Source organism: Janthinobacterium sp. BJB426 (genome assembly GCF_002735705.1).
In the GTDB taxonomy this organism is placed as follows: domain Bacteria; phylum Pseudomonadota; class Gammaproteobacteria; order Burkholderiales; family Burkholderiaceae_D; genus Janthinobacterium.
Genome location: NZ_PDZL01000007.1, coordinates 225,304 through 281,808, shown reverse-complemented (window position 1 = coordinate 281,808; position 56,505 = coordinate 225,304). Strand labels below are relative to the sequence as shown.

50 protein-coding genes and 2 tRNA genes (2 of these 52 cut by a window edge) are annotated in these 56,505 nt (G+C 63.4%); 26 read left to right on the top strand and 26 right to left on the bottom strand.

Annotated elements, in window-relative coordinates:
- On the bottom strand, window positions 1-61 hold the start of the coding sequence (apaG, locus tag CSQ93_RS14445) for a Co2+/Mg2+ efflux protein ApaG (RefSeq protein ID WP_035828598.1). It extends 314 nt beyond the left edge of the window; only the first 61 of its 375 coding nucleotides appear in the window; it begins with the start codon at window positions 59-61; its stop codon lies off the left edge, out of view.
- A 165-nt stretch (window positions 62-226) separates the two neighbouring features.
- On the opposite strand from apaG, the gene rpe reads away from it, so the two are divergent.
- From rpe to CSQ93_RS14410, 7 genes are all read left to right on the top strand, one after another.
- The gene (rpe, locus tag CSQ93_RS14440; RefSeq protein WP_034753544.1) at window positions 227-901 is read left to right on the top strand and encodes a ribulose-phosphate 3-epimerase; all 675 of its coding nucleotides are present in this window, start codon (window positions 227-229) and stop codon (window positions 899-901) included.
- Entirely contained in the window at window positions 901-1,605 is a 705-nt protein-coding gene (locus CSQ93_RS14435) for a phosphoglycolate phosphatase (RefSeq protein WP_099378623.1), read from the top strand. The genes rpe and CSQ93_RS14435 overlap by 1 nt, the downstream gene beginning before the upstream one ends.
- A 269-nt stretch (window positions 1,606-1,874) precedes the next feature.
- Window positions 1,875-3,371 carry an anthranilate synthase component I gene (gene trpE / locus CSQ93_RS14430; protein ID WP_099378622.1) on the top strand — a complete coding sequence of 499 codons (1,497 nt, stop codon included), beginning with the start codon at window positions 1,875-1,877 and terminating at the stop codon, window positions 3,369-3,371.
- A gap of 1 nt (window position 3,372) precedes the next feature.
- Window positions 3,373-3,936 (top strand): aminodeoxychorismate/anthranilate synthase component II, encoded by a 564-nt coding sequence (locus tag CSQ93_RS14425; protein ID WP_099378621.1) that lies wholly within the window; start codon window positions 3,373-3,375, stop codon window positions 3,934-3,936.
- A gap of 65 nt (window positions 3,937-4,001) precedes the next feature.
- The gene (gene trpD, locus CSQ93_RS14420) at window positions 4,002-5,045 is read left to right on the top strand and encodes an anthranilate phosphoribosyltransferase (RefSeq protein ID WP_099378620.1); all 1,044 of its coding nucleotides are present in this window, start codon (window positions 4,002-4,004) and stop codon (window positions 5,043-5,045) included.
- A gap of 34 nt (window positions 5,046-5,079) precedes the next feature.
- Window positions 5,080-5,880, top strand: a complete 801-nt coding sequence (trpC, locus tag CSQ93_RS14415; RefSeq protein ID WP_099378619.1) for an indole-3-glycerol phosphate synthase TrpC — start codon at window positions 5,080-5,082, stop codon at window positions 5,878-5,880.
- Between the two features lie 20 nt (window positions 5,881-5,900).
- Window positions 5,901-6,374, top strand: a complete 474-nt coding sequence (locus tag CSQ93_RS14410) for a hypothetical protein (RefSeq protein ID WP_099378618.1) — start codon at window positions 5,901-5,903, stop codon at window positions 6,372-6,374.
- Here CSQ93_RS14410 and CSQ93_RS14405 read toward each other — a convergent pair.
- The 9 genes from CSQ93_RS14405 to dkgB form a co-directional block, all read right to left on the bottom strand.
- Window positions 6,325-7,500, bottom strand: a complete 1,176-nt coding sequence (locus CSQ93_RS14405; protein WP_099378617.1) for a GGDEF domain-containing protein — start codon at window positions 7,498-7,500, stop codon at window positions 6,325-6,327. The two genes, CSQ93_RS14410 and CSQ93_RS14405, sit on opposite strands and share 50 nt — an antisense overlap.
- A gap of 214 nt (window positions 7,501-7,714) precedes the next feature.
- A complete protein-coding gene (locus CSQ93_RS14400) occupies window positions 7,715-9,607 on the bottom strand; it encodes a M61 family metallopeptidase (protein WP_267891653.1) in 1,893 nt (630 codons plus the stop codon).
- Between the two features lie 27 nt (window positions 9,608-9,634).
- Window positions 9,635-10,243, bottom strand: coding sequence for a nucleotidyltransferase family protein (locus tag CSQ93_RS14395; protein WP_099378616.1), 609 nt, complete (start codon window positions 10,241-10,243; stop codon window positions 9,635-9,637).
- A gap of 13 nt (window positions 10,244-10,256) precedes the next feature.
- Window positions 10,257-12,530, bottom strand: a complete 2,274-nt coding sequence (locus tag CSQ93_RS14390; protein ID WP_099378615.1) for a xanthine dehydrogenase family protein molybdopterin-binding subunit — start codon at window positions 12,528-12,530, stop codon at window positions 10,257-10,259.
- 10 nt (window positions 12,531-12,540) lie between these two features.
- Window positions 12,541-12,999: a (2Fe-2S)-binding protein gene (locus tag CSQ93_RS14385; protein WP_099378614.1), complete on the bottom strand. Its 459-nt coding sequence runs from the start codon at window positions 12,997-12,999 to the stop codon at window positions 12,541-12,543.
- Window positions 13,000-13,131: 132 nt separating this feature from the next.
- Entirely contained in the window at window positions 13,132-13,848 is a 717-nt protein-coding gene (locus CSQ93_RS14380; protein WP_199534415.1) for a DsbC family protein, read from the bottom strand.
- A gap of 159 nt (window positions 13,849-14,007) precedes the next feature.
- Entirely contained in the window at window positions 14,008-15,240 is a 1,233-nt protein-coding gene (locus CSQ93_RS14375; protein ID WP_233516178.1) for an FAD-dependent monooxygenase, read from the bottom strand.
- A 66-nt stretch (window positions 15,241-15,306) separates the two neighbouring features.
- Entirely contained in the window at window positions 15,307-16,236 is a 930-nt protein-coding gene (locus CSQ93_RS14370; RefSeq protein ID WP_099378611.1) for a TIGR03571 family LLM class oxidoreductase, read from the bottom strand.
- A 10-nt stretch (window positions 16,237-16,246) separates the two neighbouring features.
- A complete protein-coding gene (gene dkgB, locus CSQ93_RS14365; protein WP_099378610.1) occupies window positions 16,247-17,071 on the bottom strand; it encodes a 2,5-didehydrogluconate reductase DkgB in 825 nt (274 codons plus the stop codon).
- 186 nt (window positions 17,072-17,257) lie between these two features.
- Here dkgB and CSQ93_RS14360 point away from each other — a divergent pair.
- Window positions 17,258-17,333 (top strand) — tRNA-Phe (locus CSQ93_RS14360).
- 135 nt (window positions 17,334-17,468) lie between these two features.
- On the opposite strand, the gene CSQ93_RS14355 is transcribed toward CSQ93_RS14360, so the two are convergent.
- A complete protein-coding gene (locus tag CSQ93_RS14355) occupies window positions 17,469-18,008 on the bottom strand; it encodes a DUF2058 domain-containing protein (RefSeq protein WP_099378609.1) in 540 nt (179 codons plus the stop codon).
- Between the two features lie 266 nt (window positions 18,009-18,274).
- Here CSQ93_RS14355 and CSQ93_RS14350 point away from each other — a divergent pair, with 266 nt between their 5' ends.
- Complete coding sequence (locus CSQ93_RS14350) at window positions 18,275-18,580, top strand: PsiF family protein (RefSeq protein WP_099378608.1); 306 nt, start codon at window positions 18,275-18,277, stop codon at window positions 18,578-18,580.
- Between the two features lie 53 nt (window positions 18,581-18,633).
- Here CSQ93_RS14350 and CSQ93_RS14345 read toward each other — a convergent pair whose 3' ends face one another.
- From CSQ93_RS14345 to ptsJ, 3 genes are all read right to left on the bottom strand, one after another.
- On the bottom strand, window positions 18,634-19,602 hold the full coding sequence (locus CSQ93_RS14345) for an IS1595 family transposase (protein ID WP_099378607.1): 969 nt from the start codon (window positions 19,600-19,602) through the stop codon (window positions 18,634-18,636).
- A 96-nt stretch (window positions 19,603-19,698) separates the two neighbouring features.
- On the bottom strand, window positions 19,699-20,418 hold the full coding sequence (locus CSQ93_RS14340; protein WP_099378606.1) for a glutamine amidotransferase-related protein: 720 nt from the start codon (window positions 20,416-20,418) through the stop codon (window positions 19,699-19,701).
- 33 nt (window positions 20,419-20,451) lie between these two features.
- A complete protein-coding gene (gene ptsJ / locus CSQ93_RS14335; protein ID WP_099378642.1) occupies window positions 20,452-21,753 on the bottom strand; it encodes a MocR-like B6 salvage transcription factor PtsJ in 1,302 nt (433 codons plus the stop codon).
- Between the two features lie 94 nt (window positions 21,754-21,847).
- Here ptsJ and CSQ93_RS14330 point away from each other — a divergent pair, with 94 nt between their 5' ends.
- The 3 genes from CSQ93_RS14330 to CSQ93_RS14320 all read left to right on the top strand — a co-directional run bounded on the left by CSQ93_RS14330 (window position 21,848) and on the right by CSQ93_RS14320 (window position 27,496).
- Window positions 21,848-22,675 (top strand): YggS family pyridoxal phosphate-dependent enzyme, encoded by an 828-nt coding sequence (locus CSQ93_RS14330; RefSeq protein ID WP_099378605.1) that lies wholly within the window; start codon window positions 21,848-21,850, stop codon window positions 22,673-22,675.
- 94 nt (window positions 22,676-22,769) lie between these two features.
- A complete protein-coding gene (locus tag CSQ93_RS29755) occupies window positions 22,770-25,019 on the top strand; it encodes a putative bifunctional diguanylate cyclase/phosphodiesterase (protein WP_324847122.1) in 2,250 nt (749 codons plus the stop codon).
- Window positions 25,020-25,111: 92 nt separating this feature from the next.
- The gene (locus tag CSQ93_RS14320) at window positions 25,112-27,496 is read left to right on the top strand and encodes a S9 family peptidase (protein ID WP_099378603.1); all 2,385 of its coding nucleotides are present in this window, start codon (window positions 25,112-25,114) and stop codon (window positions 27,494-27,496) included.
- 56 nt (window positions 27,497-27,552) lie between these two features.
- Here the strand turns inward: CSQ93_RS14320 and CSQ93_RS14315 are convergent, their stop codons facing one another.
- Window positions 27,553-28,548, bottom strand: a complete 996-nt coding sequence (locus CSQ93_RS14315; RefSeq protein WP_099378602.1) for a cytochrome-c peroxidase — start codon at window positions 28,546-28,548, stop codon at window positions 27,553-27,555.
- Between the two features lie 208 nt (window positions 28,549-28,756).
- Here CSQ93_RS14315 and CSQ93_RS14310 point away from each other — a divergent pair, with 208 nt between their 5' ends.
- A complete protein-coding gene (locus tag CSQ93_RS14310; protein ID WP_099378601.1) occupies window positions 28,757-29,197 on the top strand; it encodes a hypothetical protein in 441 nt (146 codons plus the stop codon).
- A gap of 20 nt (window positions 29,198-29,217) precedes the next feature.
- On the opposite strand, the gene CSQ93_RS14305 is transcribed toward CSQ93_RS14310, so the two are convergent.
- On the bottom strand, window positions 29,218-29,988 hold the full coding sequence (locus CSQ93_RS14305) for a hypothetical protein (RefSeq protein WP_233516177.1): 771 nt from the start codon (window positions 29,986-29,988) through the stop codon (window positions 29,218-29,220).
- A 119-nt stretch (window positions 29,989-30,107) separates the two neighbouring features.
- Here CSQ93_RS14305 and CSQ93_RS14300 point away from each other — a divergent pair.
- The 4 genes from CSQ93_RS14300 (at window position 30,108) to CSQ93_RS14280 (ending at window position 34,314) form a co-directional block, all read left to right on the top strand.
- Window positions 30,108-30,183 (top strand) — tRNA-Phe (locus CSQ93_RS14300).
- 328 nt (window positions 30,184-30,511) lie between these two features.
- Window positions 30,512-31,345 (top strand): hypothetical protein, encoded by an 834-nt coding sequence (locus tag CSQ93_RS28855; protein WP_158301231.1) that lies wholly within the window; start codon window positions 30,512-30,514, stop codon window positions 31,343-31,345.
- 302 nt (window positions 31,346-31,647) lie between these two features.
- Window positions 31,648-34,002 carry an acyl-CoA dehydrogenase gene (locus CSQ93_RS14285; RefSeq protein ID WP_099378597.1) on the top strand — a complete coding sequence of 785 codons (2,355 nt, stop codon included), beginning with the start codon at window positions 31,648-31,650 and terminating at the stop codon, window positions 34,000-34,002.
- Window positions 34,003-34,068: 66 nt separating this feature from the next.
- Window positions 34,069-34,314, top strand: coding sequence for a DUF1059 domain-containing protein (locus tag CSQ93_RS14280; protein WP_099378596.1), 246 nt, complete (start codon window positions 34,069-34,071; stop codon window positions 34,312-34,314).
- On the opposite strand, the gene CSQ93_RS14275 is transcribed toward CSQ93_RS14280, so the two are convergent.
- The gene (locus tag CSQ93_RS14275) at window positions 34,311-35,519 is read right to left on the bottom strand and encodes a TCR/Tet family MFS transporter (RefSeq protein WP_099378595.1); all 1,209 of its coding nucleotides are present in this window, start codon (window positions 35,517-35,519) and stop codon (window positions 34,311-34,313) included. The genes CSQ93_RS14280 and CSQ93_RS14275 overlap by 4 nt on opposite strands.
- 105 nt (window positions 35,520-35,624) lie before the next feature.
- Here CSQ93_RS14275 and CSQ93_RS14270 point away from each other — a divergent pair, with 105 nt between their 5' ends.
- The 4 genes from CSQ93_RS14270 to gdhA all read left to right on the top strand — a co-directional run bounded on the left by CSQ93_RS14270 (window position 35,625) and on the right by gdhA (window position 40,695).
- On the top strand, window positions 35,625-36,263 hold the full coding sequence (locus CSQ93_RS14270) for a TetR/AcrR family transcriptional regulator (protein WP_099378594.1): 639 nt from the start codon (window positions 35,625-35,627) through the stop codon (window positions 36,261-36,263).
- A gap of 89 nt (window positions 36,264-36,352) precedes the next feature.
- Window positions 36,353-37,714 (top strand): prephenate-dependent tRNA uridine(34) hydroxylase TrhP, encoded by a 1,362-nt coding sequence (trhP, locus tag CSQ93_RS14265; protein WP_099378593.1) that lies wholly within the window; start codon window positions 36,353-36,355, stop codon window positions 37,712-37,714.
- A 183-nt stretch (window positions 37,715-37,897) separates the two neighbouring features.
- Window positions 37,898-39,145: a DUF819 family protein gene (locus CSQ93_RS14260; RefSeq protein WP_099378592.1), complete on the top strand. Its 1,248-nt coding sequence runs from the start codon at window positions 37,898-37,900 to the stop codon at window positions 39,143-39,145.
- 206 nt (window positions 39,146-39,351) lie between these two features.
- Window positions 39,352-40,695 (top strand): NADP-specific glutamate dehydrogenase, encoded by a 1,344-nt coding sequence (gene gdhA, locus CSQ93_RS14255; RefSeq protein ID WP_099378591.1) that lies wholly within the window; start codon window positions 39,352-39,354, stop codon window positions 40,693-40,695.
- 51 nt (window positions 40,696-40,746) lie between these two features.
- Here the strand turns inward: gdhA and CSQ93_RS14250 are convergent, their stop codons facing one another.
- Entirely contained in the window at window positions 40,747-41,304 is a 558-nt protein-coding gene (locus CSQ93_RS14250; protein ID WP_099378590.1) for a flavin reductase family protein, read from the bottom strand.
- A gap of 175 nt (window positions 41,305-41,479) precedes the next feature.
- Here CSQ93_RS14250 and CSQ93_RS14245 point away from each other — a divergent pair, with 175 nt between their 5' ends.
- Both CSQ93_RS14245 and CSQ93_RS14240 read left to right on the top strand, forming a co-directional pair.
- Window positions 41,480-42,109 carry a head GIN domain-containing protein gene (locus CSQ93_RS14245; RefSeq protein ID WP_099378589.1) on the top strand — a complete coding sequence of 210 codons (630 nt, stop codon included), beginning with the start codon at window positions 41,480-41,482 and terminating at the stop codon, window positions 42,107-42,109.
- Window positions 42,110-42,151: 42 nt separating this feature from the next.
- A complete protein-coding gene (locus CSQ93_RS14240; RefSeq protein ID WP_099378588.1) occupies window positions 42,152-42,952 on the top strand; it encodes an enoyl-CoA hydratase in 801 nt (266 codons plus the stop codon).
- 1 nt (window position 42,953) lies between these two features.
- On the opposite strand, the gene CSQ93_RS14235 is transcribed toward CSQ93_RS14240, so the two are convergent.
- The 5 genes from CSQ93_RS14235 to CSQ93_RS14215 form a co-directional block, all read right to left on the bottom strand.
- Entirely contained in the window at window positions 42,954-43,691 is a 738-nt protein-coding gene (locus CSQ93_RS14235) for an AIM24 family protein (RefSeq protein ID WP_099378587.1), read from the bottom strand.
- Between the two features lie 3 nt (window positions 43,692-43,694).
- Window positions 43,695-44,336, bottom strand: coding sequence for an AIM24 family protein (locus tag CSQ93_RS14230; RefSeq protein ID WP_099378586.1), 642 nt, complete (start codon window positions 44,334-44,336; stop codon window positions 43,695-43,697).
- Window positions 44,337-44,353: 17 nt separating this feature from the next.
- Complete coding sequence (locus CSQ93_RS14225; protein WP_070217680.1) at window positions 44,354-44,971, bottom strand: AIM24 family protein; 618 nt, start codon at window positions 44,969-44,971, stop codon at window positions 44,354-44,356.
- Window positions 44,972-45,130: 159 nt separating this feature from the next.
- Window positions 45,131-48,295, bottom strand: a complete 3,165-nt coding sequence (locus tag CSQ93_RS29750; RefSeq protein WP_099378585.1) for a S8 family serine peptidase — start codon at window positions 48,293-48,295, stop codon at window positions 45,131-45,133.
- Between the two features lies 1 nt (window position 48,296).
- A complete protein-coding gene (locus CSQ93_RS14215; RefSeq protein WP_199534414.1) occupies window positions 48,297-49,112 on the bottom strand; it encodes an NF038120 family PEP-CTERM protein in 816 nt (271 codons plus the stop codon).
- A 437-nt stretch (window positions 49,113-49,549) separates the two neighbouring features.
- Here CSQ93_RS14215 and CSQ93_RS14210 point away from each other — a divergent pair, with 437 nt between their 5' ends.
- Both CSQ93_RS14210 and CSQ93_RS14205 read left to right on the top strand, forming a co-directional pair.
- A complete protein-coding gene (locus tag CSQ93_RS14210; RefSeq protein WP_158301230.1) occupies window positions 49,550-50,458 on the top strand; it encodes a histidine kinase in 909 nt (302 codons plus the stop codon).
- A 5-nt stretch (window positions 50,459-50,463) separates the two neighbouring features.
- A complete protein-coding gene (locus CSQ93_RS14205; RefSeq protein WP_233516176.1) occupies window positions 50,464-51,132 on the top strand; it encodes a response regulator in 669 nt (222 codons plus the stop codon).
- Here CSQ93_RS14205 and CSQ93_RS14200 read toward each other — a convergent pair.
- Together CSQ93_RS14200 and CSQ93_RS14195 are read right to left on the bottom strand one after the other, a co-directional pair.
- The gene (locus CSQ93_RS14200; protein ID WP_099378583.1) at window positions 51,129-53,606 is read right to left on the bottom strand and encodes a TonB-dependent receptor; all 2,478 of its coding nucleotides are present in this window, start codon (window positions 53,604-53,606) and stop codon (window positions 51,129-51,131) included. The genes CSQ93_RS14205 and CSQ93_RS14200 overlap by 4 nt on opposite strands.
- 92 nt (window positions 53,607-53,698) lie before the next feature.
- A complete protein-coding gene (locus CSQ93_RS14195; protein WP_034784295.1) occupies window positions 53,699-54,160 on the bottom strand; it encodes an Lrp/AsnC family transcriptional regulator in 462 nt (153 codons plus the stop codon).
- Between the two features lie 99 nt (window positions 54,161-54,259).
- On the opposite strand from CSQ93_RS14195, the gene ilvB reads away from it, so the two are divergent.
- Window positions 54,260-56,008, top strand: coding sequence for a biosynthetic-type acetolactate synthase large subunit (gene ilvB, locus CSQ93_RS14190; RefSeq protein WP_099378582.1), 1,749 nt, complete (start codon window positions 54,260-54,262; stop codon window positions 56,006-56,008).
- A 9-nt stretch (window positions 56,009-56,017) separates the two neighbouring features.
- On the opposite strand, the gene CSQ93_RS14185 is transcribed toward ilvB, so the two are convergent.
- Window positions 56,018-56,505 carry the 3' portion of a helix-turn-helix domain-containing protein gene (locus CSQ93_RS14185; RefSeq protein WP_233516175.1) on the bottom strand. The gene runs 370 nt beyond the window's last position, so only the last 488 of its 858 coding nucleotides appear in the window; the start codon falls outside the window, past its right edge; its stop codon occupies window positions 56,018-56,020.

The following is a 56,505-nucleotide window of genomic DNA, read 5'->3' as shown; positions in this document are numbered from 1 at the left end:
GTGCCGATTGCTCGGGCAGGTATTGCGTCTTGACCGTTACCGTAAATTCATAAGTCGCCATCGTCATTCCTATTCAGACATTGCCAGTCATATTGTGTATCGCGCGCGACGCATAGGCCATCGCGCGATGCGTATTCTGTGTTTCACCGTACTTCAATGAGGCATGGTAACGGCGTCAGGCGTAAAATAGCGCAAATCGCATTTTCTATCCTTTGGCTACTTCACCATGACAACATTCCGTATCGCTCCCAGCATCCTGTCCGCCGACTTTGCCCGCCTGGGCGAGGAAGTGCGCAACGTCGTTACCGCCGGCGCCGACATCATCCACTTCGACGTGATGGATAACCATTACGTGCCGAACCTGACCATCGGCCCGCTGGTGTGCGAAGCGATCCGCCCGCACGTGCAAGTCCCCATCGATGTGCACCTGATGGTCAAGCCTGTCGATCGCATTATCCCGGATTTCGCCAAGGCTGGCGCGAACATCATCACCTTTCACCCGGAAGCGTCGGATCACGTCGACCGTTCCTTGCAGCTGATCCGCGACAATGGCTGCAAATCGGGCCTGGTATTCAACCCCGGCACGCCGCTGCATTACCTGGAACACGTGATGGACAAGATCGACATCATCCTGATCATGTCCGTCAATCCGGGCTTCGGCGGCCAGTCCTTCATTCCGCAAGCGCTGAAGAAAATTGCCGAAGCGCGCCGCATGATCGACGAATCGGGCCGTGACATCATGCTCGAAGTCGATGGCGGCATCAAGATCGACAACATCGCCGCCGCCGCTGCCGCTGGCGCCGATACCTTTGTCGCCGGCTCCGCCATCTTCGGCAAGCCCGACTACAAGGCCGTCATCGACGCCATGCGCGCCGAACTGGCCGCCGTCAAGGGCGCCTGATGCAAGCGGGCACGGTGAAAGACCACGTACTGGCCGGCGTACGCGCCGCCATCATCGACCTCGATGGCACGATGCTCGACACCGTGCCCGATTTCCATGTCGCCATCAATGGCATGCGCGCCGAACTGGACCTGGCGCCCATCAGCGCCGACGCCATCAAGCTGATGGTCGGCAAAGGCTCGGAAAACCTGATCCGCACCGTGCTGGCGCTCGACTTCGACGCGGCCGGCGTGGAACAGCATTTCGAGCAGGCGATGGACGGCTACCAGCGCCACTACCTGGCCATCAACGGCCAGTTCAGCACCCTGTACCCGGACGTGGAAGCGGGACTGGCGGCGATGAAGGCGGCAGGCTTGCGCCTGGCCTGCGTCACCAACAAGCCGATCGCCTTCGCCCTGCCCCTGCTGAAACTGAAAAACCTGGACCAGTATTTCGAGATCGTCTACGGCGGCGATTCGCTGCCGCAGAAAAAACCGCACCCCATGCCGCTGCTGCAAGTGTGTGCGGACTTCGACCTGGCGCCATCCAAAGTGGTGGCCATCGGCGACTCCTCGAATGACGCGCAAGCGGCCAGGGCTGCGGCTTGTCCCGTACTGACGGTACCGTATGGATACAATCACGGACACTCTATACACGATACCGATTCCGATGGTATAGTAAAGACACTGCTCGAAGCAGCCCGTTTTATTGGCATGCAAAACTAACCGGCATACTGACCAAACCCAACACCATATCGTGAACACGTTTCTCATCAAAAAACACAATGTCACCCAAACCGGCTCGATTGAGGCCTGGCTTTGGCGACGCTGGCAATCCTGGCAGGCCTAAGGGCCGAGCCGTTACGATTGCTGCCGGCTGCACACGCGTCCTTTGCGCATTTTGCGCATGTTGCATGTACCGGCAAGTTTTTTGATAACCCACCGCAGGGTTTGTGCACTATGCACACTCATACCCTGACGGCATGGAGAGAAACATGACCGAACTCGAATTCAAATCGCTGGCCCAGCAAGGCTACAACCGCATCCCCCTGATCGCGGAAGCGTTCGCCGACCTGGAAACGCCGCTCACCCTGTACCTGAAACTGGCACAGGCCCAACAAGGTGGCAAGAACACCTTCCTGCTCGAATCCGTCGTCGGCGGCGAACGCTTCGGCCGATATTCCTTCATCGGCTTGCCCGCCACGACCGTGTTGCGCAGCTATGGCAAGCGCACCGAAATCGTCAAGAACGGCGTCGTGATCGAAGAGCACGAAGGCAATCCGCTCGACTTCATCGAACAGTTCCAGTCGCGCTTCAAAGTGGCCCTGCGCCCCGGCATGCCGCGCTTCTGCGGCGGCCTGGCCGGCTACTTCGGCTACGACACCGTGCGCCACATCGAGAAAAAACTGGCCGGCGGCGCGCCGAAAGATGACTTGAAGCTGCCCGACATCCAGCTGATGGTGACGGAAGAACTGGCCGTCATCGACAACCTGTCCGGCAAACTGTATTTGATCGTTTACGCCGACACCACGCAGCCCGAATCGTTTTCGAAAGCACAGCAGCGCCTGAAGGACTTGCGCATGATGCTGCGCCGCGGTGTCGATGCGCCCGTCACCAGCGCTTCCGTGCGCACGGAAACCATCCGCGATTTTTCCAAGGAAGACTACCTGAAGGCCGTCGCCAAGGCGCATGAATACGTGATGGCGGGCGACCTGATGCAAGTGCAGATCGGCCAGCGCATCCGCAAACCGTATGTCGATTCGCCGCTGACCCTGTACCGCGCCTTGCGTTCGCTCAACCCGTCGCCGTATATGTACTTCTATAATTTCGGTGACATGCAGATCATCGGCGCCTCGCCGGAAATCCTGGTGCGCAACGAGAAGACGGCGGACGGCGGCAAGAAAGTCACCCTGCGCCCCATCGCCGGCACCCGTCCGCGCGGCGCCACGCCAGAGCGCGACGCCGAACTGTCGGCCGAGCTGCTGGCCGACCCGAAAGAGATCGCCGAGCACGTGATGCTGATCGACCTGGCGCGCAACGACATCGGCCGCATCGCCGAAACGGGCAGCGTACAAGTCACCGACCGCATGGTCATCGAAAAATACTCGCATGTGCAGCACATCGTCTCGAACGTGGAAGGCACCCTGAAGGAGGGCCTGTCGAACCTGGACGTGCTGCGCGCCACCTTCCCCGCCGGCACCCTGACGGGCGCGCCGAAAGTGCGCGCCATGGAAGTGATCGACGAGCTGGAAATCACCAAGCGCGGCATCTACGGCGGCGCCTGCGGCTACCTGTCGTTTGGCGGCGAAATGGATGTGGCCATCGCCATCCGCACGGGCGTGGTCAAGGACGGCATGCTGTACGTACAGGCCGCGGCCGGCATCGTGGCCGACTCCATCCCCGAAATGGAATGGCAGGAAACTGAAAACAAGGCGCGCGCCGTGCTGCGCGCCGCCGAACAAGTGCAAGATGGCCTGGATGGAGGGTTTTAAGATGCTGCTCATGATCGACAACTACGACTCCTTCACCTACAACATCGTGCAGTATTTCGGCGAATTGGGCGAAGACGTGCGGGTCTACCGCAACGATGAAATCACGATCGCACAGATCGAGGCGCTGAACCCGGACCGCATCTGCATCTCGCCCGGCCCGAAAGCACCGGCACAGGCGGGTATTTCGGTGGAAGTGCTCAAGCACTTCGCCGGCAAGAAGCCGATACTGGGCGTGTGCCTGGGCCACCAGGCCATCGGCGAAGCGTTTGGCGGCAAGGTCATCCGCGCCAAGCAAGTCATGCATGGCAAGACTTCCCTCATCGCGCATACGGGCGTGGGTGTCTTCAAGGACATCCCCAGCCCCTTCACAGTGATCCGCTACCACTCTTTGGCGATTGAACGCGCCTCGCTGCCTTCCTGCCTGGAAGTAACAGCGTGGACGGACGACGGCGAAATCATGGGCGTGCGCCACAGGGAATACGATATCGAGGGCGTGCAGTTCCACCCCGAATCGATCCTCTCGGAGCACGGCCACGCCCTGCTGAAGAATTTTCTCGAGCGCTGATTTTCCGCGCACGCCGCGGCGTGCCATCAGTGTCCTCCTGCGCCATCATTGAAGAAGGAAGCATCATGCCGATCACACCACAAGAAGCCCTGCTGCGCTGCATCGAACACCGCGAAATCTTTCACGACGAAATGCTGTACCTGTTCCGCCAGATCATGTCCGGCGAAATGTCGCCCACCATGATCGCCGCGCTCACCATGGGCTTGCGCGTGAAAAAGGAAACCATCGGCGAAATCGCCGCCGCCGCGCAAGTGATGCGCGAGTTTTCCACCAAGGTGCCCATGGCCGACACCACCAATCTGCTCGACATCGTCGGCACGGGCGGCGACGGCGCGCACACTTTCAATATTTCCACCGCCTCGATGTTCGTGGCGGCGGCCGCCGGCGCGCGCGTGGCCAAGCATGGCGGGCGCAGCGTCTCTTCCTCGTCCGGCAGCGCCGACGTGCTGGACTCCCTGGGCGTCAACATCAACCTGCAGCCCGAGCAGATCGCCCAGTCGATCGCACAAACGGGCATCGGCTTCATGTACGCGCCCAACCACCATGCGGCCATGAAGCATGCGGCGCCCGTGCGCAAGGAACTGGGCGTGCGCACGATCTTCAACATCCTCGGCCCGCTGACGAATCCGGCCGGTGCGCCGAACATTTTGATGGGCGTGTTCCACGCCGACCTGGTCGGCATCCAGGTGCGCGTGCTGCAGCGCCTGGGCGCGCAGCATGCCATCGTCGTATATGGCCGCGACAATATGGATGAAGTGTCGCTCGGTGCGGCCACCATGGTGGGTGAACTGGTCAACGGCGAAATCCGCGAATATGAAATCCATCCCGAAGACTTCGGCATGTCGATGATCGCCAGCCGCAACCTGAAGGTAGCCGATGCCGTCGAATCGAAAGCGAAGATGATGGAAGCGCTGCGCGGCGAACCCGGCGCGGCCGCCGACATCGTCGCCCTGAATGCTGGCACGGCGCTGTACGCGGCCGGCGTGGCCAGTTCGATCGAAGACGGCCTGGCGCGCGCGCGCACCGCCGTCAGCTCGGGCGCGGCGCTGGCGAAACTCGCTCAATTCGTGCAGGTCACGCAGCAACTGGGCACCCCGGCGCAAGCGTAAGCGCCCTGCCCTCCTTTATAGAATAGCGATCATCATGTCCGACATACTCGATAAAATCCTGGCCGTGAAAGCCGATGAAGTGGCCAAGGCCAAGGCCCACCGCAGCCTGGCCAGCCTGCGCAGCGACGTGGAAAGCGACAGCGCCCTGCGCGCCGGCCTGCGCGGCTTTGAAGCAAGCCTGCGCCAGCACATCGCCGACGGCAAGCCCGGTATCATCGCCGAAATCAAAAAAGCCTCGCCATCGAAAGGCGTCATTCGCGCCGACTTCCGCCCGTTTGATATCGCCGCCAGCTATGCGGCGCATGGCGCGGCTTGCCTGTCCGTGCTGACGGACGAACAGTTCTTCCAGGGATCCGTGGCATATCTGCAGCAGGCGCGCGCCGCCTGCGCCATTCCCGTGCTGCGCAAGGACTTCATGGTCGACATGTACCAGATCTATGAAGCGCGCGCCATGGGTGCCGACTGCATCCTCCTGATCGTCGCGGCGCTCGACCACGGCCTGATGGCGGAAATGGAAGCGTGCGCCCACGAACTTGGCATGGGCGTGCTGATCGAAAGCCACGATGGCGACGAGCTGACGGCGGCCCTGAAACTCAAGAGCCCGCTGATCGGCATCAACAACCGCAACCTGCGCACCTTCGAAACCTCGCTCGACACGACCATCAAGCTGTTACCGCGCATCCCGCAGGACAAATTGATCATCACGGAATCGGGCATCCACAGCACGGCCGACGTGCAACGCATGCGCGAGGCGCACATCCACAGCTTCCTCGTGGGCGAAGCGTTCATGCGCGCGCCAGACCCCGGCGTGGAGCTGGAACGCCTGTTCAGTTAAAGCATGGTAGTCTGGCAGACATGAGACACGCGATCATCGTCCTTGCCACTGCTGCCCTGCTGTCGGCTTGCCAGACTGCGCCCCCGCCCTTGGGCCGCACACCCTCGCCAGTGGAGCGCACGCCCCCTGGCACGCCGGCCGCGATACAGCTCGCCGCCAGCATCGACGCCTACAAGGCGCTGGTGGCGCAGCAGATCATGTCCGCCAACTCAGAATACACGTTCAGCGGGCGCCTGCCGCCCATGCTGCCGGCCATCGTCGTGCTCGACCTGAGCGTGGGCCCCGACGGCGAACTGAAAAGCGTGCACGTCCACCGCTCGCGCGACAGCGAAGCATCGGCCGCGGCGCTGGCCGCCGTGCGGCGCGTGCCAACCCTCTTTCCGCCAGCGGTACACCTGATGCGCCGCCACGCCCGGACCTTCGATTTCTCCGAAACCTTCCTCTTCAACGACCAGTACCGGTTCCAACTGCGGACCTTGTCCGGTCCACAGTAAACGCGGCGGTATCGAGTTCGATGCGGTCGCGTCCCCGTTCCTTGGCCAGGTACAGGGCCGCATCCGCGCGCGACAACAGCTGTTCCAGCCCTTCCACCACCGATGCCTGGCAAGCGATGCCGATGCTGACCGTACACGATGGCAGCCCCGCATGACTGGGCTCGCGCAGCAAGGCGCGGATGCGTTCGGCCACGCCCAGCGCATTATGCGCCGGCATGTCCGGCATCAGCACGACGAACTCCTCGCCGCCGAAACGCGCCACGCAATCCGATTCGCGCAAGGCGCCTTTGATAACGGCGGCCACATGCGCCAGCACCTGGTCACCCACCGCGTGACCGTAGCGATCATTGATCAATTTGAAGTAATCGAGGTCGATGCTGAGCAATGTCAGCGGCAAACGGTGGCGGCGAAGATTGCCTATCTCGCGCGCATAGGCGTCGCCAAAGCCGCGCCGGTTCAGCACCTGCGTCAGCGGATCGTGGGTCGAGCGGCGCTCCAGTATCTGCTGCAGGCGGCGCGTCGCCACCGTCATGAAGCCCACCGTCAGCAGCAGCGCCATGAAATTGGCCACCGCCAGATAGATGCCGGCCGGCGTGCCGGCCACCGTCAGGTTCACGCTGGCGCCGCCATGCAGCAAGGCTGACACGCCGCGCGCCAGCACCACGACGGCTTGCATCAGCATCAGCGCGCCAAAGAAAAAACTGGAGAAATGACGTTCGCCATGGCGCCACACCAGTTGCACCTGGCGCGCATAAAACAGGAAGACCAGCAGGGAAAAGACCGCCACGCGCGCCGAGAAATCGGGGTGCACCAGCAGCCACCAGCTGTTGCCGGCGATGGCCAGGGCAAGTATCAGCAGATAGGCGCGGCGGCTGGGCGCCAGGCCAAAGAATTTCTCCGTGCCCAGCATCGACAGGCCGATGCCGGCCACCAGCGCCGCATTGGCCGCGATCATGGACAACGCCGGCGGCAGCACCTCGCGGGTGCCGAACAGCAGGGACGCACACACCAGCAACAGCAAGCCGGCCGCCCAATGCCCCAGGCCATGCACCTCGCGCCGGAAACTGCGATACACCGAGAACATGACGATGCTCATCGCCCCGCACATCAGGGTCGTCATCAGCATGATCGTTCGAGGATCGAGGGTTTGCACGTTGGGCGCGATCTAAAAGAAGCAGTTCGGCAATTTTAGTTTAGTTAAAGAAAAATTAGTTCATTTGCAGTAAATATGCTGGCTGTCCGCGGCTGCCGGCGGATAAGTTGCATTTGAGAAATTGCTGCCTGAAATAGAAAACCGGCCAGTGACGGCCGGTTTTCTGTCTTACCGCGTGACGAACAGCTTATACAGCGCTAGGACGCTTCGGTCCCGTGGCCTTCTTTGGCGCCGGCAGCAGGGTCAGGCTGACACCGGGCACGCGGTCGCCCTGCAGCACGGCCGCAAACGTCATCAGCTCGTCGCGGCGGAAGGCGTGGATGGCTACCTTGGCGCCGACGGCGTAACGGCCCAGCAAGGTGTCCAGGTTGGTGCCCGTCACGCGCAAGCCATCGACGGCCACCAGCACATCGCCCGCCGACAGGCCAGCTACGTGAGCAGCGCCGCCCTGGTGTACCTGCGCCAATTTGGCGTCGTTGCCGTCGCGGGCCAGGTTGACGTCCAGGCTGGCTTTCTCGGCCTTGCGCGCATCGCTGTATTTCACGCCGAACGGCGCCAGCAGGCGCGCCAGCGGCACGTCGTCCGTGCCGCGGATGTAGCGCTCGAAGAACGGCTTCATGCGCGTGCCGGCAATCTCATCGAACAGGGCTTCGACTTCGGCCGGCGTCACGCCGCGCGCTTTACCCTTGTAGAAATCGCGGCCATAGCGCTGCCACAGCGCCTGCATCACGTCGTCCAGCGATTTCTCTCCATTCGTCTTGCTGCGGATCGTCAGGTCGAAGGCCAGCGCGATCAGCGAACCCTTGGTGTAGTAGCTGACGATGGCGTTCGGCGCGTTTTCATCCTGGCGGTAGTACTTGCCCCAGGCGTCGAAGCTGGAATCGGCCACGCTTTGCTTGCTGCGGCCGCTGCCGCGCAAGACGCTGTTGACAGTTTTTCCGAGCAATTTGAAATAGGCCGCTTCATCGATCAGGCCAGCGCGCACCAGCATCAGGTCATCGTAATAGCTGGTGAAGCCTTCGAAGAGCCACAGCAGCGGCGAATAGCTTTCCGCCTGCAGGTTGTACGGCGCGAAGGCGGCTGGCTTGATGCGCTTGACGTTCCAGGTGTGGAAGTACTCGTGGCTGCACAGGCCGAGAAATTTCAGGTAGCCGTCGCCGATCTCGGTGCTGGTCGAAGCCGTCGTCGGCAAGTCGGCGCGGGCGCAGATCAGCGCCGTCGAGGCGCGGTGTTCCAGGCCGCCATAACCATCGCCGACGGCCATGGTCATGAACACGTAGCGCTCCATCGGCGCTTTCTTTGTCTTCGGCTCGAAGAAGGCGATCTGCGTTTCGCAGATGGCTTTCAGGTCGCGGCACAAGCGGTCCAGGTCCAGGTTCGGCACCTTGCCCGTGACGACGATATCGTGCGGCACGCCATGCGCGGTGAAGGTGGCCAGCGCGAAGTCGCCCATCTCCACCGGGTGGTCGATCAGCTCATCGTAGTTGGCCGCCTGGTAGCTGCCGAAGCCATAGCGCTTCGCTTTCAGTTCCGGCAGAGTGGTGGCCACTCGCCAGGTCTTGCAGGCCGCATCCTTCGGCTGCACGATGTGCACTTCATGGGCGTCGGATTCCTGGCCCAGCACGCGCAGGAACACGCTGGTGCCGTTGAAGAAGCCGTGGTTCTGGTCCAGGTGGGCGGCGCGCACGGACAGGTCCCAGGCATACACGTCGTATTCGACCGTCAACGGGCCCTGGCACGGGGCGGCTTGCCACGAGTGCTTGTCCAACTTGATCAGCGCCACGGCCTTGCCTTCGGACTCGGCACGGATGCTGACGATGTTGCGCGAAAATTCACGGATCATGTAGCTGCCCGGAATCCAGGCCGGCAAGGAGAGAATCTGGCCGATGGCGGCCGGCGACTTGACCGTCAACGTCACCTTGAACATATGGCCGGCCAGATCCAGCGCCGCGATGCTGTAGATGATGCCGGCCGCCGGTGCGGCTTTTGCCCTGGTTTTCGCAACGGCTTTGCTTGTGGCTTTGCCGCTTGCCTTGGCTTCCGCCTTGGCGGTGATTTTTTGAATCGGTGCTTTCTTCATGTTTTCCTCGTGTCTGGCATGGATGTTCTACAATCGACCGGGCGCGCCAGGCACCGGCGACAAATCGTCAGGTGTATCAATATCGCGCAAGATGCCGCTGTCGTCCACTGTCACTTCGCACACGGCATGGCTGCGCACAATGCTGCGCGCGCCCTGATCGCCATCGAGCGCCAGCAGCAGCGGCAAGTGAAAGGCGCTGAACGCGACAGGATTGCCGCGCCGTCCCTGGAACACGGGCACGGCGATGTGCGCGCCATCGTCGATGGCGTGCGACAAGGCGGCGATTGTAGCCGCTTCCACGTAAGGCATGTCGCCCAGGGCGATCAGCCAGCCCGGCGCGCCGCGCACGTAATCGATGGCGCAGGTGAGCGAGGCGGCCATGCCCGTGTCGGCGTCATGGCAGACGCGCACCTCGCAGCCCAGCGCACCGAGTGCGTGCGCCACCTGCGTATCGTCGGCACGCACCACGGCCAGCACGCGCGGCAAGGCCGCCAGCATGGCTTTTGCGGCCGCCACCACGACCGGCAAGCCCGCATGCGGGCCTTCCGTCAACGGCTGCAATAATTTGTTCTGCACGCCGGAAGGGTCGAACCTGCGTCCCCTTCCGGCTGCCAGCAAGATGCCGACCGTACTCAAAAAACCGCTACCGTCATGCGGCCGCCAGGTCGAACGGCAGCTTGCGCAGGCGCTTGCCCGTCAAGGCGAACAGCGCATTGGCGAATGCGGGCGCCAGCGGCGGCACGCCCGGCTCGCCCATGCCGGTTGGCGCGTCGCCCGATGGCACCAGGTGCACCTCGATCACCGGCATGTCGGGCATGCGCGGCACCGGATAGTCGCCGAAGTTCTGCTGCTGCACCACGCCATCCTTGAGCGTGATGGCCGCGCCGGGGATGGTCATGCCCAGCGCCATCAGCGCGGCGCCCTGCACTTGCGCCTCGATCGTCAGGGGATTGACGGCCAGGTTGCAATGCACGCCCGCCCAAACCTGATGCAGCTTGGGCGCGCCTTCCACCACGGAAGCCGTCACCACGTAGGCGACGACGGAATTGAACGACTCGTGCATGGCCACGCCCCAGGCCTGCCCTTTCGGCAGCTTCTTCTTGCCATAACCGGACTTGGCCACGGCCAGGTCCAGCGCGGCGATGTGGCGCGTGTGCTTCGCGTCGATCAGCTGCTTGCGGTAGGCGACGGGGTCCATCTTCGCCACGTGCGCCGCCTCGTCGATCAGGGTTTCCATGACAAAGGCCGTATGCGTCGAGCCGACGGAGCGCCACCACAGCACGGGCACGTTCGCCTTGGCCGTATGCACGGACAATTTCATCGGCAAGGTGTACGGCTCGCCCATGCCTTCGACCATGGTGCCGTCGACGCCATTTTTCACCATGAAGGCTTCGAACGGCGTGCCGGCCATGATGGACTGGCCCACGATGGTGTGGTCCCAGGCGAGGATCTTGCCCTTGGCGTCGAGGCCGATCTGCGCGCGGTGCACGTGCGACGGCCGGTAGTAGCCGCCCTTGATGTCGTCCTCGCGGCTCCACATCAGCTTTAACGGACCGCTCTTGCCCGCCGCCCGGTATGCCTTGGCGACGTTGACGGCTTCGACCACGTAGTCGGAACTAGGCACGGCGCGCCGGCCGAAGCCGCCGCCGGCCATCATCGTGTGCAGGGTTACTTGTTCCGGTTTCAGGCCGGAAGTGGCCGCGATGGCCGCCTGGTCGCCCGTCTGGAATTGCGAACCCACCCACATCGTGCATTTGTCAGCCTGCAGGTCGACCACGCAATTGAGCGGCTCCATCGGCGCGTGTGCCAGGTAGGGAAATTCATAGACAGCTTCGATTTTCTTCGGCGCCTTGGCCAACTTGCCCACGTCGGCAGGCCTGGCGATGGTGCCCGGCGTTTTCGCCAACGCCTTGAAAGCGGCCAGCTGCTTGTCGCTGCTGACCTTTTCCACGGCGCTCGTATCCCACTCGATCGCCAGCGCGTCGCGCCCCTGCTTGGCGGGCCAGTAGCCGTCGGCGATGACGGCCACGCCGCTGCCGCCACGGTCGGTCTTCACTTCCAGCACCTCGAGCACGCCCTTGATGGCCTTGGCCTTGCTGGCGTCGAATTTCGCCACTTTCGCGCCAAACACGGGCGGGCGCGCCACCATGGCCACTTTCGCGCCAGGCGGCTTGAAGTCGATGCCGAACTGCTGCTTGCCCGTCGATTTGGCGGCCGCGTCCAGGCGTTTCACGGGTTTGCCGATGATAGCAAAGTCGCGCGGCTCTTTCAGCTTGACGGTGGCGGGCACGGGCTGGCGCATGGCCGCGTCGGCAAGTTCGCCATACGTCGCTTTTTGTCCGCCGGGGCCATACAGCACGCCCTTGGCGGCGCGCACCTGATCGGGACTGACTTTCCACTGCGCGGCGGCGGCGCCCACCAGCATGGCGCGCGCCTTCGCGCCGATTTCGCGGTACTGTGTAAACGAGTGGGCGATGCTGCCCGAGCCGCCCGTCATCTGCATGCCGTAGGCGGCATCCTTGTATTGTTCTCCGGCGGGCGCCAGGGCGCCGTGCACCAGGCTCCAGTCGGCGTCGAGTTCCTCGGCGATCAGCATGGGCAAGCTCGTTTGCACGCCCTGGCCGAATTCCAGCCGGTTCACCTGTACCGTCACCGTGTTATCGGGAGCGATGTGCAAGAAGGCGTTCGGTGCATACACGGGCTTGGCGGGTGCGGCATCGGCCGCCTGCGCCAGCTTGCCTGCGCCGGGCAGGAAAAAGCCCAGCATCAAGCCGCCGCCGGCCACCGCGCCAGCCTTCATGAAACCGCGCCGCGACACGCCATCGGCCGCGCCAGCGACAGCCACCGGCGCCGATGCCAGCGCCGCGCCCAGGGTCACGCCGCCATGCTGCAATGCTTCCTGATTCAACCATTCGATACGCATGTCGTTCTCCTCAGGCCAGGGTCTTGGCCGCGTCCTTGATGGCTGCGCGGATCCGTTGATAGGTGCCGCAGCGGCAGATATTGCCGCTCATGGCACCGTCGATGTCTGCATCGCTGGGCGCCTTGTTGGTGCGCAGCAGCGCCGTGGCGCTCATCACCTGGCCGCTTTGACAGTAGCCGCATTGCGGCACGTCGTGGCGCACCCACGCCGCCTGCACGGCCTTGCCCACCTGGTCGTTTTCCATCGCTTCGATGGTGGTGATCTTTTGCGCGCCCACCGAGGAAATCGGCGTGATGCACGAGCGAATGGGTTGGCCGTCGAGGTGCACCGTGCAGGCGCCGCACAGGGCCGCGCCGCAACCGAACTTGGTGCCCGTCATGTTCAGGTTATCGCGCAGCGCCCACAGGATGGGCGTGGATGGATCGGCGTCGACCTGCGTGTCGCTTCCGTTGATATTCAAGGTAATCATCTGCTGCTTCCCCTTTTTTGGATTGTTATGGCGTCTACGAACAACACTTGATGATACGACAGCGGAAAAAAGTGCAAAAAAAAGCGCGCCTTGCGAGGGCGCGCCGTCCAGCCTTCCTGGCGACAGCCCGGATTACTTAATGGTCGAGAATTTCTGTTCCAGCGTTTTCGCATCGACCGCGCCCGGAATGCGGCTGCCGTCGGCAAAGAAGATGGCTGGCGTGCCCGAGACACGCAATTGCTGGCCCAGTGCCAGGATTTTTTCATGCGGGTTGGCGCACGTGGCGGCCACCGTTGCCGGCGCCTTGCCGTTCAACATCCAGTCATCCCAGGCCTTGTTGCGGTCCGGTGCGCACCACACATTGCGCGACTTGACGATGGAATCGGGGGACAGGATGTTGTACATGAAGGTGTAGACGGTGACGTTGTCGATTTCCTTCAACGCATTCTGGCGGAAGCGCTTGCAATAGCCGCAGTTCGGATCTTCGAATACGGCGATCACGCGCTTGCCATTGCCCTTGACAGTCTTCATGGCGGAATCGAGCGGCAGGTCGGAGAACTTGATGCGGTTGACTTCATCCAGGCGCACCTTGGTCAGGTCTTGCGACGTCTTGGCGTCAAAGACGTGGCCGACGAACAGGTATTGCGCAGCTTTGTCCGTGTACAGGATGTCGCCACCCGTGCGCACTTCGTACAGGCCGCCGTATGGCGTTTCCTTGACCGAATCGACCTTGGCGCCTTCGCCCAGGCGCGGCTCGATCAGCTTTTTGATGTTTGCTTCCGTCGGCGTTTCCGCGCCGGCGCACGACATCATCAGGCCCGAGGCCATTACCAATGCGATTCTGCTCATTTTGATCACTATCACTTCTCCACTTGAAACGCCTGGCGGGACTGGCCTCTGGCCCGGCATCATTATCTCTTTGACAAAACGATCGCCGCAGACGAGCTGCGGCGACCTTGAATTTTCACATCTGCCATTATCCGGCGATATCTTAAGATTCGCTGATATTTACTGATGTCCCAATGCGTGCGCAATCATTTTCCGCTTCAGGGCCGGCAATTTATCCAGCAAGTTTAATCCCAAATTGCGAACCACGCGCAACGGTTCCAGATCGGCGCCAAATAATCGCGCCAGGCCGTCGGTGGCCAACTGCATCAGCAGCACGTCTTCCTTGCGCGCGCGCGCATAGCGGGCCAGCACGCGCTCGTCGCCGATGCCGCGGTGCGCTTCGCGTTCGCTGATCGTCTTGACCAGCTGCGCCACGTCGGCAAAGCCCAGGTTCATGCCATGCCCGGCCATCGGATGGACCACGTGGGCGGCGTCGCCGACCAAAGCCACGCGCGGCGCCACCATGGCGTGCGGACGCATCAGGGTCAATGGAAAGGCGCGCACCAGCTCCGGCTGCAACGGCGTGAGCTTGCCCAACTTGTCGTTGCAGTATGCGGCCAGGCGCGCGGCCAGGGCATCGGCCGATTCAGCCATCAAGGTATCGGCCAGCGCATCGGGCGCCGACCAGACGAGCGAGACGCGGTCACCCGGCAGCGGCAGCAGCGCGACGATGCCTTCGCTGCCCGTGAACCACTGGTGGGCCGCGCCATGGTGCGGCTTTTCGCAGGCGAAGTTGCTGACCACGCCGCGCTGGCCGTAAGAGCGGTAATCGAGGCCGATGTCGCACTGGCCCCGCACCCACGACTGGGCACCATCCGCGCCCACCACCAGCGCGCAGGTGATGGTGTCGCCGCCATCGAGGTGCACGATGGCCGAATCGTTCGTCCATTCCAGGCGGCTGGCGCGGCCCTGCAGCACGCTGACGTTCGGCGCGAATTTGAGGGCGGCGTCCAGCGCCTGGCCCAGGTTGCGGTCTTCGATGATCCACGCCAGAGTGCCCACATGGGCGCCGTAGGCGTCGAAACCGAGTCCGCCCGCCTGCGCGCCGTCGCCGTTGACCAGCATGGCGTCGACGGGCGCCACCCTGTCGGGCGCCAAAGCACCCCACACCTTCAGCGACGACAGCAGCTGGTGCGCCGTATTATTGAGCGCATACACGCGCATATCCCAGCTGGCTTCGACCGGCTTGACGGCCGACACGGGCGGGCTCACAGGGGATAACAGGGTGACGCTTTGTCCTGCCTGGGCAAACGCCAGCGCCGTGGTTTTCGCGATGGCGCCATTGCCGACGATGCAAACGTCGCTGTGGCTATGCATGAAGCGCCGCATGGTAGGGGGAGTGGGACTGTTCATGCGGCCATTATAGCGTTTGCCCCACCCTTTTCAGCTAGTCCCGAAGTACGGGACGCGTGCCCCAGATCAAGCGGCGCCATGAAAGACGGGCAGCACGTGGTCCGCGATCTCCTGCATCGTCTCGGCCAGCGGGCGGCGGTTCTGCCGCAGCTGCAAGCCGATATGCCGCACGCCGGCCGCGCGCATGGCGTGCAGCTCCGCGATCAAGCCATCGCGCCCCGTACGGCCGCCGAAGCGGAAGCGCTGCAGCGGCAGGTTCCGATCCTCATCCAGGTCCAGGTGGATGAAGCTGACATACGGCTTGTCCTCTCCGGCCACGGCGCGCCATTGCGCCGAGCGCCGCGCATGGTCTTCCGGCGTGCCCGGATAGGCGAGCCAGCCATCCATCTGCGCGCCGATCCACGCGGGCGACTGCTGCGCCAGCCCCGCCACCAGCAGCGGCAAGGGCGCGGCGGGTTTGGGCAGCAGACGGATGCCGGGCGGCAGGCGCCTCTCGCCCCAGTCGCGCAGCATGGCCACCTGCTCGCGGAAGGCTGCGCCGCGCTGGTCGAAATCGCGGCCAAACACGGGATATTCGACGGGCCGGTCGCCGCTGGCCACGCCCAGCAGCAAACGCCCGCCGCTCAACTGATCCACGCTGGCCGCCGCTTTTAACGTCAGCACCGGCTCGCGCAGCGGCAGCACCACGGCGGCCGTGCCCAGCAAGATGTTGTCCGTGATACCGGCCAGGTAGCCGAGGTAAGTAAACACCTCGAAGACCTGCGCCGCGTCGCCGAACGACGGGTCGTATAGGGGCACGTCGCGCAGCCACAGGGCCCGAAAATCCAGGCGGTCGGCCAGCTTCGCCAGCGCCGCATGCTGTTTCAGGTCAGGTTCGCCCGGCACCCGGCCGGACGCCGCATTCGCCTGGCGCCCCGCGAACGACCAGTCATTATCGAGCGGCAGTTCCAGTCCGATACTGAAACCGCCCTGCCCCAGCTTTTGCATCGCAGTCATGGGCTTCACCTCAATCCCACTGCGGCGCCAGCCCGTCCGGGTTGGCCAGGCGCTCGCCACGCTCCAGCGTCGCCATCTGCGCCATCTCGTCCGGCGACAGGGTGATGCGCTGGAAATGCAGGTTCGCTTCCAGGTTGGCGCGCCGGGTCGACGACGGGATCACGGCAAAGCCCTGCTGCAGCGACCAGCTCAGGGCCACTTGCGCCGGCGTCACGCCGTGCCTGGCGGCGATGGCCGCGATCACGGGATCCGCCATCACCTTGCCATACGCGAGCGGCATGTAGGCCGTGATGTGGATGCCTTGGCTGCGCGCGAAGTCGATGACCTTGCGGTTTTGCAGGAACGGGTGGATCTCGATCTGCTGCGTGGCGATTTCTGCCGCGCCCACCGTATCGATGGCTTGCCGCAGCTGCGCGTTGGTGAAGTTCGATACGCCGATGGCCCTGGTCAGCCCCTGCGCCTTGGCATCCGCCAGCGCCGCCATGTATTCGGCCACGGGAATCGCGTCTTGCGGCGACGGCCAGTGGATCAGGGTCAGGTCCAGCTGTTCCAGCCGCAGCTTGTGCAGGCTGTCTTTCAAACTTGGAATCAGCTTGTCGCGCTGCAGGCTCTCGATCCATATCTTGGTGGTGACGAACAACTCGTCGCGCGGGACGGCGCTGGCGGCGATCGCCTGCCCCACTTCGGCTTCATTGCCATAGATTTGCGCCGTATCGATATGGCGGTAGCCGACGTCCAGGCCCGTGGTGACGGAATCGATGACGACCTGACCCTGCAGGCGGAAAGTGCCCAGGCCGATTTCAGGGATGGCGGTGTGTTGGGTGCTGGTGTTCATGCGGTAGTCCTCTCAAATAGATTTCGATGACCACACTATGCGCCCATCTTTTGTTGAGAAAAATACCGTTTATATCAAATCATATTTGACCCACAGGCAAGTAATGTGATGGCCATGCAGGAAATCGGGGAAAAGTCGCAGCCGGCTCTTGCATTCCCGTTTTGGTCTGCTATAATTCGCCACCTTGGCCTGGTAGCTCAGTCGGTAGAGCAGAGGATTGAAAATCCTTGTGTCGGTGGTTCGATTCCGCCCCGGGCCACCAAGAATTCGTTATACGTTCAAAAACGCCACCTTCGGGTGGCGTTTTTGTTTCTGCAGCATTTGTATTCCACGCAGGCCGTTTCCGGCCCGCGCGCTGCCATCATCCCGCACATTGCGGTGCCGGACGATTCCCCTCTTACCACATCAAATCATCCGGAATCTGGAACGCCGCATACGGATCGTCCTCATCCACTTCCGTGCTGGCCTGTTTCACGCGCACGACGATGGCGGGGTCGCGTTCGGCGATCTTGTCGGCGATGATGCGCGGCACCAGTTCCACGGCGCCGCCCAGGCAGATGATGACCAGGCGGCCCGCCACCAGGTGGGCTTGCACGGCGGCCGTCACGTAGATGCGCTCGATCTTGTTGTTGAACGTAAAGTTATACGGCACGTCGCCGTTGCTGCCCTTGCTCTGGCGGTTTTTTAGCACCATTTGCGCGATCTGCGCCACGATGGCCTTCTGGTTGGCGGCCGCGTCGCGCTGGGCGTTCAGTTCGCGCGCCCGTTCCGCGTTCTTGCGCTGCGTCTCGAGCGCGGCCAGGCGCACTTCGTCAACGCTTTGCGTGCCGCTCTTGCGCTCGTCCTTTTTTTGCTTGCTCTTGTCCTGGTTGGCCAGCTTGACCTTCTTCTTGTCGACCAGGCCGGCCTTTAAAAACTGCTCTTGCAACGAGACCATAACTACTCCGTATTGAGGGTGCGCCGGCCAAGGCAGCGGCATCGGCCGGGGGAAAGACGCTAGCATAACAAAAAACAGGAGCGCTGCCGCCGCAACATGGCTGCACGGACCAGCCGGGCAGCGCCTTCTGTCTGCCAGTAACAAAAAGACACACTCGAGTGGAAATTTTGTTGATAAATGTCATATAGTTAGTTACGTTTTGCATATCGGCATTCTCTGCCGGTTGCATCGCCCCCTTCCACTGACTGCGTCTACAAGGATTTGCCATGAAACAATTAATCGCCCTCTGCATCGCCGCCGCGTTTGCCAGCACCGCCTTTGCCGCCGCGCCGGAAGCGGCGCCTGTCGCCAAGACGGCCCAACAGTCAAAAATGACGACCTGCAATGCGGACGCCGCCGGCAAGAAAGGCGATGAGCGCAAGGCCTTCATGAAGGAATGCCTGAGCGCCAAACCGGCGCCGGCCATGACGCAGCAAAACAAGATGAAAGCGTGCAATGTCGACGCCAAGGACATGAAGGGCGATGCCCGCAAGGCTTTCATGAAGGAATGCCTGAGCGCGCCGAAGAAATAAGCGCCTCGCCGCTTGCCTCACAACGCCAGCATCATGCTGGCGTTTTTTTATGGCTATGTCACCGTCAAATGTGGGAATGCGCCCAGCGTTGCTTTCAATAACGTTTCCGGTGAGCGGATACGCCTGGCGTCGAGTATCCAGCGCCATCCCAGGTAGTTCGGCAGGTAGCGCGTCGCCACGCCATGAAACGGACCCAGCCATTGCCGCAAACGGCTGTGATAGGCATTGACGTTCTGCACATGGGCGGCGCCCTGCACGCGGATGCCGGCGCGCAAGTTGACGGCCTGGTGGCTGATGCCCGCTTCCCTCGCAAAGGCCCGGTAGGCGGCATGGCCATCGGTCACCAGCAGCACGTCCTTGTCGATAACGGGTAACAAGCAATGATGCAGCTGCGCTTTCGTCAACGCCCCTTTTCCCGTGACAAAATCGAGCGTCTGCCCCGTGCGGTCGCGTGCCACCAGGATGCAGACCTGTTCATTGGAAATGCCGCGCTTGCGGGCATGGCCGCCCCGGCGGCGCGCCGGACGCGTCATGTTTCTGGATCCCTTTTCCGATTCCAGCAGATATAACTCGTCGGCTTCGGCAATGCCGTGCAGACCATGCGGTCTGTCCGTCTTTGCCAACGACAAAAACCGGTGGCGCCAGCGGAACGTAGTGTTACGGTGTACGCCCAGCTGTAACGCCGCCTTGCGCACGGAATCCGATGCCAGAAGGCAATCGGCGTAGTCGAGCCACAGCGCCTTGTGGCGCAAGCGGGCCAGCGGCGTGCCAGTCAAGGCATTGAAGGTGCGGCCGCAGGACATGCAGCGGTAGCGCTGCAAACTGTGCGCATGGCCATGCCGGTGCAATTGGTCTGAATGGCAAGCGGGACAGGCCAATCGCTGTTGGGCCACACTTTCTAGCAGCGCGACGGTCGCGTCTTGTGGAGAGTTTCCACGCAACAGGGCAATGCCTGCCTGCCGCTGGCGTTGGCTCAGCTGAGCAAACTGCGCAATCAAGGTGATCCATTCGGCTGGCCGCATGATCTGCTCCTGCAGGGTGGGTATGCAGAGTCAGACAGCACGGTCACAGGAAGATTCCGGCATTTCCCCTACTTGCCGATGACAGAGCCTTTTTTTTCACGGCGATGCGTAGTCCTGCATGAGCCGGTCAAGGAAACCGAACAGCTTGCCATTCATGGCCTGCCAGTCGTGGGCGCGCAGGGTGGCTGGCTGCTGCACGAAGCGGTGGGACGCGAGCGTGGGCAGTTCCGTTTCTGCCGCGGCGATCAGCAGCTCGACCACCTCCGGCGTGAACTCCATATGGCACTGGAAGCCGTACACCAGATTGCCGTATTCGATGATCTGGCGGGGGCAGCCCTGGCTATAGGCGATGACCTTCGCGCTGTCGGTCAGCCCCGGCATGTCGCTGTGCCAATGCCCGCTTTCCAGGACATCGCCGACATGCTTGAACTTGTCGTTCGCCTTTCCGTCTGCCGTCAGCACGATGGGGAACTTGCCGATCTCCTTTTCTGGGCTGTGCGCATGGCGCGCTCCCAGGGCTGCGCCGATCAGCTGCGCGCCCAGGCAAACGCCGACGACGGCCTTGCCTGCGGCGGCACAGGCGGCTATCAGGGCCTGTTCGGCTGCGGCGTCGAAATGCGGGCATTCCTCGCGCGTCGTCGACGGCGACTGCGGCCCGCCCATGACGACCAGCAGGTCGATGTCCGCGATGGAGCCGGGCAGCGGTTCATGGGCATGGACGCGGGAATACGTGGCCTGGTGGCCGCGCTCGCGCACCCATGTCTCATAGGCGCCCGGCGCCTCGAACGCTTCATGCACGATGAAATGGACTTTCATGATGTTCCCTTTCTGTGGCGAGGAATTAAAAAACTATGGCTGGCCCAGCACCTGGGCCAGCACCGCGGCGAACGCCTGCGCGCCAGCTTCATCGATGGTCGACACGGTGATCCGCAATCCCTGCGTCAACACCTGCACGCCGAAGGCTTCGCCGCCGCGCACCAGCCAGCCATGCCGGGCCAGCGCCAGCACGGCCGCCTGGCCGCTATCCGGCAGTGGCAGCCACAGGTTCAGGCCATCGGCGGGACTGGCGCAGACCAGGCCGTGCGCCGCCAGCGCCGCCGCCATCATGTCGCGGCGGCGCGCATAGTCGGCGCGGGCCAGGACCACTTGCGCGGACACGTCGGGCGACGACAGGCAGGCGCTCACGGCATCCTGCAAGAGATGGCTGACCCAGTTCGTGCCGGGCGCCAGGCGCAGACGCAGGCGCTGGGCCGTCGGCCCGTCGCTGGCGACAACGGCCAGGCGCAGGTCGGGGCCGAAGATCTTCGACACTGAACGGATCAGCGCCCAGCGCCGGGCCGCAGGCGGGATCACATCCTGGTAGCCGGCGACGGACAGCAGCGAGAAATGGTCGTCGACGATCACCAGCACGTGCGGGTGATCGGCCAGCACGGCGCGCAGCTGGGCCGCGCGCGCCGCGCTCAGGCTGCAGCCGGTCGGATTGTGCGCGCGCGGCGTCACGATGACGGCTTGCGCGCCTTGCGCCAGCGCCCGTTCCAGCGCCCCGGCCTGCATGCCTTCGGCATCGACCGCCACGCCAACAGCGTGCAGCCCGGCGCTGCGCAAGGTGTTGATGCTGCTGATGAAACATGGGTCTTCCACGGCCACCTTGTCGCCCGCGACCAGATACGCCCCCAAGAGGCGCTCGACCGCGTCCACCGCCCCATTCGTCAGGGTGATGTCGTGGCCCTCGGGGCAATCGCCGGCCATCCAGCGCCGCGCCAGCACTTCCAGCTGCGGATCCACGGTAGCTTCGCCATACAGGCGCGGGCGGTAGGGCTTGCGCGCCAGGGCCGCGCCGACATCGGGCAGCCAGGCAAGGTTCGGGTTGCCGCCACCCAAGTCGGCCAACGGCGAGCCGGGCAGCAAGCCTTCCTGCTCGCCCGGATCGCGCTGCGCGCGGATGGCCGTGCCCAGGCGCCCTTGCGTGACCGCGAGCCCGGCCGTCACCAGGCGCTGGTACCCCAGCGACACGGTATTGCGGTTGACGCCCAAGGCGGCGGCCAGCTCGCGCACGGTGGGCAGCTCCTGGCCCGGCGCCAATTCTCCCGCCTGCGTCAGCGCGCGGATGCTGTCGAACAGTTCCGCCGCGGTTTTCCCTGTGATTTTCACGATAGTCTCAGACATGATATATTTTGGCATAGGACAATAATATATCACTGCGGCGACTCCTGCCGCTAATAAAAGGCGAATACAAGGCTGACACATGCACAACGACACTCCCCTGCTCACACCCACCATGCATGAGCGGCATGGGCGTTGGCCGCAAGCCGTGTCGGTGGACGACTTCCGCCGTAATCTGGCGGCAGTGCATGCGCGCATGGCGGCCGCATGCGAGCGGGTCGGGCGCGATCCGGCCCGCGTGCGCCTGCTGCCCGTCAGCAAGACCAAGCCCGAGGCGAGCCTGCGCCTGGCCTATGCCGCCGGTTGCCGCCTGCTGGGAGAAAACAAGCCGCAGGAAGCGGGCCACAAATGGGAAGCGATGGCGGACCTGGCCGACCTGCAATGGTCGGTGATCGGCCATTTGCAGACCAACAAGGTCAAGCTGGTGGCGCGCTTTGCCAGCGAATTCCAGGCGCTCGACAGCCTGCGCGTGGCCGAGGCGCTGGAACGGCGCCTGCAAGCGAAAGGGCGCGGGCTCGATGTGTTCGTGCAAGTGAACACTTCGGGAGAAGCGAGAAAATACGGTTTGCCACCGGACGAGGTGGCCGCTTTCCTGCGCCAGCTGCCCGCCTTCCCGGCGCTGCGGGTGCGCGGACTCATGACCCTGGCCCTGTTGTCGGCGGAAGCCGTGCGCGTGCGCCGCTGCTTCGTGCTGCTGCGCGAATTGCGCGACCGGCTGCGCCAGGAGATCCCCGATGGCGTCAGGCTCGACGAACTGTCGATGGGCATGTCCGGCGATTATGAAATCGCCATCGAGGAAGGCGCCACCGTCGTGCGGGTCGGCCAGGCCATCTTCGGCGCGCGGGACACGCCGGATAGCCACTACTGGCCGGCAGCGGAAGGTGGTCGCGCAGTCAATCATGCCGAATGATCAAGATGACATGCAGAAAGATACCGCGTAATATTTTTACCATACTGCTCAGCTCGGCAGCACAGCTCCCTGGGGAAAGGACGGCAGCGTGGCCGTGTCAAACGATCTCGCGCACTGGCGCGGACAGATTTTTGCGCGCCTGTTGCAGGTGGTGCTGCTGCTGGGCATCGTCACTGCCATCCCCAGCGCCCTGCTGGCCGCGCGCGAAGCTATCTGGTCCATAGTCATCCTCGACGTGCTGGCCATCGGCTGGATCGGCGTCATCTGGCATTGGCGCGCCATGCCCTACCGCTGGCGCGTGTGGCAATTCCTCATCGTCGCCTACCTGGTGGGCGTGGGCCTGCTGCTGAAAATCGGCCCCGTCAGCCAGATCTACATGATGCTCATGCCCGTGCTGGCGGCCCTGCTGCTGGGGATGCGGCCCGCCTTGTCGACCCTGGCCCTGACTTCGCTGACCATCTTTGTCCTCGGCCTGCATCCCGACGTCGCGCTGCACGTGCAGGGCGTGCCCGACTCCCCGGTGCTGCGGGCGCTGATCGTGGCCATGAACTTCCTGTTCATCGCCGCCGTGCTGACCCTGTCCTGCGCCTTCCTGCTGCGCCACCTGGAACACAGCAGCCAGGCCCTGTCGCAGCTGAACGCCGACCTGCGCTTGACGGCCACGGCGCTGGCCCGCCTGAACGACATGGTGATGATCGCCGAAGTGGCCGATGCCCCCACCGGCGCGGCACCGGCCACGCGCATCATCTTCGTCAACGACGCCTTCGAGCGCAGCAGCGGCTATGCGCGCGCCGAGGTGCTGGGCCGCAGCCTGCTGTTCCAGCAAGGCCCCGCCACCGATACGGACGAACTGGCGCGCATCGCCGCCGCCATGGCCCAGGCCCAGCCGGCCAGGGCGGAATTGCTGAACTACAACAAGGCCGGCAAGGCCTACTGGGTGGAAGCGGAGCTGGTGCCGTTCACGGATGCGGACGGCAAGCAGACGCACTGGGTGGCCGTCGAGCGCGAAATCGACGAGCGCAAGAAATCGGAAGCGGACATCCACCGCCTGGCCTTCTACGACGTGCTGACGGGCCTGCCCAACCGGCGCCTGCTGATGGACCGCATCGCTCACCTGCTGGCCGCCGCGCCGCGCGACCATACGATCAGCGCGCTGATGTTCATCGACCTCGACCATTTCAAGCACATCAACGACGCGCGCGGCCACGCCACCGGCGACGCGCTGCTGCGCCTGGCGGGCGAACGGCTGGCGCAGCTGATGCGCAAGGCCGACACGGTGGCGCGCATCGGCGGCGACGAATTCGTCGTGCTGCTGGCCCACCTGGCCGATGACCTGGACAGCGCCGCCCGCGCGGCCGCCCAGGTGGCCGAGAAAATCCGCGCCGCCATCGCGCGCGACTTCGATATCGAGGGGCAGTCCTATCATTGCAGCGCCAGCATCGGCGTGACCTTGCTGCCGAAAGCGGGCCAGCAGGCGCACGACCTGCTGCGCGAAGCGGACATCGCCATGTACCGCGCCAAGGCGGAAGGACGCAACGGCATCGCCTTCTTTGAAGCGGCCATGCAGGCGGGCGTGGAGCGCCGCCTGACCCTGGAACGGACACTGGCGCGCGCCCTCGCTGCCAATGAATTATGCATGCACGTGCAGCCGCAGGTCGACCGCCACGGCCGGGTGACGGGCGCCGAATTGCTGATGCGCTGGCCGCAGGCGGACGGCACGTACATCGCGCCCGGCATCTTCATTCCCATCGCCGAGGAATCGGGACTGATCGTCAGGCTCGGGCACTGGGCCCTGCGCGAAGCATGCCGCGCGGCGACCATGCTGGCGCAGGCCGGGCAGCCCGTCGCCCTGTCGGTAAATGTGAGTCCGGCCCAGTTTCGCCAGCCCGATTTCGCCGCCCGCGTGCAGGCGGCGCTGGCCGAACACGGCACGCCGGCCGGCGCCCTGATCCTGGAACTGACGGAAGGCTTGCTGATCGACCAGCGCGACGCCTCGCTGGCGCGCATGCGCGAACTGGCGGGCCTGGGCATCCGCTTTTCCATCGACGATTTCGGCACCGGCTATTCCAGCCTCGCCTACCTGACCTCGATGCCGCTGTACGAACTCAAAATCGACAAGCGCTTCATCGACGACACGCCGCGCGATGCGCGCGACACGGCCATCGTGCAAGCGATCCTGGCCATGGCGCGCCACCTGGGCTTGCGCGTCGTGGCCGAAGGCGTGGAAACGCAGGAGCAGGCCGATTTCCTGCTCGCCCACGATTGCGACGGCTTGCAGGGCTACCTGTATGCGCGGCCCATGCCCTTGCCCGACTTCATGACGTGGCTGGCCGAACGGCGTTAGCTTTACGGCATTTCCTGCACGCAACTCCTCCGCTAGAATACCGGCCTCTTAGCCTGTACCTTCACCATCCCCTTTGATTAAAGTGATCCCCGATGCGTCTGGTTCTTCCCCTGCTGCCGCTGCTGCTCTCTCTGCTGCCCGCCGCCCATGCGGCCCCCACCACCACCGCCCCCACGCCGATCACGCTGGACCAGGCCATGGCCGATCCCGACTGGATCGGCACACCCGTCGAAGCGGCATGGTGGGGCTGGAATGGCCAGCTCTACTACAAGCAAAAACGCCTCGGCTCGCCCCTGCGCGACACGTATCAATTGCCAGGCGCGAACGCCAAACTCAATAGCGGCAAGAAGGTCGACGATGCGCAGCTGGCCAACCTCGATGGCCAGCAAATGGTCGTCAACCGGGCCGGCACGCGTGCCATCCTGCTGCGCAACGGCGACTTGTTCGAGCGCGACCTGAAAAACGGCACCTTGACGCAAATCACGCGCGGCGTCTCCGCCATCAGCGACCCGCAATATTCCGCCGACGGAGGCGCCGTGCAATACCGCAGCGGCAGCGACTGGTTCAGCTGGAGCCGCGCGGAGCGCCTGAGTGCTCCCGTCGCCCTGCTGCGCGCGGCCAAGGACCCGGACGCCAAGCCGGAAGCGGACGCCCTGCGCGAACTGCAGCTGCGCCTGATCGTCAACCTGGCGCGCCAGAAAGAAGACCGCGACGCCAGCCGCGAACGCCGCCATGAAGAGCGCCGCCTGGATGCCACGCGCGCGCCGGAACCGATCTACCTGGGCGATAAAGTGACGATTTCCGGCAGCGCCCTGTCGCCGGACGGCCGCTGGCTGCTGTTCGTCACGCAAGACAAGGCCGCCGAAAAGGGCAAGCTGGGCAAGCTTGCCCGCTATGTCACGGAAACGGGCTACCCTGACGTGGACGACGAGCGCACGCGCGTGGGCCGCAACATGCCGATTGCGCAAAATCTGAAACTGGCCGACCTGCGCACGGGCCAGGTGCGCGACATCGCTTTTGACAGCCTGCCCGGCATCGCCACCGACCCGCTCGCCGTCCTGCGCGCCGAACAGAAGCTGCCGCTGCTGAAAGGCAACCGTGCCGTGCGCATCGACGCCCAGCGCGACGGCATCGCCTGGACCGATGACGGTTCGCGCGTAGCCGTGCGCATCCGCGCCATCGACAACAAGGACGGCTGGCTCGCCAACGTCGACCTGGCCAACGGCGCCCTGCTGCCCGTGCACCGCATCAGCGATACGGCCTGGGTCAACCGCCGCGCCGACGAATTCGGCTGGCTGCCCGACAACGCCACCTTGTGGTATCTGTCCGAGGAAAGCGGCTACGCCCACCTGTACACGAAAACGGGTGCGGCCCCGGCGCGCGCCTTGACCAGCGGCCAGTGGGAAGTGAGCGCCGTCGAATGGAGCCGCGACGGCAAGCATGCCTATTTCATGTGCAACCGGCAGGCGCCCGGCACGTATGAAGTGTGCGCCAGTACGGCCAAAGAGGGCGGCGCGCGCGAAGTCAGCAGTTTGAAAGGCGTGGAAAACTTCGGCCTGTCGCCCGATAACGGCAAACTGCTGCTGCGCTATTCGACCAGCTATATGCCGGCCCAGCTGGCGACCGTTTCCGTTACGGGCGGCAAGGCGACTGTCCTGACGGATACGCGCAGCGACGCCTTCAAGGCACGCAACTGGGTCATGCCGGAACTGGTGCAAGTGCCGTCCACGCATGGTGCGGCGCCCATCTGGGCCAAGTTGTACCGGCCGGCACAGCTGGAAGCGGGCAAGCGCTATCCGATCGTCATGTTCGCGCACGGCGCCGGCTACCTGCAGAATGTCACCGAGCGCTATCCCGTGTATTTCCGCGAACAGATGTTCCACAACCTGCTGGTGGAGCAGGGTTACATCGTGCTCGACGTCGACTACCGCGCCTCGCTCGGCTACGGCAGCGCCTGGCGCACGGCCATTTACCGCCAGATGGGCCACCCGGAACTGGAAGATTTCATCGACGGCGCCAACTGGCTGGCGCAGCAGCACCAGGGCGACATCCGGAACGTGGGCATCTATGGCGGCAGCTATGGCGGCTTCATGAGCCTGATGGCCCTGATGCGTGCACCGGACATCTTCAAATCGGGCGCCGCGCTGCGTCCCGTGACGGACTGGACCACCTACAACCACGAATACACGGCAAATATCCTGAACACGCCGGACGTCGACCCGCAAGCGTATAAGATTTCGTCACCGATCGAATACGCGGACAAACTGACGGGCAACCTCCTGATCGCCCATGGCATGATCGACGACAACGTGTTTTACCAGGATTCCGTGCGCCTATCCCAGCGCTTGATCGAACTGAAAAAGGATAACTGGGAAATGGCCAGCTACCCGATGGAGCGCCACGGCTTCGTGCAGCCGGAAGCGTGGTATGACGAGTACCGCAGGATTTACCAATTATTCCAGCGCACGCTGAAATAAGCCGGGATGCCCGCTGTTATGCGGGCATTTTTTATGCCCGGCTGCTTACCTTGACGTCAGTCAAACGGTACCGGCCGCGGCGTCGTGTCGCTCGATGGCGGCAAGATCGGCAGCACGAGGTGCGGCTGCTTGCCCGTCAGGGTTTTCAGGAAGGCCACCAGTTTCGCGTTTTCATCGGGCGTAAAGGTGCGGCCCAGCTGCAAGCGCCCCATCACGTCGACGGCTTGCGTCAGGGTTGCCGCTTCGCCATCGTGGAAATAAGGATACGTCAGCTCGACGTTGCGCAGGGTCGGCACCTTGAAATTGAAACGGTCCGCATCCTTGCCCGTCACGGCCGAGCGTCCCTGCGCCGTCATCGCCGTCTTGTACGGCTCGACGACACCCATCTTCTGGAAGGTGTTGCCGCCCACGGCGGGGCCGTTATGACAGGCGATGCAGCCGCTCGATTTGAACAGCTGATAGCCGGCCAGCTCGTCTTTCGTCAACGCGCTTTTCTTGCCCGACAGCCATTGATCGAAGCGGGAACCGGGCGTCACCAGCACTTCTTCAAAAGCAGCGATGGCGCGCGTGACTTGCTCGATGGTCAATTTATCCTGGCCAAACACTTGCCGGAACCCCGCGCGGTAGGCGGGAATCGAGGCCAGCACGTCGATGGCCAACTCGTGCGTAAAAGCCATCTCGCCGGGATTGGCGATGGGGCCGCCCGCCTGCTCCTGCAAATCCTTGGCGCGGCCATCCCAGAATTGCGCCACGTTCATGCTGGAATTGAGCACCGTGGGGGAATTGATGGGCCCCCGCTGCCAGTTGTGCCCGATCGAGGTCTTGATATTGTCCGTCCCGCCCATGCTCAGGTTGTGACAGCTGTTGCAGGAAATAAAGCCCGAGCGCGACAGGCGCGGATCGAAAAACAGCTTCTTGCCCAGCTCGACCATGGCCGGATTGGCCACCTTGGCGGCAGTAATGGGCTGGATCGGCTCCTTTTCCGCGGCATGCAGGACGCCGCCAAAAGCCAGGCTGGTGATGAAGAGGAAGGGTGAGAGGGTGCGGCGCATAGTCTAACTCCTGGAAACATTCCCGAATCGGCGGCGCGCGCCGGCGCGGGAATGCAGCGCACCGGCCCGGTTGCCACCCGTACATCGCTGGTTGGATGTTGATTTATATTAACTTTGACGGGTTGACAATGGAAATGACCGGGATCAAGGTTCTGGCCAAGTGCGAATCGCGCTTGCCATTTACGCAAGCCTGGAACATGATAAAGGCATGCACACACCTACCTACTCCACCCTGTTGCCACTGCTGCGCGCCGCGTGCGCCAGCTTCCTGCTGCTGGCCGCCAGCGCCTGCGGCAGCGCCCCCACGCAAGATGATGCGCCGCCCGCCCCCGGCAATGCCGGCTTGCTGGCGCAAATCCAGGCGGAAGTGGGCGCCGCCGCCTGCGATTCCACCCAGCAATGCCAAACCATCGCCATCGGCGCCAAGGCTTGCGGCGGCCCCGAGCGCTACCTGGCCTGGTCCAGCAAGGGCAATGACGGGAAGAAACTCAAGGCACTGGCCCAGGCGCAAGCCGAGGCCAGCCGCAAGCAGCAGCAGGCGGACGGCATGATGTCGACCTGCTCCATCGTCACGGACCCGGGCGCCACCTGCGAAGCAGGGCGCTGCGTGCTGCAAAAGGGCGGCCTGGGCGGCAGCGCCGCCATGTAATCGAGTGCTACTGCAACACGTCAGGGCTGCAGCTGCAAGGTCTTGACGATCTTGCTTTCCACTTTCTCGCCCGCGCCCGACATGGCATTCTTGCTCTCCTTGCGCAGCAACAATAAATGGTCGCCGCTGACGCCATACTGGCGCGTCTCGTCCGTCTTTTGCGTAAAGCTGATGACGACAAAGGCGCGCCCGCTCACATCCACATGGAAATGGCTGGCCAGCGGCGTGCCGTCCGCGGCGATCCACACCTCGAGGCCGCCTTCGAACTTCTTCACATACTTGCGGTCTTTCTCAGGCACTTTATCGAGCGACAAGGTAAAGCTGAGCAGCCGCGCCGGCTTGCCCTTGTAACTATCCATTTTTTCGCCGCTGAACACGGCTTCCTCGATCTCGCGCGACAAGGAGTCCGCCGCCGACACCATGGAACGCAGCTCCGTCGCCTTCATTTCCCCCAGCGCAAAGCCGATCGGCGTCTTGACCTTCGGATCCTTCACCCTGGCGCGCTGCTCGGCCTCCACTTTCGCCAGCAAGTCCTTGCCGTAAAGCACCTGCAAGCCCGCCGACCCGCCCTCGACCGCCACCGTGGCCTGGCCGCTATCCTCTTCCGCCGCCTTGCCCTCGCCCTCGCGGCGCCAGGATTTCGATTCGACCTGCGCCTTGATCGGCATCTGCCCCTGCAAGCGCGCCAGCGCCGCGTTCAATTCGGCCAGCCCATCGGCCCGCGCCGCGCCGCACAACAAACTGAACAAGCCCGCCACCGCCAGGCCCTGCACTCCAATACGTCGCTGCATCGCCACATCCCTTCAGGTCATACAAGGATGCCAAAACACCATGTTTTGGCCATCTGTTGCATTTGAACACAGCCAGCTCTGGTCAGGTGGAAAGTCTTTCTGCTATAATTCGCCGCCTTGGCCTGGTAGCTCAGTCGGTAGAGCAGAGGATTGAAAATCCTTGTGTCGGTGGTTCGATTCCGCCCCGGGCCACCAAGAATACTTCAAAGAGAACGCCAACCCATACAGGTTGGCGTTTTTGCGTTCTGCCCCTCCCACCTCAAGCAGGCCAAATCATCCAACCGTTCGCGTAGTTATTCCCCCACCCGAGTTTCAACTGATGTGCCTTGGGCTGAAATTTTCATGGATCGAATAATTCAGCACTTCCATATCCAAACAGCACCTCTTCTTAATTATCCAGAAACGGCTATGCCGCCTTTGCAGTGTTCAAATGATCGTGCGATGCCGGTAAAAATCTATATCTTCCCCATGGCAACATGTTACTCTAGGCAATCTGTTGTTATGCGAAAATCTGTGAGGGATCATGTCTATTAACGAAACTGTTCTGGAAATGCACTATCATCGGCCATTGATAGATTTAATTCGGGAAACCTACGGCCTTGGCCCAACCGGCAATTTTAATTTTTTTAAATATTCGCCTCAGCATGAAGTTTTCTTGGGTTTTGATCAAGCGTTTGCAAAGACCGAACTTACAGACAAAGAATTTTTCGATCAGCTTAAATCCAGTGCAATGCAAAATGGGTACAAACTGTCTAGCCGTTTTCTTGCCTATTTTCTTCAATTTAAGGTCGTAGCCGAACTTCAGAGACGTCAAAAGAAAACACCTCCACAAATTAAAAGTAGGCCCCATTATCGGGCAACCTTGGATACAACAAAGAACGATAACACTGGGTTTTCACAGCACGAGTTGCTATACAATTTAAATCAAAATCAAGGGGCAATGGTCTATTACGCCTGCCCAATGATCTTTGAGAAAGCAGCGCTGTATGAGGTAAACGTAGATCTTGATGGGCTTCGCTTGGTTGATTTAAGTTCGTGTCCATCAGATTTTTCAGATAACAGCAAGCACTATATTTACTTCGACAACACGCAATCTCAGCCTATTTGGTGCAGCGAGCCCGTTGAAGGGAAAGCGATAAATCCACAACAGTTTGCCGAGAGAGTCGTCGGCCAATTGAAGCAGACATCTCCTGACGAAAGTGTGAAACAGGTATCCGAACTTTTGTTAATGATGAAAGAAAATGATAACCATGCTCAGGATGCTTTCGGTCAAACAGGGCCCAAAAATTTCGGACTCTCAGCATTCGCAGATTCATTAACTATTATTCGCATCGATGAAATACTTCCTGAAAAATAATTCAGCAAGGTCTGGAGGAGTGTTGCATTTGATCGGTTTAAAATCAGGACACTCCTCAGCTAATATTCAAGCGCTAGCTCACTTCTAAACCTCAATCTGAACAACCCTTGTTAGATGATTCGATTTTGCCCCCGTGCCAACAAAAATTTATCGATAAGTATAAAAAAACAACCATTTTGTTTGTTTGCTTTTTAGTTTCGGCGGTGTAAAGTGAACTGCCGTGCTGCGCCCTATGCGCTGTACCGCACAGTAACATCGGCCATATCGGCCTACCCTGTCCTCATTACACAGGGAGATATCGCATGCTGACGATCATACTGATGGTGGCCCTGCTGGGCCTGGTTCTACTGTTCGCGCCCGGCCCCGTGCGCCGCGCCCTGATTACGCCCCATTTGCTGGCCTTGTTCAAGCGAATCTTGCCAACCATGTCCGACACGGAACGCGACGCGCTCGAGGCGGGCACCACGTGGTGGGATGCGGACCTGTTTTCCGGCAGACCCGACTGGACAAAATTGCTGGCGTATGGCCGCGCCACGCTCACCACCGAAGAGCGCCACTTTCTCGAGCACGACGTCGAGCGGCTGTGCGAACTGGTCAATGACTGGGAAACGCAGCAGGCGCAGGATTTACCGCCGCAAGCCTGGGACTACATGAAAAGCCAGGGTTTCCTCGGCATGATCATCCCCAAGCAATACGGCGGCAAGCAATTCTCCGCCTACATGCATTCCCAAGTGGTGATGAAGCTGTCGAGCCGCTGCTCGGCGCTGGCCGTGACCGTGATGGTGCCCAATTCGCTGGGACCGGCCGAGCTGTTATTGCACTACGGCACCGAAGAACAGAAAAACCATTATCTGCCGAGATTGGCTGCCGGCACGGAGATTCCCTGCTTTGCCCTGACCAGCCCGTATGCGGGTTCCGACGCGGCCGCCATTCCCGACCTGGGCGTCGTGTGCATGGGCATGCATGAGGAACGCCCCACCCTGGGCTTTCGCCTCAGCTGGAACAAGCGCTACATCACACTGGCGCCCGTCGCGACCTTGCTGGGCCTGGCATTCCAGACCAGCGATCCCGACCACTTGCTCTCAGACAACGACGCGCCCGGCATCACCTGTGCCCTGATCCCCGCCAGCCACGATGGCGTGGTGATCGGCCGCCGCCATCATCCCTTGAACGCCGCCTTCCAGAATGGCCCCACGTCCGGCAACGATGTCTTCATCCCCATCGACTGGGTCATCGGCGGCCAGGCGCAAGTGGGCAAAGGATGGCGCATGCTGATGGAATGCCTGGCGGCCGGGCGCGCCATTTCGCTGCCGTCGTCCAGCGTGGGCATGGGCAAGATGGCCGTGCGCGGCACCGGCGCGTATGCGGCCGTGCGGCGCCAGTTCAACATGGCTATCGGCAAGTTCGAAGGGGTGCAGGAAGCGCTGGCCCGCATGGGCGCCAACCTGTATCTGATGGACGCGGCCCGCACCCTGGCCGCGCACGCCGTCGACCTGGGAGAGAAGCCGGCCGTCATTTCCGCCATCGTCAAATACCACGTCACGGAACGGGGCCGCGCGCTTGTCAATGATGGCATGGACATTCTCGGCGGCAAGGGCATCTGCGTGGGACCGAACAATTTCCTCGCCAGTGCCTACCAGCAAATCCCCATCGCGATCACGGTCGAAGGCGCGAACATCCTCACGCGCAGCCTGATCATCTTTGGCCAGGGCGCCATCCGCGCGCATCCGTATGTGCTCAGGGAAATGGCCGCCGTCAGCGAAAGCGACGGCCGCAAGGCCCTGCGCGATTTCGATGCAGCCTTCTTTGGCCACGTGGGCTTTGTGCTGGGCAACTTGGCCAGGGGGATGTGGTACGGACTGGGCGGCGCGCGCCTGGCAGCCGCGCCCGACGCCGGCGCGCCCGCACTGGCGCCCTACTACCGCGCGTTGACGCGGCTGTCGACGGCGTTTGCCGTCATGACGGATATGTCGATGTTCGTGCTCGGCGGCGAGCTCAAGCGCCGCGAGCGGCTGTCCGCCCGGCTGGGCGACGTGCTGGCGCAACTCTATCTGGCTTCATCCGTGCTGAAACGCTACGAGGACGATGGCCGGCTCGAAGCCGACCTGCCCTATGTGCACTGGTCGCTGCAGGATGCGCTGGTCAAGGCCCAGCAGGGTCTGACGGGCGTGCTCGACAATTTCCCCGCGCGCGTGCTGGCCATGCTGCTGCGCACCCTGCTGTTCCCGTTTGGCCTTCCCCACCGTCCGCCGTCCGACGAACTGGGCAGTGAAGTGGCGCTGGCCCTGCAAACGCCAGGCGCCGACCGCGAGCGCCTGCTGGCCGACGGTTATGTGGCCAACGACAACACAGACCCCGTGGCCTGCGCCGAGCGGGCGCTGGCCATGCTCCCCGACGTCCTGCACATCGAAAAACGCTTGAAAGACACGCCCGCAGGCGCAGCCCTGCGGCACCTGCCGCAAAGCCTGTCCGCCATGCAGCAGTGGCTGGCAATAGCCAAGGCAGCAAGCTTGGTCAGTTGCCAGGAGCACAATACCTTGCTGGAAGTTGCGCGCCTGGTCGATGGCTTGATACAGGTCGACGACTTTCCGGCCGAGACGGCGCAGCCAACACACTTGCCGGTGCACGAGGCCGATATCAGCAGCCGCGCCGCCTAGGCGAATTTGCGACCTATACTGAATGGAGCGGGCGCGGTGCCCGCTCTTTGCAGAAAGGAGTCGATCATGACGCGCAAATTCATCGATTGCCGGGAATTTCCAAGCGACACACATTGCTCGGTGGCCATCTCGGCCGACAGCGAGGAAGAGCTATTGGGTATTGCCGTGGAACACGCGGTCTCGGTACACCATCACCACGACACGCCGGAGCTGCGCCAGCAGCTGCGTCAGCTGTTCAAGGACGGCATGCCGCCTGAACACCTGCCCATGACGGGGCAGGCCGGCAGCAGCGGAACCTCGCACGCACACTAACCTGCCAGGGCTTGCGCCGGTTTGTGCAAGCGCAAGCCCAGCACGAGCGGCACCAGCGCCGCGTACACGACAAGCACTGACAGCCAGATGGCGCCGGGCCAGTGTTCCCTGAACACAAAATACATGCTGGAAAACACCAGCGGACACAGCACGGACGCCAGGCTCACGGACGAGGCCAGCACGCCCTGGAACTGGCCCTGCCGGTCGTCGGCCACTTGCCGCGTGGCCAGCGACTGCAAGGCCGGCGCGCCAATGCCGCCCAGGGCAAACACGGGCATGATGGCGAAGATCATCCAGCTGCGGCTGGCAAACGCCATGACGACCAGCGCGACGCAGGCGCAGGCGACGCCTGCCAGGATGGTGGCGCGTTCGCCCAGCAGTCTCACGGCCGGGCCCGGCAGAAATGCCTGGGCCAGCGCCTGGCACACGCCAAAGGCGCCCAGCGACAGGCCGATCCACAGCCCGTTCCACGCGAACGCATCGTGCCCCCACAGCGCCCAGCACACGCCATACACTTCGCCGGCCGCGCTGAAGGTAAAGAAGATGACAGTGATCGGCAGCAAGCTTTTCTCCGAGAAAACCCAGCGCAGCGGGCGCAGGGGATTCAATGCCGCCAGGTCGATTTTCCCTCGCGTGGGCCGACGTGATTCGGGCAAGATCAACAACGCCAGCAGCAAGTTGCCCGTATTCAAGACGGCTGCCGCCATGAACGGCAGGCGCAGCCCGTAATCGCCGAGCGCGCCGCCCAGCACGGGGCCGATGATGAAGCCCGCGCCAAACATGGCGTTCAACAGGCCAAAACGGCGCGCCCGCTGGTTCTCGGCCGAAATATCGGTGATGTAGGCCGTCGCCACGGAAACGTTGGCACTCGTCAGTCCGGCGATGGCGCGCCCCAGCAGCAGCATCCACAGGCTGGGCGCAAACGCCAGGAACAGATAATTGACGGCGGCGCCCGCCAACGAAACGAGCAGCACGGGACGCCGCCCCAGGCGGTCGCTTAGCGCCCCCAGCACGGGTGCAAAGATGAACTGCATCAACGCATACAGGGCCGTCATGATGCCGATATACGGCGCCACGTTATCGGCATGGGTGACGTGCCGCAGCAGTGCCGGCAGGATGGGGAAGATCAGGCCGATGCCGACGGCGTCGAGCATGACAGTGGCAAAAATGACGGGCAGCGCTGCCACGGGAACGGATACTTTCATATACTCAATCCAAATATGTACTCAGTACATAAATAGTACGCCCAGCCTTGCCGCGCCATCAAGCGTTATCTGTACTCAGTACACTTCGTGTATGATCGGGGCAACATGACGATACCTGCCGACCTCCGCTCCCGCAAACGCCTTGCTACCCGGCAAGCCATTTCGAATGCCGCCACGCGCCTGTTCTTCGTGCGCGGCTTCGAGCAGGTGACGGTGGACGAGATCGCGGCAGCCGCCAGCGTGGGACGCATGACCGTGTTCAACCATTTCCCGCGCAAGGAAGACATGTTCTTCGATCGCGAGGAAGAGGGGCGTGAGCTGCTGCGCGCCGCGCTGCGCCAGCGCGATCCCGCCATCGCGTCCATCGAAACCCTGCGCCTGCTGGCGCACCGGCTGGCACTGGAAGACAGCCCCTACATCACGTTTTCCGCCGCTGGCCAGGGTTTCATCGCCACCATCGAGGCCAGCGACACTCTGAAAGCGCGGGCGCGGGCCATCCGCGACGAACTGGCGCAAGTCGTCGCGCAAGCGTTGACGGAATCCACGGGGCGCGATGCAAACGATCCCCTCGCCCACCTGGCGGCCAGCCTGCTGCTGGCCACCTGGAGCACCGCCCTCATCGAGGCCCACCGCGCCTTCCGCCAGCATGGCGACGCGCAGCTGGCCAAGGCCGGCTTTCTCGCCCTGGTGGACCAGGGGCATACTGGCTTGAACGCGGCCATGGCGGGCACGCCTTACGCCTGAACACATGGGCGCCGGATGTGAATCCCTTGACCCAAGGCAATGCAATACAGCACCAGCCCGCCTACAATCGCCGGCTTTGCCCCTCCTCCATGCGCCACGCTCCCGAACTCCTCCTGCCTGCCGGCTCCCTGGCCAAGATGCACGCCGCCTTCGATTTTGGCGCCGACGCCGTCTACGCGGGCCAGCCGCGCTACAGCTTGCGCGTGCGCAATAACGATTTTTCGACCTTGCAAGCCTTGCAGGAGGGCATTGATGGCGCGCATGCGCGCGGCAAGCAGTTCTTTGTCGCCAGCAATATCTTCGCCCACAACGCCAAGCTGAAAACCTATTTGCGCGACATGGAACCGGTGATCGCCATGCGCCCGGATGCCCTGATCATGGCCGATCCCGGACTGATCATGATGGTGCGCGACAAGTGGCCGGAGATTCCCGTGCACCTGTCGGTGCAGGCGAACGCCGTCAACTGGGCCGACGTGAAGTTCTGGCACCGCATGGGCTTGACCCGTGTGATCCTGTCGCGCGAACTGTCGCTCGACGAGATCGAGGAAATCCGCCAGCGCTGCCCGGAAATGGAACTGGAAGTATTCGTCCACGGCGCCCTGTGCATCGCCTACTCGGGCCGCTGCCTGCTGTCCGGCTACTTCAATCACCGCGACCCGAATCAGGGCACGTGCACGAATTCCTGCCGCTGGGATTACAAGGTGAAAAATGCATCCGAAGACGCCAGCGGCGATCTGGGCGGCATGCAGGTGGTGCCGCTGGAATTCCATCAGGCGCTGGCCGAGGCCGACAATAACGCGTTTTCCGCCCTGCACCAGCAGCCGCGCCACCCGCTGGCCGACCAGCCATACCTAATAGAAGAAGCCCAGCGCCCGGGCCAGCTGATGCCCATCCTCGAAGACGAGCACGGCACCTACATCATGAATTCGAAGGACTTGCGCGCCGTCGAGCACATCGAGCGCCTGGTGAAAATCGGCGTCGATTCGCTGAAGGTCGAGGGCCGCACCAAGTCGCTGTACTACGCGGCGCGCACGGCGCAAGTCTACCGCCAAGCCATCGATGATGCCGTCGCGGGCCGCCCCTTCGACATCGGCCTGCTGGGCCAGCTGCAAGGCCTGGCCAACCGCGGCTACACGGACGGTTTCTATCAACGCCACCATACCCAGGCGCACCAGAACTACATGCGCGGCGCGTCCGAGGCCGACCGCAGCCAGTACGTGGGCGACGTGCTGGGCGTGACGGACGGCTGGGCCAGGGTGGACGTGAAAAACCGCTTCGCCGTCGGTGATCGCATCGAAGCCGTGCATCCGGGCGGCAATCGCGACTTCACCATTACACGCATGCTCAGCGACGACGGCCAAGAAATCCAGGTGGCGCCCGGCAGCGGCCACTTCGTGCGCATCGAACTCGACGGGGCCCTCGACAAGGCCTTGCTGGCCCGCTATTTGTAACCGCCAGTCTGGCGGCGGCAACGGCAAACCAGTCCACAAGTGTTTGATTTGACAAGAAAAATTTCCGCTGGCATGGCCTAAACAATTTGTTTAGGCTTCAACATTGCTATACGATACGGCCACCCGCGCCCGGGGGCCTGATCGGCATCCCGTGCGTCCCTGACACGTTCACCGGAATCCCCGATGCCACCTGCCACACCCGCCCTGATCACCAATGACGCCGTCGTCCTCGGCCTGCTCGCCATGACCCTGGGGGGCGTCTTCTGGACCGCCTCCCGCACGAACGGCTTCTGGAAAAAGTTTTATACGTATATCCCGTCCCTGCTGATGTGCTACCTGATCCCGGCGTTGCTCAACACCTTCGGCATCATCGACGGCAACGCTTCCGGTCTGTACGCCGTGGCGCGCGACTATCTGCTGCCCAGCGCGCTGGTCCTGCTGTGCGTGGCCATCGATTTCGGCGGCATCATCCGCCTCGGTCCCAAGGCCATCATCATGTTTCTCACAGGAACACTCGGCGTGATGCTGGGCGCCCTCGTCTCGTTCGAGGCGCTGCGTTTGATCCACCCCGAAACGGTGGCGGGCGACACCTGGCGCGGCATGACGACTGTCGCCGGCTCGTGGATAGGCGGCGGCGCCAACCAGGCGGCCATGAAGGAAGTGTTTGAAGTGGACGCCACCCTGTTCGGGCAGTTCGTCGCCGTCGACGTGCTGGTGGCCAACGTCTGGACGGCCGTGCTGCTGTTCCTGGCCGGCCGCGCGGGCGCCTTCGACCGCTGGACGGGCGCCGATCTGACGGCCATCAATGCGCTCAAGGACAGCATCGAAAGTTATCGGGCACAGCACGCGCGCGTCGCTACCCTGACTGACATCATGATCATCCTCGGCGTGGGCCTGGGCGTGACGGGCCTGTCGCACTTCCTGGCCGGCCCCATCATCAACTGGATCAACACCCTGCCGGCCACATGGCGCTTGCAGGATTACAGCCTGACGTCGAACTTCTTCTGGATCGTCGTGCTTGCCACCACCTTCGGCTTGCTGCTGAGCTTTACCCGGGCGCGCAGCCTGGAAGGCGCGGGCGCCTCGACCATCGGCTCGGCCATGCTGTACGTGCTGGTGGCCACCATCGGCATGCACATGGACCTGGGCGCCCTGCTCGACAAGCCATTTTTGTTCCTGCTGGGTCTGATCTGGATCGCCGTGCATGGCGGCCTGATGCTGCTCGTCACCAAGCTGATCCGCGCGCCCCTGTTCTTCATGGCCGTGGGATCGCAAGCGAACATCGGCGGCGCCGCCTCGGCCCCCGTCATCGCCAGCGCCTTCCACCCGGCCCTGGCCCCCGTCGGCGTGCTGCTGGCCGTGCTCGGCTACGCGCTGGGCACCTACGGCGCCTACATCACGGGCTTGATCTTGCGCAGCATGGCGGGATGACGCCTGTCCTGGCTTGACCAGGCGATCCGCAACGACAACGCCAGCCTTCGGGCTGGCGTTGTCGTTTACCACTCGCATCGGCCACAGAGTCCTCAAAACTCCCCACAATGTAGCAGAAACCCCTCAAAACCAAATTTCCGCACCATTTTTGTGCGAAATCTGCGATGATAGTTGCCCAAATAACCGATTACCTCCATGGAATTCTGATGAAATACGCATCTGCTCACGAGTATGTCCAGCATGTCGCCGCACGCAATCCAGGTCAACCCGAGTTTCTGCAAGCCGTCACCGAAGTCATGGAGAGCTTGTGGCCGTTCCTGGAACAGCACCCGAAATACGCGGAACAAGGCTTGCTGGAACGCTTGATCGAGCCGGAGCGCGTGGTGATATTCCGCGTGTCGTGGGTCGATGACCATGGGCAAGTACAAGTCAATCGCGGCTACCGCATCCAGCACAGCATGGCCATCGGGCCGTACAAGGGCGGCATCCGCTTCCACCCTTCCGTCACCCTGTCGGTGCTGAAATTCCTCGCTTTCGAGCAAACGTTCAAGAATGCGCTGACCACGTTACCGATGGGCGGCGGCAAGGGCGGCGCCGATTTCGATCCGAAGGGCAAGAGCCCGGGTGAAGTGATGCGCTTCTGCCAAGCCTTCGTGAGTGAACTGTTCCGCCACGTGGGTTCGGACACGGACGTGCCGGCCGGCGACATCGGCGTGGGCGGGCGCGAAGTGGGCTATATGGCCGGCATGATGAAAAAACTCAGCAACCGCGCCGACTGCGTGTTCACCGGCAAGGGCGCCAGCTTCGGCGGTTCGCTGATGCGTCCGGAGGCGACGGGCTACGGCACCGTGTATTTCGCCGAAGAAATGCTGAAAACGCGGGACCGCTCGTTCGAAGGCATGCGCGTCTCCGTTTCCGGTTCGGGCAACGTGGCGCAGTACGCGGTGGAAAAAGCTATGGCCATGGGCGCGAAAGTCATCACCGTCTCCGATTCCAGCGGCACCGTCATCGACGAGGACGGCTTCACGCCGGAAAAACTGGCCATCCTGATGGAGATCAAGAACCATCTGTATGGCAGGGTCAGCGATTACGCCGCGCGCACGGGCGTGCGCTTCGAAGCGGGCGTCTCGCCATGGCATGTGCCGGTCGACATCGCCCTGCCCTGCGCCACGCAGAATGAACTGGACATCGCCGATGCGCGCCGTCTCATCGCCAATGGCGTGCAATGCGTGGCCGAAGGCGCCAACATGCCCACCACCATCGAGGCAGCCAAGGCCTTCGAAGCGGCCGGCGTGCTGTATGCGCCGGGCAAGGCCAGCAACGCGGGCGGCGTGGCCACGTCGGGCCTGGAAATGAGCCAGAACGCGGCCCGAATTTCCTGGCCGCGCGAGGAAGTCGACACGCGTTTGCTGCAGATCATGCAAGGCATCCACGCGGCGTGCAAGCAATACGGCACGCGCGCCGATGGCACGGTCAGCTATGTGGATGGCGCCAATATCGCCGGCTTCGTAAAGGTCGCTGATGCGATGCTGGCGCAGGGGGTCATTTAAGACGACTCATTTGGGGTCAGACCCGGCGGGTCTGACCCCAGCAGTGTTCACCTACGACATTTCAGGCTTCATCAGACTCTTGCGGCTGATGGTCCGGCCCGACACCATGAACTCGCCGTTGCCGCGGTAATGTAACGTTTCCGGCAGCTTGGGCGAAGTAGCCACGTGGGCTTTCACGCACTCGAAGATGAAGAAGCCGCCCTTCGGGTTGCCCGCCACCTGGGCCAGCTTGCATTCGAAGTTGGCGTAGCACTCGGCGATCAGGGGCGCACCCACCAGCTCGGCCGGCTGGGGCGTCAGGCCGAAGGCCGCAAACTTGTCCGTGTCTTCGCCGCTGCAATTGCCGATGGCGACCACCTGGTCGACCATGTCGGCCGTGGGCAGGTTGATCACGCACTCCATGCTGCGCTTGATCATTTCATAGCTGTGGTTCGCGTCGGAAATGAAGCAACCCAGCAAGGATGGCGTAAATTCCATCAGCATGTGCCAGGCCATGGTCATGACGTCGCTTTCGCCCTGCCACGTTGAACTGACCAGCACCACCGGCCCCGGTTCAAGGAAGCGACGGATATCGGCGACGGGATAATCTTCTTTGTGATAATTTTTCATGCAGTCTCCAGGACGCGGTACGCCACAGCATAGCCCAACGGCGCCTTGCCGGGCGCGCGGCTGGCCGGCGGCGGCGTGTCATCCGCGCCGCGATTTGTGCCGTTCATCGCAAATTTCTCCCCAATGGAGATGTTGCACAATAGAATACACTGATCAACTACTCAAGGAAACCGTCATGCGCCCTCTGTTCCTGTTGTCAGTCCTGTCCCTCGCCTGCCTCTCCACCCTCGCGCATGCCGACGAGCAAACCCGCACGGTAGCCGCCTTCAACGCCATCGACATCCGCGGCCCCATCAGCATCGAAGTCGAATCGGGCAAAGAGCAGACCCTGCTGCTGCGCGGCGACCAGAAATTCCTCAGCGGCGTGATCACGGAAGTGGTCGATGGCGAGCTGAAAATTTCCATGAAGGACAAGGACCTCAAGAAAACGGATGGCGACCCGCGCATCATCATCACCATGCCCACCTTGCGCAAGCTGATCGCGGAAGGCGCGGGCGAGAAGATATTGACCAAGCTCAATGGTCCAAGAGTCGACATCAGCTACAAGGGCGCGGGCCGCCTTGCCGCCGATGGTCAGGTCGACTGGCTGCGCCTGAAGGCGCAAGGCGTGGGCGAAGTCGATACGAAAGCCTTGCTGGCGAAAAACGTCGACGTCAATTTCGAAGGCATCGGTTCCGTCAAGGTGTATTCCTCGGGCGAACTGAACGCCGTCGTGCGCGGCATGGGTGAACTGACGTATTACGGCAAGCCGAAGATCGTGCACAAATCGATCGCCGGCATCGGCAGCGTGAATGCCGCCAAATAAGATTTTTCCATAAAAAAAGGCCATCAGGCCACTGGAGACCGCATGACCGCAACACATGACACGCAAGCGCCGCTGGTGCTGCGCGAGGACGAGGGTGGCCTGGTCACCCTGCGCCTGAACCGTCCGCTGCAATTCAATGCCCTGTCCGAAGCCATGCTGGCGGCGCTGCAGGCTGAACTCGACCTCATCGCCGGGCAGCCGCACGTGCGCTGCGTGGTGCTGGCGGCCGAAGGCAAGGCCTTTTGCGCGGGCCACGATTTGCGCCAGATGCAAGCTACGCGCCAGCTTGCGTATTATCAAACCCTGTTCGCGCAATGTTCACGCGTGATGCAAGCCATTCAAACCTTGCCCGTGCCCGTGATTGCCCGCGTGCATGGCATCGCCACGGCGGCCGGCTGCCAGCTGGTCGCCAGCTGCGACCTGGCCGTGGCGGGCGCGTCCGCGCGCTTTGCCGTTTCCGGCATCAACGTGGGCCTGTTCTGCGCCACGCCATCGGTGGCCCTGTCGCGCAATGTATCGCCCAAGCGGGCCTTCGACATGCTGGTGACGGGCCGCTTCATCGACGCCGACACGGCCGCCGACTGGGGCCTGATCAACGAAACGGTGGCCGACACGGCGCTCGACGAAGCCGTGGCGCGCCTGGCGCAGCAGATCATGGCGAAAAGCCCGACGGCCATCCGCTACGGCAAGGCCATGTTCTACCGGCAGCGCCAGCTGCCGCTGGACGAGGCATATGCGTATGCGGGCGACGTGATGGCGCGCAATATGATGGAAGAGGATGCAAACGAAGGCGTGAGCGCCTTCCTGGAAAAACGGCCGCCAAGCTGGACGGCCGTAACGTAGCTTAGCGTTCCTGCTTCATCTGCTGCTGCACAGAAAGACTCAAGGTACCCAGGTCTTCCTTGCCCAGCAGCGGCAATTGCGCCAGCAGCTGCATCAGGGCGGAACTGCCCGTCACGTCCAGCTCGGATGACTGCACCAGCACCGTGCCGGCGCCCGTGAAGTCGATCTGCTTTTCCTCGCCCGACAGGGTAAAACCCGTGAGCGCGCCGGCGGCCGAGGCCCAGCCCTGCACGTGGGCGTAATCGTAGTGATATGAAGGGCTGGGACAATCGGCCCAGCCCAGCACGGCCTGCTCGTCCACGCGGCACGGCAACTCGAGGAAATGCACGGGCCCGTTCGACGAGGCGATCACCTTGCCCGTGCCTATCATGGTGAGATAACCGGGCAAGGTCGATTCCTGGCAAATCACATCCTTCGTAAAACCCAGCAGGTTTTTCGCGCGGATGGTCATGTTGGCGTTGTCCAGGTCGTAGCACGCCAGGTCGTTGCCGTTGTCGCCCAGGATCAACTGGCCCTGCCCTTGCGCCACGACAAAGTGGTGGATGTATTTCGGTGCATTGAAGGCGTTGCGCACGATCAGGTCGAGCACGCTGCTGCCCATGGCTTCGAAGCGCAGCTCGCCATAGAAGGCAATCATCTTGCCCTTGCGAATGAATATCTGTTCCTTGACGTCGATGACATACGAAAAACGGTTCAGGTTATCGTTCTTCGGCAAGGTATCGGGATTGTAAATCGTCATGGCTTACCTTTCGCTCGCTTGGATGTAGACCGTGCCCTGGCCCGTAAATTTCACCTGGTAGGATTCGCCGGACGCCTGGCCGACGAATGTTTTCCAGTTCAGGTCCGTGACGATGGTCGAGCTCAGCTGGCCCGTGTGGCCGATATACGCTTGCGGGTCGACAAACACGGGCACGTCCGGCGTGACGGGCAAGCCGATGGCATTGCCGTCGGACAAAATCGCCACTTCGCCCGTGCCTTGCAAGGTGGTGGTAAACAGACCCTGGCCCGAAGCCATGCCGCGCACCACGCCCTGCACGCCGCCCTGGTTGCCGAGGAACATGGTGCCGGCCGTCAGGCGCGCATCGAAGGCCAGCAGGGAATCGCTTTCCACATAGAAAGTTTCGCCGCGCACGGGGACGATGGTGACGAACAGGCCGCCCTGCGCGTAAAACACGCTGCCGCTGCCACGCGCCGACATCATGGCGTAGCCTTCATTCGTGACGGCGCGCATGGCCAGGCTTTGCACGCCCTGGCCAGCCAGGAAGGAGCGGCTGAACGCCACGTCGCCCTGGTAGGACACCATGGCGCCCTTGCGCGCGAATACTTCTTCATTGCCGAGTTTGACCTCAAGCATCTTTTCATTGATTTGCTGATAGACAGGCATCGCGGGTCCTCGCTGACTTAACGTTCGGCGGGCTGGATGAACACCACGCCCTGGCCTGTGAATTTGTGCTGGTACGATTCGCCCGAGCTCTGGCCGATCATCGTGCGCCAGTTGACATCAAAAACGAATTCCTGGCGGATATCGCCCTTGAAGCCGACGAAGGCGTCCGGGTCCACGCGCAGCGGGTGCGCCGGCGTCACTTCCAGCATGATCAGGTTGCCGCGCGAAATGACGGCCAGGTTGCCATGGCCTTCGACGGTGGTGGAAAACAGGCCCTGGCCCGAGCTGGCGCCGCGCAGGCCGGCAAAGCTGGTGCCCGTCTTCAGGCTCGTGTCATAGGCCAGCAGGCTGCTGCTTTCGATGGTCAGCTTTTCGCCGGCCAGCGCCATGACGGTGATCTCGGCCGCATTCTGCGCGAAAAACACCGTGCCCGTGCCGGCGGCCTGCATCACCTGCATGCCTTCGTTGGTTACCTTGCGCTTGAGCGCGCCAAAGAGGCCCTCGCCGCCGAGCAGGGATTTTTCAAATTTGATGCTGCCCGTATAGGCGACCATGGCGCCGGCAATCGCCAGCACTTTTTCATCCTGCAGGCGTACTTCCAGCAGGCGGTCGGTATTGGTGCGGAAACTGGTCACGCGCGACTCCCCAAGAATGCCAGGGCACAAAGCCATGGCTATCCGACAAGATACCGTTGGCGTTACCGCCATGCAAGTGCTATTCCTCCCGAACGGGGGTGCGTGCATAAAAAAAAAGGCGTGCCCGGAGGCACGCCTTGCGTTCACGCAAAGAACAGCTTATTCAGCCAACACCGGCCTGGCGCCGCGCGCGTTCTGGAACAGCGGCACGGGATCATTGGTATTGACCTCGACCACCGTCACGCCTTGCACCACGCCAGCCACCTGGTAGCCGACGGCGCCCAGGTGGCGCTTGCCTTCGGCCAGGTTGGACCAGCTCAGCGAGACAGTCGCCGTGCCGCCCGTGTAGGCCGTGCCCGGCATCAGCGCCTTGAAGCCGCCATTCGACAAGCCCGGCGCCAGCACCCACGACGACAAGGTGTAGTCGGCCTGGCCGTTTTGCGGCGCAAAGCCGATCACGCACACCTTGTAGGTGCCAGCGGCGGGCAGGCGCAGTTCCACTTGCTCATTGGAACTTTCATTACCGCTGCTGCCGACCAGCACATTGGCGGCGTTGTAGACCTCCATGTCCATGTCGGTATTCGCGCCGCCCGTCGTTTCCGCATCGTAGGTGGCAAAGCGCGCCGCCAGGGTGCCGGCCGGTATCACCACGTTATGCACGTTCACACCCGTGGCGCCACCCGCCTTGCAGGCCGCCGATGCGGCAGCGCCCGTCGCCGCCTGGCCGATCGTGCGCGTTTGGCGCACGGCTTCGACGAGACCCGACTTGACGCCGACCAGCGCGCCCGTGAAGCCCGTGCCCAGGGTCAGCACCTTGCTGCCCGTGGCCGCTTCGCTGCTGACCAGCGGAATGGCGGCCAGCGAAGTGCCGCGCGCCGTCAGCGGGCTGCGCACCGTGTGCGTGCCATCCGTCCAGCTCAGCGCGCCGTAGGTCCAGGTATTGGCCGGCGCCGTGGTGCGCGTCAGCTTGACCTGGTACTGGCCCTTGGCCCCCGGCGCCAGGTTCAGGCTCGTTGGCGTCACCGCCACCGTGTAGCCGGGCAGGCTGGCCGAGACGTTGTAGACGGCGCTGCTGGCGCCCACGTTGGTCACCGTGCGCGTCAGCGTTTGCGTGCCCAGCACGTTGGCCGCCGTCAGCGATGCCAGGTTCAGGTTATAGGCCGTGATGGTACCGATGGCCTGGCACGTGGCGGCGCTGTAGACCTTCAGGTTCAGGCCGCACAGGAAGCGCGCATAGTCGATTTCCGACATGTCGTACACGAGGCCGGGATCGGCCGCACTGTTCGGCGCGATGTGGCCGGCACCCTGGCCCCACGGCAACTGGCCCGAGTTCTTCGCCGTGGCATCCCACGACACGGAACCGTTCAAGCCGTCCGAATAGGTGCTGAAGGCCGTCGTCATCAGCGCCGACTTGATGGCCGCGGGCGACCAGTCCGGATGCTGCTGCTTGAGCAATGCCGCCACGCCGGCCACGTGCGGGCTGGCCATCGAGGTGCCGGAATAGAAATCCCACTCGGCCGCCGGCGCCACGCCGCCTGCCGCCACGGCATCGCGCTGCGCCTGCGTCAGATCGGCCGTCACGCCGGCCAGCACGTTGGTGCCGGGCGCCGACAGGTCCGGTTTCAGGATGTTCGCGTTGGCCACGTTCGGCCCGCGCGAAGAACGGTCACTGACGATCGGCGCCTGCACCGTCGTGTCGGGGATGGTATGCACTTCACCCAGCGCCGCCGTGCCATCCGGCGTCGCCGCCAGAAAAGCCTTCAGCGCGTCGCCCTGCGCCTGCGCAAGGTGCACGGTCGACAGCACGTGCGCCTGGTTGATGACGGTGTTGGCGCCGCCCGCCACGTTGGCGATGATCACGCCCGCCGCGCCCGCCGTCCTGGCATTCGCGCTCTTGTTGACCAGCACGTTGCCGCCACGGTCGCACACGAGTATCTTGCCTGCCACTTTCGCCGGATCCAGATACGCCGAAGTGGCATCGGCCACGCCGAAGCAGCGCAGCAAATTGAGGTCCGTCGGCAGCACGCCGGCCAGGCCCGCGTCGCGCGACTGGATCAGCGGCAGGGCCGGCGTATTCGCATTGCTCGATGCGCCTTCCAGCTTGGTGCCATTGCTGAGAATGACGTTGGCCGCGTACAGGCGGTTGTGGGTGGAATTGGCGACCGTTGCCAGCCACGGGCTGATGTGCGACACGGGTGCCGGCACATCGGGTGCAGGCGTGGCCGGGCCGGAATTGCCGCCCGACGTGGCGACAAATACGCCGGCTGCCGCCGCGCCCAGGAAGGCGACTTCCGTCGGTTCGTCGAAGGCGCCGCCGCCCGCGTTCGGGCCGATGGAAAAGTTGATGACGTTGACGCCATCCTTGACCGCCTGGTCGATGGCGGCCACGCTGTCGGCCGTGGCGCAACCGTTGCGGCCCGTCGATGCTGCCGTCCAGCACACTTTATAGGCGGCGATGCGGGCGCGCGGTGCCATGCCGGACGCCTTGCCCAGCGACACGCCATTCGAGGTGGCCAGGGCGCCATTGTTGCCGCCGGCCGTGGACGCCGTATGCGTGCCATGGCCGCCGTGCCCCGTCAGGCCGGCGACGGAATCGCGCGGCGACAGGAATTCCGTCCAGTGCAGCGCCGACGTGGCCGCGCGGTAGTAGCGCGCGCCGATCAGCTTGTTGTTGCAATTCTCGGCGGAAAATCCTTCACCCGTCTGGCAAGTGCCCTGCCAGCTGGCCGGTGGCGCGCCGTACACGACATTGTTGCCGTTGTGGCTGGGCACGCCGTTCTCGTCGAGGCGGTCGGCAAAGGCCGTGTTCTCGGGCCAGATGCCGCTGTCGACGATGCCGATGATGATGTCTTCACCGGCGTGCGCCTTGCCGCCCAGCTGCTCCCAGATGCCGCCCGGCTTATCCAGGCCCAGGAAGCTGGGTGTGTAGCTGGTGTCGAGCTGCAGGATGGAGTCGGCGCTGATGCTGGCCACGCCGCTGTTTTTCTTCAGGGCCCGCACTTCATCGTCCGTCAGCAAGGCGGAAAAGCCGTTGAAGACGACGCTGTACTGGTGCGTGATTTCCGCCGCGCTGACGGTGCCGGCCACGGCGGCCTGTTTGGTGTCGAGGTAGCTCAAATAAGCCTGCACATCGGCGGCGCCCACGTTGATGCGCGCGCCCGGAGCCGGCTTGGTGGCGGCCAGGCCGTCGACCTGGCCCGTGTAGGTGGCGGCCGGCTTGTCGACCAGTTGCACGATGTAGGAGCGGCGTTCCTGCGCCTGCGCCGCTTGCGCCAGGCTGGCGGCCAGCAGGAGGATACCGAGTGAAACGGGACGTAATTTCATCTCACGCTCCTTGCACGGTGGCTGCGGCGAACTTGCCGCTGCGGCGGCGCGACAGCATGCCGATGGCGCCCAGGCCGACCAGCATCAGCATGTAGGTCGACGGTTCCGGCACGGCGCTGACATTGATATTGTCGAGCGCAAACTGGCCCTGGTTAAAGGCGGGGAAATCGATGGAATTGCTGCACGCGCCCGTGTCATTGAAAATGCACGCATTGAAGGTCAGGCCCGTAAACGCGTAATTGCTGAAGCCGCCCAGCAGGGAAGCGCTCTGGAAAGAGTAATTGCCATCGCTGCCCTGGCCGGGAAACGCCAGCGAGGTGCTGATCACCTGGCCGTCGCTGAGGGTGCCGCTCAGCTGCAACTGGCCCCAATTCTGGTTCGGCAAGCCGGAAACGGGCGCGATGAAGGAATAATCGAAACCGGCCAGGGTGAATTCCTGGTGATCGGCACGCGCGAAATTCACGCCGCCATCATTGAGAATAGCCAGGTAATTGCCGGTGGCGCCCTGCGGGCAGGCGGCGATATCGCACGACGAACCCACACGGCCATCGAGGATGGCGCCCACGCCGCTGACGCCGCCGCCGGCCGCCGTGGTCGGATCGGCCAGGAACAGCAGATTGTAGCTCGACGTATTGAGCGTCTGGCCGCTTTCATACACGTCGGGGCGCAAGTTGTCGAAGGTCAGGACACCGGCCATGGCCGGCGCAGTAGCCAGCACGGACAAGGTGGCCAGCGCGGCAAGGACGGTGGTGCGACCGCGGGTAGCGGGCGGATTGGCGGTGGCGGGCGATACCCGCGCATGTGATAAACGATTCATTCTATTCCCTTGATTGTTGTGGATAGATAGGTCGGCAGGTCTGACGCCCGCTTTCAGCTTTTTCACAAAAGTGTCAACAAATATAGCAAATCGCATAAAACAAATATCATATTTTTAATATCATTTATTTATTTTTTATCTAACTCCACGAAACTTTGTTTTGTTTTATCTATGAAAGCTTGAGGAATCTCAACGTTACATTTGAACAACAATTCCTCACACTGCAGACGCGTACTCCAGCGGGCCGGTCCGACTTCGGATAAGCTCGAAAACCGCGCCTGCCGCGTCGTCGTCCCCGTCACATCGCGGTACACCTGTTCCATCCTGGAACACTTGCCTCCCCCCTCTGCCCCGCCTGATCCACCCCCTGCCGCCCTTGCGCCGATGGCATGAAGCTTGCACAACAAGGACATCTACCGTGCTCAGGGAGCAGCATCATGGAACACCATCAACTTGGCGCCCAGGCAAGCGCGCGCTCCCGGCCGCGCCGGACTGTCCTGCTGTGCTGCGCGCTGGCGCTGGCTTTTTTCCTGCTGGCCGCCAGGCTGGACCTGACCGAACGGCTGACGCAAGCGCTCTGGCGCCAGGAGCACTGGCAACTCGATGAACTGATCCTGAGCCTGTTGCTGCTGGTGCTGGCGCTGGCCGGCTTTGCCGTGCGGCGCGGCCGCCAGGTGGCGCTGCTGCTGGCACAGAATCGCGCCCTCACGCAACGCCTGCTGCGCGCGCAGGAAGAGGAGCGCTGCGCGCTGGCGCGCGAGCTGCACGATGAAGTGGGACAGGACTGCACGGCCATCCGCGCCGCCGCCAGCTACATCCTGCGCGCGCGCGAGGGCGACCAGGCGAACGTGCAGGCGTGCGCCGCCAGCATCGCCCGCTCGTCGGAAGCGCTGCACGCGATGGTGCGCACGATGTTGCGCCGGCTGCGCCCGCCCGTGCTCGACAGCCTGGGCCTGGCGCCGGCCCTGCAGGCGCTGTGCGACAGCTGGGCCCAGCAGCACGGCATCGCCTGCCATTTCGCGCCGCACGCCATCCCCGACGACCTCGACGACAGCACCGCCACCGCCATCTACCGCCTGGTGCAGGAAGGCTTGACGAACGTGGCGCGCCACGCGGGCGCCGACCGGGCCACGGTGGAATTGCGCGCCGATGCGCACGGCTTGCTGCACCTGGCCATCGAAGACAATGGCCGGGGTTTGCGCCAGGACAAGACGCCAGCAGATGGCTTCGGCATGCTGGGCATGCGCGAAAGAGTGGCCGGCCTGCGCGGCCATATCCGCTGGATCAGCGCGCTGGGCAACGGCTTGCGCATCGAAGTGGCCCTGGCGGCACGGTGCGCGGCATGAACGCCATGAGCGCAATGAGTGGCAATATGCTGCCGATCCGCGTGATGCTGGTGGACGACCATCCGGTGGTGCGCACGGGCTATCGGCGCCTGCTGGAACAGGGGGGCGATATCGCCGTCGTGGCCGAGGCGGGCAATGGCGAAACGGCGTATGGCTTGTACCAGGAGCACGCGCCCGACGTCTGCGTGACGGATTTGTCCATGCCCGGCATCGGCGGCCTGGAATTGCTGCGCAAGCTGCTGGTCCGTGATGCCAGCGCCCGCGTGCTGGTGTTTACCATGCACGACACGCCGCAGCTGATCGCGCGCGCGTTTGACGGCGGCGCCTGCGGCTTCGTCAGCAAGCAGGCCGACCCGGAACACCTGGTCGACGCCGTGCGCGCCGCCCACGCGGGACGGCGCTACCTCGACCCGCACAGCGCGCCCGGCGTGCTGCAAGGCAAGGCCCGCAGGGAAGCGGACCGGTTGAGCAGCCTGAGCCAGCGCGAATTCGAAATCTTCCGCCTGCTGGCCGAAGGCCGCAGCGCCGCCGACTGCGCCCGCCTGCTGCACCTGAGCAGCAAGACGGTGGCCAACCACCAGACCTGCATCCGGGAAAAGCTCGACGTGCCCGGCCCCGCCGCCCTCGTCCATCTGGCGCTGCGCAACGGGGTCATCGAGCATAGCCTGCCTTAAAACGCGTAGCGCAAACCCACATTCACGCTGCGCGGGGCACCGGCCGCATAGAAGGTCGCATTGACCATCGGATACGCGCCCCCCACGGCGGGCAGTGGCCTGGCGGAAAAATTGCCGTTGGCGTCGAAACCCGTGGCGCCCAGCTGGGCCGCCGTCGCATATTTGCGGTCGAACAGGTTATTCACCTGGGCAAACACGCTCAGTTGCGGTGTCAGCTGATATTTTCCATTGAGTTCAAAGATCGCGTAACCGCCGCTCTTGCCCGCGCCAAGGTACGACGCCCCGCCCGCCTGGTGCCGGTTGTTTTCATTGCCGCGTGCATACGCGCTGGAGACGGCCGTCATGGCCAGGCCCACCGTCCAGTCGCGTCCGCCCTGAACCTCCATGTGCGCCTTCAGGATATGGCTCGGTGTCAAAGGAATCCGGTTGCCCGGCGCGATGACGATATTGCCTTCCAGGCCAGGCGCGTCCGCATCGCTGCTGCTGTTGGCGCTGCCGTTGACGATTTCCCGGCTTTGATACGTCGCCTGCAGCCACGTGTAGTTGACGCCGAACTCCAGCGCGCCTGCCTTGCCGTCGAGCGCCAGTTCCACGCCCTGGTGACGCGTCTTGCCGAAATTCTTGAAGTAGCCGAAACCGGCCTGGTTATCGGCCACAAACAGGATATCGTCGTGGTTTTCCGCGCGGAACACGCCCGCGCTCCAGCTGGCCACATTGGCAAGCCTGCCGCGCACGCCCGCTTCCCACGTCTTCGTCACCACCTGTTTTAACGGCGGGTCGCCGGCCATGGCGTTGGGCAGGCGGCAGGGGTTGTCCGGGTCGGCGCAGCCCAGTTCTATGGCCGTCGGCGTGCGGCTGCCTTCGTTGTAGCCGAGATAGGCGCTCACGCCCGCAGCCGGCGCATACGCCAGGCCGATGGCGGGATTGAAGCGGCTGAAGCGGTGGTCGCCATCGAGCGAACCGCTGCCGCCGCCCGGCGTGAGGGCGTCGCGGTTACGCACCGTGCTGCGGTTGTAGCGGCCAGACACCGTCAAGGTCAACGCTTGATTGAACGCAATACTGTCGCTCGCATACACGCTCCAGGTGCGCATGCGCCCGCTCAAGTCGACCCGGTTGTCCACTAGCGTGCCGTCGTCGTCGATTTCCGTGCCGTCGGCAAAGAAGTCGACTGGCGTGATGCTGCGGTCCGGGTTCAGATAGCCGAACTGGCTGGTCTGGCGGAAGGTGGCGTGGCTCGTGTCATAGGCGGCGCCGGCCGTGACGGCATGACGCGCGCCCGCCAGGTCGGCCAGCGCCGTGAACTGCCCCGAAAAGCCGTAGTTTTCCTGCTCGGTATGGCTGCGGTTGATCATGCCGTTGCATTTTTCGGCCGGTTCATCGTTCAACAGCACGTTGCCGATACAGCGCCACTTCGGGAACGGCGTATTGGACGCGTTTGCTCCGCTGGCGGGAAAGCCCGTGTAGCCGGCCGCCGCCAAGGCCGCCCGTTCGGCCGCGCCGGGCTGGTAGATGGACTGGTCGAGCGACTCGTCGTTCAGGTCGCCATTGAAGGTATGCGTGTCGATCTTGCGGTAGTAGACATTGCCGGACAAGAGCAAGGCAGCGCCGGCCTGGTGCTTGCCCGTCACGTTCAGCAGGGTCGACCTGTTTTCCGTCAAATCCGGCTTGGTGTAGACGCTGCGGTAGTCGCGCGCCAGCAGACGCTGTTCCTGCAAGCCGTTGCCCGTCAGCGCATTGTCCGCGTGGGCCATGGTGACGGCGATATCGGTGCGCGCATCGCTCCAGCCCAGCTTGCCAAACAGCTGGCGCACGTCGGACGGGGAATCGTCGCGCCAGCCATCTTCCTTGAAACGGTTGCCCGTCACATACCAGTGCCAGCCTTGGGCATTGCTGCCGCCATGCTCGAACTCGACACCGCGACGTTGATCGGAACCCAGGCGCGCCTCGATGGCGGTGCCGGGACTGCTCCTGCCATCCTTGGTTTGCAGGGCCAGCGCGCCGCCCAGGGTGTTGAGGCCAAACAGGGGGTTCGAACCGGGCATCAGGGTCAGCGATGCGATCGCCATGCGCGGGATCAAGTCCCAGCTGACGACATCGCCAAACGGCTGGTTCAGGCGCATGCCGTCCAGGTACACGGACAGGCCCTGCGGCGTGCCCAGCAGCGGCGACGCCGTATAGCCGCGGTAGCTGACGTCGGGCTGGAACGGATTGTTCTGCACTTCGTTCACGTAGACGCTGCCCAGGTTGCGGCGCAGAAAAGAGGATAAGTCGAGCGCGCCGCTGCGGGCAATCTGCTGCGCGCTGGCCGTCTGCACGGGCGCGGCCAGCGCATCGCGCGGCTGCTCCATGGTGGGCAGCGGCATGCTGCCCGTGATGATGACGGTGGGCAAGTCGCCCGATGCGGTCATCTCCGGTTCGGCAGCCTGCGCCTGGCACAGCGCCATGGCGGTGGCGGCGAATAAGGTCAGTTTCATGCGTATCCCCGATTTATAGTGGTTTTTATTGCGTCCAGTATCGGACAGCCACCATCAATGAACTAGGGAAAAACTCCCGCCGTGCGGGGGAACTAACGTTGCAAGGGCAAGTAACTCTGCTTGAGCTGGCGCAAGACAAAGCTCGATTTGCTGTGGCGGATGCCGGGAATTTTGTATAAACGCTCGCGCAGCAGCCGTTCATAGTCGCGCGTATCGCTGACGGCGATGCGCAGGTAGTAATCGTAGTCGCCGGAGACAAGAAACGCTTCCAGCACTTCCGGGATCATGGCCAGCGCGTGGCCGAACTCGAACAGGGCCTGGTCGGAATGGTCGTCCAGCGTGACTTGCACGATGACGGTGTCGGCCAGGCCCACCTTGGCCGCGTTGACGTTCACCGTATAACCCTCGATGACGCCATCGTCTTCCATGCGCTTGATGCGCGCCCAGCATGGCGACGAGGTCAGGCCCACCTTGGCGCTCAGCTCGTGCAGGCTGATGCGGGCATCCTGCTGCAGGGCCGTCAGGATGGCGAGGTCGAATTTATCCAGCTTCATTTTGTTATTTCCAGTATTTGCAGCAAATTTTGCTGATTAAAGCATTCTATACGAGAAAACCAGCAGCCTTTTCTGCCGCATCAGGCAGAAAATAAGGCCATGAAACCCGATCCCGCTCCCCTCTTCGCTCCCGCCCACGATCTTGCGCCGCGCAACGGCGCCAGCACCCTGATCGACACCCTGCTGGCCCTGGGCGTCGACACCGTCTTCGGCTATCCGGGCGGCGCCGTGCTGCCCCTGTACGATGCGCTGCATGCGCAACCCCGCTTGCGCCACGTGCTGGTGCGCCACGAACAGGCAGCCGTGCACGCGGCCGAAGGCTATGCGCGCAGCACGGGACGGCCCGGCGTCGTCTTCGTCACGTCCGGCCCCGGCATGAGCAATACCACCACGGGCTTGCTCGACGCCCTGTGCGATTCGATACCCGTCATCTGCATCAGCGGCCAGGTGGCCACTACCAGCATCGGCACGAACGCCTTCCAGGAATGCGATGCGCTGGGTATTTCGCGCCCCGTCACCAAGTGGAACCGGCAAATCCGCACGGCCGAGGAAACGGCGGCCGTGGTGCACGAAGCATTTAAGCAAGCCACGCAAGGCCGGCCCGGTCCCGTGCTGATCGATTTCCCCAAGGATATGCAGCTGGCCCCCGTGACGGAACACACGCCGCTGCCGCCCGACACCACCACCGCCCTACCCCTGCCTTGCAGCACCGACCTGGAACGGGCCGCCAGCCTGATCGCCGGCGCGCGCCAGCCCGTGTTCTATGGCGGCGGAGGTCTCATCAATTCCGGCCTCGATGCCTGCGCCGCCTTCGGCCAACTGGTAAAACTGGCGGCCGCGCCGTGCACCTTGACCCTGCTGGGCCTGGGCGCCTTTCCCGCCGCGCACCCGGCCTTCCTCGGCATGCTGGGCATGCACGGCACCCTGGAAGCAAACCTGGCCATGCACCATGCGGATCTGATCGTCTGCGTCGGCGCCCGCTTCGACGACCGGGTGACGGGCCGGCTGGACGCCTTCTGCCCCGGTGCGAAAATCATCCACGTCGATATCGACCCGGCGTCGATCGGCAAGGTGGTGCGCGCCGACGTGGCCCTGCGCGGCGACTGCGCGCCCGTGCTGGCGGCATTGCTGGAGCAGCTGCGCGGCCGCTTGCTGGCGGACCGCCAGCCGTGGTGGCAGCGCATCGATGGCTGGCGCGCGCAGGATTCGCTGGCCTTCGAAGACACGCCGCAGGTGATCGCGCCGCAGGCGCTGATGCGACGGCTGCAGGCGGCGCTCGACGGCAAGGACGCCATCGTCTCCACCGACGTGGGCCAGCACCAGATGTGGGCGGCGCAGCATTTGCGCTTCGAACAGCCGCGCCGCTGGCTCACCTCGGGCGGCGCCGGCACCATGGGTTATGGCTTGCCGGCAGCTATCGGCGCGCAGATCGCCCATCCGGGAAAATGCGTCGTATGCGTCAGCGGCGACGCGTCGATCTTGATGAATATCCAGGAACTGGCCACGGCCGTGCAGCACCGCCTGCCCGTGAAAGTGGTGTTGTCGAACAATGGCTACATGGGCATGGTGCGCCAGTGGCAGGAACTGCACCACGGCGAGCGCTACAGCCACAGCTACACGGAAGCGCTGCCCGACTTCGTCGCCCTGGCGCGCGCCTTCGGCTGGCAGGCGCACACGGTGAGCCGGCGCGACGAACTCGACGGGGCACTGGCGGCCTGCCTGGCATCCAGCGGCCCGTACTTCCTCGACGTGCGCGTGCACGGCGCAGAAAACTGCTTCCCCATGATGGCGCCCGGCGCGGGGCACCATGAAGTGACCTTGCGCAAAGGCGTCGTTTACACCGAGTAAAAAACCCGTTTAACTCCACACCCGGTAGATCCAGTAACTTTCATCGTCGCGGATGGCGCGCGCCAGCTCGGTGGGGCTTAGCCCCGTGATTTCGCGCGTCTCTCGGCAGAAATGGGCCTGGTCGGCGTAACCGCCGCTGGCGGCGACGTCGGACCAGGACGCCGTGCCCTGCAGGATGGCGCCGCGCTCGTCGAGGAACAGCTGTTCCGCGCGGCGCATGCGGCGCAAGGTGCGCATGGGCTGGCCGGCCCAGGCCTTGATGCGGCGCTCGATATTGCGCGCGCTGCTGGCCAGGCCCGTCGATGCCGCCTGCACGCCCAGGCGGCGCACCCAGTCCTGCACGGCGCCGGCCGACACGTCGCTGCCCTTGCGCGCCAGCGCCCAGCGCGGCGCGAGAAAATCTTCCACCAGCCCGACGCGGACCGCGTCGTCGGGCGCGGCCAGCACGGCGTCCGACAGGGCCAGCCAGTCGGCATCGAACAACGCATCGAGCGGGC

What these genes read in the sequence shown, in the direction of transcription:
- rpe (WP_034753544.1), top strand. Translation starts at nt 227, where the DNA reads ATGACAACATTCCGTATCGCTCCCAGCATCCTGTCCGCCGACTTTGCC.
- CSQ93_RS14435 (WP_099378623.1), top strand. Translation starts at nt 901, where the DNA reads ATGCAAGCGGGCACGGTGAAAGACCACGTACTGGCCGGCGTACGCGCC.
- trpE (WP_099378622.1), top strand. Translation starts at nt 1,875, where the DNA reads ATGACCGAACTCGAATTCAAATCGCTGGCCCAGCAAGGCTACAACCGC.
- CSQ93_RS14425 (WP_099378621.1), top strand. Translation starts at nt 3,373, where the DNA reads ATGCTGCTCATGATCGACAACTACGACTCCTTCACCTACAACATCGTG.
- trpD (WP_099378620.1), top strand. Translation starts at nt 4,002, where the DNA reads ATGCCGATCACACCACAAGAAGCCCTGCTGCGCTGCATCGAACACCGC.
- trpC (WP_099378619.1), top strand. Translation starts at nt 5,080, where the DNA reads ATGTCCGACATACTCGATAAAATCCTGGCCGTGAAAGCCGATGAAGTG.
- CSQ93_RS14410 (WP_099378618.1), top strand. Translation starts at nt 5,901, where the DNA reads ATGAGACACGCGATCATCGTCCTTGCCACTGCTGCCCTGCTGTCGGCT.
- CSQ93_RS14405 (WP_099378617.1), bottom strand. Translation starts at nt 7,500, where the DNA reads ATGCTGATGACGACCCTGATGTGCGGGGCGATGAGCATCGTCATGTTC.
- CSQ93_RS14400 (WP_267891653.1), bottom strand. Translation starts at nt 9,607, where the DNA reads ATGAAGAAAGCACCGATTCAAAAAATCACCGCCAAGGCGGAAGCCAAG.
- CSQ93_RS14390 (WP_099378615.1), bottom strand. Translation starts at nt 12,530, where the DNA reads ATGCGTATCGAATGGTTGAATCAGGAAGCATTGCAGCATGGCGGCGTG.
- CSQ93_RS14385 (WP_099378614.1), bottom strand. Translation starts at nt 12,999, where the DNA reads ATGATTACCTTGAATATCAACGGAAGCGACACGCAGGTCGACGCCGAT.
- CSQ93_RS14380 (WP_199534415.1), bottom strand. Translation starts at nt 13,848, where the DNA reads ATGAGCAGAATCGCATTGGTAATGGCCTCGGGCCTGATGATGTCGTGC.
- CSQ93_RS14375 (WP_233516178.1), bottom strand. Translation starts at nt 15,240, where the DNA reads ATGAACAGTCCCACTCCCCCTACCATGCGGCGCTTCATGCATAGCCAC.
- CSQ93_RS14370 (WP_099378611.1), bottom strand. Translation starts at nt 16,236, where the DNA reads ATGACTGCGATGCAAAAGCTGGGGCAGGGCGGTTTCAGTATCGGACTG.
- dkgB (WP_099378610.1), bottom strand. Translation starts at nt 17,071, where the DNA reads ATGAACACCAGCACCCAACACACCGCCATCCCTGAAATCGGCCTGGGC.
- CSQ93_RS14355 (WP_099378609.1), bottom strand. Translation starts at nt 18,008, where the DNA reads ATGGTCTCGTTGCAAGAGCAGTTTTTAAAGGCCGGCCTGGTCGACAAG.
- CSQ93_RS14350 (WP_099378608.1), top strand. Translation starts at nt 18,275, where the DNA reads ATGAAACAATTAATCGCCCTCTGCATCGCCGCCGCGTTTGCCAGCACC.
- CSQ93_RS14345 (WP_099378607.1), bottom strand. Translation starts at nt 19,602, where the DNA reads ATGCGGCCAGCCGAATGGATCACCTTGATTGCGCAGTTTGCTCAGCTG.
- CSQ93_RS14340 (WP_099378606.1), bottom strand. Translation starts at nt 20,418, where the DNA reads ATGAAAGTCCATTTCATCGTGCATGAAGCGTTCGAGGCGCCGGGCGCC.
- CSQ93_RS14330 (WP_099378605.1), top strand. Translation starts at nt 21,848, where the DNA reads ATGCACAACGACACTCCCCTGCTCACACCCACCATGCATGAGCGGCAT.
- CSQ93_RS14320 (WP_099378603.1), top strand. Translation starts at nt 25,112, where the DNA reads ATGCGTCTGGTTCTTCCCCTGCTGCCGCTGCTGCTCTCTCTGCTGCCC.
- CSQ93_RS14315 (WP_099378602.1), bottom strand. Translation starts at nt 28,548, where the DNA reads ATGCGCCGCACCCTCTCACCCTTCCTCTTCATCACCAGCCTGGCTTTT.
- CSQ93_RS14310 (WP_099378601.1), top strand. Translation starts at nt 28,757, where the DNA reads ATGCACACACCTACCTACTCCACCCTGTTGCCACTGCTGCGCGCCGCG.
- CSQ93_RS14305 (WP_233516177.1), bottom strand. Translation starts at nt 29,988, where the DNA reads ATGCAGCGACGTATTGGAGTGCAGGGCCTGGCGGTGGCGGGCTTGTTC.
- CSQ93_RS28855 (WP_158301231.1), top strand. Translation starts at nt 30,512, where the DNA reads ATGTCTATTAACGAAACTGTTCTGGAAATGCACTATCATCGGCCATTG.
- CSQ93_RS14285 (WP_099378597.1), top strand. Translation starts at nt 31,648, where the DNA reads ATGCTGACGATCATACTGATGGTGGCCCTGCTGGGCCTGGTTCTACTG.
- CSQ93_RS14280 (WP_099378596.1), top strand. Translation starts at nt 34,069, where the DNA reads ATGACGCGCAAATTCATCGATTGCCGGGAATTTCCAAGCGACACACAT.
- CSQ93_RS14275 (WP_099378595.1), bottom strand. Translation starts at nt 35,519, where the DNA reads ATGAAAGTATCCGTTCCCGTGGCAGCGCTGCCCGTCATTTTTGCCACT.
- CSQ93_RS14270 (WP_099378594.1), top strand. Translation starts at nt 35,625, where the DNA reads ATGACGATACCTGCCGACCTCCGCTCCCGCAAACGCCTTGCTACCCGG.
- trhP (WP_099378593.1), top strand. Translation starts at nt 36,353, where the DNA reads ATGCGCCACGCTCCCGAACTCCTCCTGCCTGCCGGCTCCCTGGCCAAG.
- CSQ93_RS14260 (WP_099378592.1), top strand. Translation starts at nt 37,898, where the DNA reads ATGCCACCTGCCACACCCGCCCTGATCACCAATGACGCCGTCGTCCTC.
- gdhA (WP_099378591.1), top strand. Translation starts at nt 39,352, where the DNA reads ATGAAATACGCATCTGCTCACGAGTATGTCCAGCATGTCGCCGCACGC.
- CSQ93_RS14250 (WP_099378590.1), bottom strand. Translation starts at nt 41,304, where the DNA reads ATGAAAAATTATCACAAAGAAGATTATCCCGTCGCCGATATCCGTCGC.
- CSQ93_RS14245 (WP_099378589.1), top strand. Translation starts at nt 41,480, where the DNA reads ATGCGCCCTCTGTTCCTGTTGTCAGTCCTGTCCCTCGCCTGCCTCTCC.
- CSQ93_RS14240 (WP_099378588.1), top strand. Translation starts at nt 42,152, where the DNA reads ATGACCGCAACACATGACACGCAAGCGCCGCTGGTGCTGCGCGAGGAC.
- CSQ93_RS14235 (WP_099378587.1), bottom strand. Translation starts at nt 43,691, where the DNA reads ATGACGATTTACAATCCCGATACCTTGCCGAAGAACGATAACCTGAAC.
- CSQ93_RS14230 (WP_099378586.1), bottom strand. Translation starts at nt 44,336, where the DNA reads ATGCCTGTCTATCAGCAAATCAATGAAAAGATGCTTGAGGTCAAACTC.
- CSQ93_RS29750 (WP_099378585.1), bottom strand. Translation starts at nt 48,295, where the DNA reads ATGAAATTACGTCCCGTTTCACTCGGTATCCTCCTGCTGGCCGCCAGC.
- CSQ93_RS14215 (WP_199534414.1), bottom strand. Translation starts at nt 49,112, where the DNA reads ATGAATCGTTTATCACATGCGCGGGTATCGCCCGCCACCGCCAATCCG.
- CSQ93_RS14210 (WP_158301230.1), top strand. Translation starts at nt 49,550, where the DNA reads ATGGAACACCATCAACTTGGCGCCCAGGCAAGCGCGCGCTCCCGGCCG.
- CSQ93_RS14205 (WP_233516176.1), top strand. Translation starts at nt 50,464, where the DNA reads ATGAGCGCAATGAGTGGCAATATGCTGCCGATCCGCGTGATGCTGGTG.
- CSQ93_RS14200 (WP_099378583.1), bottom strand. Translation starts at nt 53,606, where the DNA reads ATGAAACTGACCTTATTCGCCGCCACCGCCATGGCGCTGTGCCAGGCG.
- CSQ93_RS14195 (WP_034784295.1), bottom strand. Translation starts at nt 54,160, where the DNA reads ATGAAGCTGGATAAATTCGACCTCGCCATCCTGACGGCCCTGCAGCAG.
- ilvB (WP_099378582.1), top strand. Translation starts at nt 54,260, where the DNA reads ATGAAACCCGATCCCGCTCCCCTCTTCGCTCCCGCCCACGATCTTGCG.